The 55,504-nt window shown below is 60.8% G+C and carries 53 protein-coding genes and 1 pseudogene (2 of these 54 cut by a window edge); 28 read left to right on the forward strand and 26 right to left on the reverse strand.

Going from position 1 to position 55,504, the window contains the following annotated elements; all coding sequences use genetic code 11:
* A protein-coding gene (locus PCOSP_RS09105; RefSeq protein ID WP_139647007.1) for a class II 3-deoxy-7-phosphoheptulonate synthase crosses the window boundary here: on the reverse strand, positions 1 to 1,279 show its 5' portion. It extends 68 nt beyond the left edge of the window; the window shows 1,279 of its 1,347 coding nt (coding positions 1-1,279); it begins with the start codon at positions 1,277 to 1,279; the stop codon falls past the left edge of the window.
* A 127-nt stretch (positions 1,280 to 1,406) separates the two neighbouring features.
* On the opposite strand from PCOSP_RS09105, the gene PCOSP_RS09110 reads away from it, so the two are divergent.
* Both PCOSP_RS09110 and PCOSP_RS09115 read left to right on the forward strand, forming a co-directional pair.
* Complete coding sequence (locus PCOSP_RS09110) at positions 1,407 to 2,162, forward strand: spermidine synthase (protein WP_041020074.1); 756 nt, start codon at positions 1,407 to 1,409, stop codon at positions 2,160 to 2,162.
* 364 nt (positions 2,163 to 2,526) lie between these two features.
* Positions 2,527 to 4,234, forward strand: a pseudogene (locus PCOSP_RS09115) (DEAD/DEAH box helicase).
* A gap of 197 nt (positions 4,235 to 4,431) precedes the next feature.
* On the opposite strand, the gene PCOSP_RS09120 reads toward PCOSP_RS09115, so the two are convergent.
* A complete protein-coding gene (locus PCOSP_RS09120; protein WP_464710887.1) occupies positions 4,432 to 5,199 on the reverse strand; it encodes a DODA-type extradiol aromatic ring-opening family dioxygenase in 768 nt (255 codons plus the stop codon).
* A 103-nt stretch (positions 5,200 to 5,302) separates the two neighbouring features.
* Here PCOSP_RS09120 and PCOSP_RS09125 point away from each other — a divergent pair, with 103 nt between their 5' ends.
* A complete protein-coding gene (locus PCOSP_RS09125) occupies positions 5,303 to 5,956 on the forward strand; it encodes a thiopurine S-methyltransferase (RefSeq protein WP_139647003.1) in 654 nt (217 codons plus the stop codon).
* A gap of 157 nt (positions 5,957 to 6,113) precedes the next feature.
* Here PCOSP_RS09125 and htpX read toward each other — a convergent pair whose 3' ends face one another.
* Both htpX and PCOSP_RS09135 read right to left on the reverse strand, forming a co-directional pair.
* The gene (htpX, locus tag PCOSP_RS09130) at positions 6,114 to 7,001 is read right to left on the reverse strand and encodes a protease HtpX (RefSeq protein ID WP_139647001.1); all 888 of its coding nucleotides are present in this window, start codon (positions 6,999 to 7,001) and stop codon (positions 6,114 to 6,116) included.
* A gap of 299 nt (positions 7,002 to 7,300) precedes the next feature.
* Complete coding sequence (locus PCOSP_RS09135) at positions 7,301 to 8,512, reverse strand: pyridoxal phosphate-dependent aminotransferase (RefSeq protein WP_053155200.1); 1,212 nt, start codon at positions 8,510 to 8,512, stop codon at positions 7,301 to 7,303.
* 218 nt (positions 8,513 to 8,730) lie between these two features.
* On the opposite strand from PCOSP_RS09135, the gene msrB reads away from it, so the two are divergent.
* From msrB to PCOSP_RS09150, 3 genes are all read left to right on the forward strand, one after another.
* The gene (gene msrB, locus PCOSP_RS09140) at positions 8,731 to 9,126 is read left to right on the forward strand and encodes a peptide-methionine (R)-S-oxide reductase MsrB (RefSeq protein WP_047701530.1); all 396 of its coding nucleotides are present in this window, start codon (positions 8,731 to 8,733) and stop codon (positions 9,124 to 9,126) included.
* 247 nt (positions 9,127 to 9,373) lie between these two features.
* On the forward strand, positions 9,374 to 9,859 hold the full coding sequence (locus tag PCOSP_RS09145) for a glutathione peroxidase (protein WP_139646999.1): 486 nt from the start codon (positions 9,374 to 9,376) through the stop codon (positions 9,857 to 9,859).
* Positions 9,856 to 10,317 (forward strand): MarR family winged helix-turn-helix transcriptional regulator, encoded by a 462-nt coding sequence (locus PCOSP_RS09150; protein ID WP_139646998.1) that lies wholly within the window; start codon positions 9,856 to 9,858, stop codon positions 10,315 to 10,317. The genes PCOSP_RS09145 and PCOSP_RS09150 overlap by 4 nt, the downstream gene beginning before the upstream one ends.
* Here the strand turns inward: PCOSP_RS09150 and PCOSP_RS09155 are convergent.
* Entirely contained in the window at positions 10,301 to 12,622 is a 2,322-nt protein-coding gene (locus PCOSP_RS09155; RefSeq protein WP_464710889.1) for a hybrid sensor histidine kinase/response regulator, read from the reverse strand. The two genes, PCOSP_RS09150 and PCOSP_RS09155, sit on opposite strands and share 17 nt — an antisense overlap.
* Positions 12,623 to 12,785: 163 nt before the next feature.
* Between PCOSP_RS09155 and PCOSP_RS09160 the strand changes: the two genes are divergently transcribed.
* Both PCOSP_RS09160 and PCOSP_RS09165 read left to right on the forward strand, forming a co-directional pair.
* Positions 12,786 to 13,676: an ATP-binding protein gene (locus tag PCOSP_RS09160; protein ID WP_464710890.1), complete on the forward strand. Its 891-nt coding sequence runs from the start codon at positions 12,786 to 12,788 to the stop codon at positions 13,674 to 13,676.
* Positions 13,673 to 14,155, forward strand: a complete 483-nt coding sequence (locus PCOSP_RS09165) for a GAF domain-containing protein (protein ID WP_139646992.1) — start codon at positions 13,673 to 13,675, stop codon at positions 14,153 to 14,155. Before PCOSP_RS09160 ends, PCOSP_RS09165 begins: the two co-directional genes overlap by 4 nt.
* A gap of 119 nt (positions 14,156 to 14,274) precedes the next feature.
* Here the strand turns inward: PCOSP_RS09165 and PCOSP_RS09170 are convergent, their stop codons facing one another.
* From PCOSP_RS09170 to PCOSP_RS09200, 7 genes are all read right to left on the reverse strand, one after another.
* Positions 14,275 to 17,226, reverse strand: a complete 2,952-nt coding sequence (locus PCOSP_RS09170) for an HD domain-containing phosphohydrolase (protein WP_464710891.1) — start codon at positions 17,224 to 17,226, stop codon at positions 14,275 to 14,277.
* Between the two features lie 141 nt (positions 17,227 to 17,367).
* The gene (locus PCOSP_RS09175; RefSeq protein WP_464710892.1) at positions 17,368 to 20,976 is read right to left on the reverse strand and encodes a transporter substrate-binding domain-containing protein; all 3,609 of its coding nucleotides are present in this window, start codon (positions 20,974 to 20,976) and stop codon (positions 17,368 to 17,370) included.
* A 23-nt stretch (positions 20,977 to 20,999) separates the two neighbouring features.
* Positions 21,000 to 21,626: a response regulator transcription factor gene (locus PCOSP_RS09180; RefSeq protein ID WP_041020693.1), complete on the reverse strand. Its 627-nt coding sequence runs from the start codon at positions 21,624 to 21,626 to the stop codon at positions 21,000 to 21,002.
* A gap of 390 nt (positions 21,627 to 22,016) precedes the next feature.
* Positions 22,017 to 23,345 (reverse strand): deoxyguanosinetriphosphate triphosphohydrolase, encoded by a 1,329-nt coding sequence (locus PCOSP_RS09185; protein WP_139646986.1) that lies wholly within the window; start codon positions 23,343 to 23,345, stop codon positions 22,017 to 22,019.
* 66 nt (positions 23,346 to 23,411) lie between these two features.
* The gene (locus PCOSP_RS09190; protein WP_139646984.1) at positions 23,412 to 23,747 is read right to left on the reverse strand and encodes a hypothetical protein; all 336 of its coding nucleotides are present in this window, start codon (positions 23,745 to 23,747) and stop codon (positions 23,412 to 23,414) included.
* Positions 23,744 to 24,133, reverse strand: a complete 390-nt coding sequence (locus PCOSP_RS09195; protein ID WP_139646982.1) for a phage holin family protein — start codon at positions 24,131 to 24,133, stop codon at positions 23,744 to 23,746. Before PCOSP_RS09195 ends, PCOSP_RS09190 begins: the two co-directional genes overlap by 4 nt.
* A gap of 1 nt (position 24,134) precedes the next feature.
* Entirely contained in the window at positions 24,135 to 24,449 is a 315-nt protein-coding gene (locus PCOSP_RS09200) for an ElaB/YgaM/YqjD family protein (RefSeq protein ID WP_175362951.1), read from the reverse strand.
* Positions 24,450 to 24,797: 348 nt separating this feature from the next.
* On the opposite strand from PCOSP_RS09200, the gene PCOSP_RS09205 reads away from it, so the two are divergent.
* Entirely contained in the window at positions 24,798 to 26,006 is a 1,209-nt protein-coding gene (locus tag PCOSP_RS09205) for an ammonium transporter (protein ID WP_464710893.1), read from the forward strand.
* 4 nt (positions 26,007 to 26,010) lie between these two features.
* Here the strand turns inward: PCOSP_RS09205 and PCOSP_RS09210 are convergent, their stop codons facing one another.
* Positions 26,011 to 27,723 carry a cation:proton antiporter gene (locus PCOSP_RS09210; RefSeq protein ID WP_464710894.1) on the reverse strand — a complete coding sequence of 571 codons (1,713 nt, stop codon included), beginning with the start codon at positions 27,721 to 27,723 and terminating at the stop codon, positions 26,011 to 26,013.
* A gap of 178 nt (positions 27,724 to 27,901) precedes the next feature.
* On the opposite strand from PCOSP_RS09210, the gene PCOSP_RS09215 reads away from it, so the two are divergent.
* The 3 genes from PCOSP_RS09215 to PCOSP_RS09225 all read left to right on the forward strand — a co-directional run bounded on the left by PCOSP_RS09215 (position 27,902) and on the right by PCOSP_RS09225 (position 29,519).
* Positions 27,902 to 28,147 (forward strand): glutaredoxin family protein, encoded by a 246-nt coding sequence (locus tag PCOSP_RS09215; protein WP_041020700.1) that lies wholly within the window; start codon positions 27,902 to 27,904, stop codon positions 28,145 to 28,147.
* Between the two features lie 92 nt (positions 28,148 to 28,239).
* Complete coding sequence (locus PCOSP_RS09220; protein WP_041020701.1) at positions 28,240 to 28,557, forward strand: transcriptional regulator; 318 nt, start codon at positions 28,240 to 28,242, stop codon at positions 28,555 to 28,557.
* A gap of 71 nt (positions 28,558 to 28,628) precedes the next feature.
* Positions 28,629 to 29,519: a pseudouridine synthase gene (locus tag PCOSP_RS09225; protein WP_464710896.1), complete on the forward strand. Its 891-nt coding sequence runs from the start codon at positions 28,629 to 28,631 to the stop codon at positions 29,517 to 29,519.
* Between the two features lie 79 nt (positions 29,520 to 29,598).
* Here PCOSP_RS09225 and PCOSP_RS09230 read toward each other — a convergent pair whose 3' ends face one another.
* Positions 29,599 to 29,820: a YgdI/YgdR family lipoprotein gene (locus PCOSP_RS09230; protein ID WP_041020703.1), complete on the reverse strand. Its 222-nt coding sequence runs from the start codon at positions 29,818 to 29,820 to the stop codon at positions 29,599 to 29,601.
* Between the two features lie 231 nt (positions 29,821 to 30,051).
* Complete coding sequence (gene mobA / locus PCOSP_RS09235) at positions 30,052 to 30,648, reverse strand: molybdenum cofactor guanylyltransferase MobA (protein WP_464710898.1); 597 nt, start codon at positions 30,646 to 30,648, stop codon at positions 30,052 to 30,054.
* A gap of 78 nt (positions 30,649 to 30,726) precedes the next feature.
* Here mobA and moaB point away from each other — a divergent pair, with 78 nt between their 5' ends.
* Together moaB and PCOSP_RS09245 are read left to right on the forward strand one after the other, a co-directional pair.
* Positions 30,727 to 31,266 carry a molybdenum cofactor biosynthesis protein B gene (gene moaB / locus PCOSP_RS09240; protein WP_047701515.1) on the forward strand — a complete coding sequence of 180 codons (540 nt, stop codon included), beginning with the start codon at positions 30,727 to 30,729 and terminating at the stop codon, positions 31,264 to 31,266.
* Between the two features lie 22 nt (positions 31,267 to 31,288).
* Positions 31,289 to 32,476: a molybdopterin molybdotransferase MoeA gene (locus tag PCOSP_RS09245; RefSeq protein WP_464711904.1), complete on the forward strand. Its 1,188-nt coding sequence runs from the start codon at positions 31,289 to 31,291 to the stop codon at positions 32,474 to 32,476.
* Between the two features lie 151 nt (positions 32,477 to 32,627).
* Here the strand turns inward: PCOSP_RS09245 and PCOSP_RS09250 are convergent, their stop codons facing one another.
* Positions 32,628 to 32,936 carry a hypothetical protein gene (locus PCOSP_RS09250; RefSeq protein ID WP_231983244.1) on the reverse strand — a complete coding sequence of 103 codons (309 nt, stop codon included), beginning with the start codon at positions 32,934 to 32,936 and terminating at the stop codon, positions 32,628 to 32,630.
* A 348-nt stretch (positions 32,937 to 33,284) separates the two neighbouring features.
* Between PCOSP_RS09250 and yegS the strand changes: the two genes are divergently transcribed.
* Positions 33,285 to 34,202 (forward strand): lipid kinase YegS, encoded by a 918-nt coding sequence (yegS, locus tag PCOSP_RS09255; RefSeq protein WP_464710900.1) that lies wholly within the window; start codon positions 33,285 to 33,287, stop codon positions 34,200 to 34,202.
* Here yegS and PCOSP_RS09260 read toward each other — a convergent pair.
* The 3 genes from PCOSP_RS09260 to PCOSP_RS09270 all read right to left on the reverse strand — a co-directional run bounded on the left by PCOSP_RS09260 (position 34,186) and on the right by PCOSP_RS09270 (position 36,444).
* Positions 34,186 to 34,848, reverse strand: coding sequence for a response regulator transcription factor (locus PCOSP_RS09260; protein WP_464710901.1), 663 nt, complete (start codon positions 34,846 to 34,848; stop codon positions 34,186 to 34,188). The genes yegS and PCOSP_RS09260 overlap by 17 nt on opposite strands.
* Positions 34,845 to 35,738 carry a sensor histidine kinase gene (locus PCOSP_RS09265; protein ID WP_175362975.1) on the reverse strand — a complete coding sequence of 298 codons (894 nt, stop codon included), beginning with the start codon at positions 35,736 to 35,738 and terminating at the stop codon, positions 34,845 to 34,847. Before PCOSP_RS09265 ends, PCOSP_RS09260 begins: the two co-directional genes overlap by 4 nt.
* Before the next feature lie 235 nt (positions 35,739 to 35,973).
* Positions 35,974 to 36,444, reverse strand: coding sequence for a hypothetical protein (locus PCOSP_RS09270; RefSeq protein WP_139646966.1), 471 nt, complete (start codon positions 36,442 to 36,444; stop codon positions 35,974 to 35,976).
* 482 nt (positions 36,445 to 36,926) lie between these two features.
* Between PCOSP_RS09270 and PCOSP_RS09275 the strand changes: the two genes are divergently transcribed.
* Together PCOSP_RS09275 and PCOSP_RS09280 are read left to right on the forward strand one after the other, a co-directional pair.
* Entirely contained in the window at positions 36,927 to 37,850 is a 924-nt protein-coding gene (locus tag PCOSP_RS09275; protein ID WP_139646964.1) for a chemotaxis protein CheV, read from the forward strand.
* A 70-nt stretch (positions 37,851 to 37,920) separates the two neighbouring features.
* A complete protein-coding gene (locus PCOSP_RS09280; RefSeq protein WP_464710902.1) occupies positions 37,921 to 38,730 on the forward strand; it encodes an MOSC domain-containing protein in 810 nt (269 codons plus the stop codon).
* A gap of 116 nt (positions 38,731 to 38,846) precedes the next feature.
* Here PCOSP_RS09280 and ppnP read toward each other — a convergent pair whose 3' ends face one another.
* Together ppnP and PCOSP_RS09290 are read right to left on the reverse strand one after the other, a co-directional pair.
* Positions 38,847 to 39,131 carry a pyrimidine/purine nucleoside phosphorylase gene (gene ppnP, locus PCOSP_RS09285; RefSeq protein WP_139646959.1) on the reverse strand — a complete coding sequence of 95 codons (285 nt, stop codon included), beginning with the start codon at positions 39,129 to 39,131 and terminating at the stop codon, positions 38,847 to 38,849.
* Between the two features lie 82 nt (positions 39,132 to 39,213).
* A complete protein-coding gene (locus PCOSP_RS09290; RefSeq protein WP_139646957.1) occupies positions 39,214 to 39,756 on the reverse strand; it encodes a 3'-5' exonuclease in 543 nt (180 codons plus the stop codon).
* A 168-nt stretch (positions 39,757 to 39,924) separates the two neighbouring features.
* Between PCOSP_RS09290 and PCOSP_RS09295 the strand changes: the two genes are divergently transcribed.
* On the forward strand, positions 39,925 to 40,551 hold the full coding sequence (locus PCOSP_RS09295; RefSeq protein WP_368372939.1) for a TetR/AcrR family transcriptional regulator: 627 nt from the start codon (positions 39,925 to 39,927) through the stop codon (positions 40,549 to 40,551).
* Positions 40,552 to 40,665: 114 nt separating this feature from the next.
* Positions 40,666 to 41,442, forward strand: coding sequence for a substrate-binding periplasmic protein (locus PCOSP_RS09300; RefSeq protein WP_139646953.1), 777 nt, complete (start codon positions 40,666 to 40,668; stop codon positions 41,440 to 41,442).
* Between the two features lie 41 nt (positions 41,443 to 41,483).
* Here PCOSP_RS09300 and PCOSP_RS09305 read toward each other — a convergent pair whose 3' ends face one another.
* A complete protein-coding gene (locus tag PCOSP_RS09305; protein ID WP_139646951.1) occupies positions 41,484 to 41,768 on the reverse strand; it encodes a hypothetical protein in 285 nt (94 codons plus the stop codon).
* 175 nt (positions 41,769 to 41,943) lie between these two features.
* Between PCOSP_RS09305 and PCOSP_RS09310 the strand changes: the two genes are divergently transcribed.
* Positions 41,944 to 42,750 (forward strand): alpha/beta fold hydrolase, encoded by an 807-nt coding sequence (locus PCOSP_RS09310; RefSeq protein WP_464710904.1) that lies wholly within the window; start codon positions 41,944 to 41,946, stop codon positions 42,748 to 42,750.
* A 99-nt stretch (positions 42,751 to 42,849) separates the two neighbouring features.
* Here PCOSP_RS09310 and dsbG read toward each other — a convergent pair whose 3' ends face one another.
* From dsbG to dsbD, 3 genes are read right to left on the reverse strand one after another with little or no spacing between them, the layout of a single operon-like run.
* Positions 42,850 to 43,617, reverse strand: a complete 768-nt coding sequence (gene dsbG / locus PCOSP_RS09315; RefSeq protein WP_464710905.1) for a thiol:disulfide interchange protein DsbG — start codon at positions 43,615 to 43,617, stop codon at positions 42,850 to 42,852.
* Positions 43,593 to 44,462 carry a TlpA disulfide reductase family protein gene (locus PCOSP_RS09320; protein ID WP_175362944.1) on the reverse strand — a complete coding sequence of 290 codons (870 nt, stop codon included), beginning with the start codon at positions 44,460 to 44,462 and terminating at the stop codon, positions 43,593 to 43,595. The genes dsbG and PCOSP_RS09320 overlap by 25 nt, the downstream gene beginning before the upstream one ends.
* Positions 44,462 to 46,189, reverse strand: coding sequence for a protein-disulfide reductase DsbD (gene dsbD / locus PCOSP_RS09325; RefSeq protein WP_464710906.1), 1,728 nt, complete (start codon positions 46,187 to 46,189; stop codon positions 44,462 to 44,464). Before dsbD ends, PCOSP_RS09320 begins: the two co-directional genes overlap by 1 nt.
* 174 nt (positions 46,190 to 46,363) lie before the next feature.
* Between dsbD and PCOSP_RS09330 the strand changes: the two genes are divergently transcribed.
* From PCOSP_RS09330 to PCOSP_RS09340, 3 genes are all read left to right on the forward strand, one after another.
* The gene (locus tag PCOSP_RS09330) at positions 46,364 to 47,044 is read left to right on the forward strand and encodes a response regulator (RefSeq protein ID WP_047701500.1); all 681 of its coding nucleotides are present in this window, start codon (positions 46,364 to 46,366) and stop codon (positions 47,042 to 47,044) included.
* On the forward strand, positions 47,041 to 48,366 hold the full coding sequence (locus tag PCOSP_RS09335; protein ID WP_464710907.1) for an ATP-binding protein: 1,326 nt from the start codon (positions 47,041 to 47,043) through the stop codon (positions 48,364 to 48,366). The genes PCOSP_RS09330 and PCOSP_RS09335 overlap by 4 nt, the downstream gene beginning before the upstream one ends.
* Before the next feature lie 117 nt (positions 48,367 to 48,483).
* On the forward strand, positions 48,484 to 48,960 hold the full coding sequence (locus PCOSP_RS09340; protein ID WP_139646939.1) for a GNAT family N-acetyltransferase: 477 nt from the start codon (positions 48,484 to 48,486) through the stop codon (positions 48,958 to 48,960).
* 172 nt (positions 48,961 to 49,132) lie between these two features.
* Here PCOSP_RS09340 and ppsR read toward each other — a convergent pair whose 3' ends face one another.
* Positions 49,133 to 49,951 carry a posphoenolpyruvate synthetase regulatory kinase/phosphorylase PpsR gene (gene ppsR / locus PCOSP_RS09345; protein ID WP_042732259.1) on the reverse strand — a complete coding sequence of 273 codons (819 nt, stop codon included), beginning with the start codon at positions 49,949 to 49,951 and terminating at the stop codon, positions 49,133 to 49,135.
* 176 nt (positions 49,952 to 50,127) lie between these two features.
* Here ppsR and ppsA point away from each other — a divergent pair, with 176 nt between their 5' ends.
* The 5 genes from ppsA to PCOSP_RS09370 form a co-directional block, all read left to right on the forward strand.
* Positions 50,128 to 52,503 (forward strand): phosphoenolpyruvate synthase, encoded by a 2,376-nt coding sequence (gene ppsA, locus PCOSP_RS09350; protein WP_464710908.1) that lies wholly within the window; start codon positions 50,128 to 50,130, stop codon positions 52,501 to 52,503.
* Positions 52,504 to 52,715: 212 nt separating this feature from the next.
* Entirely contained in the window at positions 52,716 to 53,705 is a 990-nt protein-coding gene (locus PCOSP_RS09355; protein WP_464710909.1) for an alpha/beta fold hydrolase, read from the forward strand.
* A gap of 115 nt (positions 53,706 to 53,820) precedes the next feature.
* Complete coding sequence (gene rraA / locus PCOSP_RS09360) at positions 53,821 to 54,312, forward strand: ribonuclease E activity regulator RraA (protein WP_139646933.1); 492 nt, start codon at positions 53,821 to 53,823, stop codon at positions 54,310 to 54,312.
* A gap of 25 nt (positions 54,313 to 54,337) precedes the next feature.
* Positions 54,338 to 55,333, forward strand: coding sequence for a zinc transporter ZntB (locus PCOSP_RS09365; RefSeq protein WP_024776747.1), 996 nt, complete (start codon positions 54,338 to 54,340; stop codon positions 55,331 to 55,333).
* A 62-nt stretch (positions 55,334 to 55,395) separates the two neighbouring features.
* On the forward strand, positions 55,396 to 55,504 hold the start of the coding sequence (locus tag PCOSP_RS09370) for a hypothetical protein (RefSeq protein ID WP_014337331.1). It continues 137 nt past the right edge of the window; 109 of the gene's 246 nt are visible here — the first part of the coding sequence; it begins with the start codon at positions 55,396 to 55,398; the stop codon falls past the right edge of the window.

A 55,504-nucleotide genomic window follows, 5' to 3' on the forward strand; every position in this document is an offset into this window, starting at 1 on the left:
TCCGCGGATCGCAATGGGTGTGGTAACGGTCCGACAGCCCATCCTCGGTAATCGGCCGTGCGCCGCCGATGCATTCGGTGACGTTCTGCCCGGTCATCTCGATGTGAATGCCGCCGGCGTAGGTGCCCTCGGCTTCGTGGACCTGGAAGAAGTGCTTCACTTCGCCGAGGATCTGCGCGAAATCCCGGGTCTTGTAGCCGCTGCTGGCCTTGATGGTGTTGCCATGCATGGGGTCGGAACTCCACAGCACCTGCTTGCCTTCGCGCTGCACGGCGCGCAATAGCTGCGGCAGATGATCGCCGACCTTGTTTGCGCCCATCCGCGCGATCAGGTTCAGCCGACCCGGGTCGTTGTCCGGGTTGAGTACGTCGATCAGGCGGATCAGGTCGTCAGGGTTCATGCTCGGGCCGACCTTGACCCCGATCGGGTTGTTCACGCCGCGCAGGAATTCGACATGGGCACCGTCCAACTGGCGGGTGCGGTCGCCGATCCACAGCATGTGGGCCGAGCAGTCGTAATAATCGTTGGTGAGGCTGTCCCGGCGCACGAAGGCTTCTTCGTAATTGAGCAGCAGCGCTTCGTGGGCGGTGAAGAAGCTGGTTTCGCGCAGTTGCGGCGAACTGTCCATGCCGCAGGCGCGCATGAAGGCCAGGGTTTCGTCGATGCGGTCGGCCAGATGGCTGTATTTTTCCGCCAGGGCCGAGTTGGCGATGAAGTCCAGGTTCCACTTGTGCACCTGGTGCAGGTCTGCGAACCCGCCCTGGGCGAACGCCCGCAGCAGGTTCAAGGTGGCGGTGGACTGGTGGTAGGACTGCAGCAGGCGTTCCGGGTCCGGTACGCGACTCTGCTCGTCGAAGCCGATGCCGTTGACGATATCGCCTCGGTACGCCGGCAGGGTCACGCCGTCGATGGTTTCATCGTTGGCCGAACGTGGCTTGGCGAACTGCCCGGCCATGCGCCCGACCTTGACCACCGGGCAACCGGCGGCAAAGGTCATGACGATTGCCATTTGCAGCAGCACCTTGAAGGTGTCGCGGATCTTTGCCGCGGAGAACTCCGCGAAGCTTTCGGCGCAATCGCCGCCTTGCAGCAAAAAGGCCCGGCCCTGGGTGACTTCGGCGAACTGGCGGCGCAGTTCCCGGGCTTCCCCGGCAAACACCAGCGGCGGATAGCTGGCGAGGGTCTGCTCGACTTGCAGCAGGTGCGCTGCGTCGGGGTAGCGGGGTTGTTGCTGGATCGGCAGGGCGCGCCAGCTGTCAGGGCTCCAGGGTTGGCTCATCGTGATCTCTAGGTGGTTGACGCTCGGACGGCCATGTTATCAGCAAATTAGTGCGTGACCTGTTCCCGTCGCTTGGCCGACAATTGCGCTTTTGCCGCAGCCCGCCCGGCAAGCATCAGGAGATGAAATGACAGAGGAGCGCGTCGAGCATCTGCTCGCCGAGGTGCACGACGAGTTCGGCATGATCCGGGTCTTCGAAGTGGCCGATTACCGGTTTCTCGAATTCGGCGATGCCATCGAGCAGAGCTGCGTGTTCACGGCCGATCCTAGCTGGCTCGAATATGACTACACCCGCGCGATGCTGATCGGCGCGTTGTGCCACGAGCAGCCGGAAAGCGCGCTGTTCCTAGGGTTGGGCGCCGGTACGTTGACCCAGGCCTGTCTCAGGTTCCTGCCGCTGGAAGACGTCGAGGCTATCGAACTGCGCCCCGATGTGCCGCGCCTGGCCATCGAGTACCTGGGGCTGGATGACGATCCGCGGCTGTACATCCGTGTCGGCGATGCCTTGGAGTTGTTGGAAACCGCAGAGCCTGCGGACCTGATCTTTGTCGACCTCTACACCGATGTCGGCCCCGGCGTCGGTCACCTGGCCTGGGGATTCCTGGAAAACTGCCAGAAGCGGCTGAACCCCGGTGGCTGGCTGGTGATCAACCAGTGGGCCACCGACGATGGCAAGCCGTTGGGCGCGGCGTTGTTGCGTGGCTTGTACCACCGGCACTACTGGGAACTGCCGGTGAAGGAGGGCAATGTGATCCTGATCGTGCCGGCGGACCTGGAGCAGGCGATGGACATGGAAGGACTGATCGCCCGCGCCGAAGCGTTGGCGCCACGGCTGGGCTACTCGTTGCTGCCGTTGATCAAGGCTATCCGACCGGCAACCTGATACAACCGAGAATCCTGTGGCGAGGGGATTTATCCCCGCTCGGCTGCGAAGCAGGCGTTGGCTTTAAAACCCTATGGGCCTGCTTCGCAGTCCAGCGGGGATAAATCCCCTCGCCACATAGGTGAACCGGTTTAGTGGCTCTAAAAAAATCTCCCTTTTCAGGCGAATTCCGGTATAGTGCGCGCCGGCCTTTAGCCGGGCCGCGTCAAGGTAGCGCAATTTTTCGAAGCCAGCTTCGGTTGCATGTCCCCACAACGGATGCTTCCACGACGTTCTTTTTCATTCATTCGTTTTCGCAAATCCCCGCCGACAAAGCTGCCAGGGCGACTCTTGAGTCTCAACACGGCATGTGCAGCTTTGGAGCATGGGTCTTTGCGGATGCACTTAGAGGCAGACCCATGACCCAGGAAATCGGCGGCTTCGCCGCTCTTGAACTTCATCCCAATATTGTCGCTGCAGTAGTCGCTACCGGCTATGAAGAGCCTTCGGCCATTCAGCAGCAGTCGATCCCGATCATTCTCGCCGGTCACGATATGATTGGTCAGGCGCAAACCGGTACGGGTAAGACCGCCGCGTTCGCCTTGCCTATCCTGCACCGCATTGATCCGTCCAAGCGCGAGCCGCAAGCTCTGATCCTGGCCCCAACCCGTGAGTTGGCGCTGCAAGTTGCAACTGCTTTCGAAACCTACGCCAAGCAAATGCCGGGTGTAACTGTTGTGGCTGTCTACGGCGGCGCGCCGATGGGCCCACAATTGAAAGCCATCCGTAATGGCGCACAGATCGTTGTCGCCACCCCGGGCCGTCTGTGCGACCACCTGCGTCGCGACGAAAAAGTCCTGGCCACCGTGAACCACCTGGTTCTCGACGAAGCCGACGAAATGCTCAAGCTGGGCTTCATGGATGACCTGGAAGTGATCTTCAAGGCCATGCCGGAAACCCGTCAGACCGTACTGTTCTCGGCCACCCTGCCGCAGTCGATCCGTGCGATCGCCGAGCGTCACCTGAAGGACCCGAAACACGTCAAGATCCAGAGCAAGACCCAGACCGTCACCGCGATCGAACAGGCCCACCTGTTGGTTCACGCCGACCAGAAGACCTCCGCAGTCCTCAGCTTGCTGGAAGTGGAAGACTTCGACGCCCTGATCATGTTCGTGCGCACCAAGCAAGCGACCCTGGACCTGGCCAGCGCCCTGGAAGCCAAAGGCTACAAAGCCGCTGCGCTGAACGGTGACATTGCCCAGAACCAGCGTGAGCGCGTGATCGACTCCCTCAAGGATGGCCGCCTGGACATCGTTGTGGCGACCGACGTGGCTGCCCGTGGCCTGGACGTTCCGCGCATCACCCACGTGTTCAACGTGGACATGCCGTACGATCCGGAATCCTACGTTCACCGTATCGGCCGTACCGGTCGTGCTGGTCGCGAAGGTCGTGCGCTGCTGCTGGTGACTCCGCGTGAGCGCCGCATGCTGCAGGTCATCGAGCGTGTTACCGGGCAGAAGGTGGCTGAAGTTCGCCTGCCGGACGCCCAGGCCGTTCTCGATGCTCGCATCAAGAAGCTGACCAACAGCCTGTCGCCGCTGGTGGCTGACGCCGAATCGACCCACGGTGATCTGCTCGATCGCCTGACTGCCGACATCGGTTGCAGCCCGCGCGCCCTGGCCGCCGCCCTGTTGCGCAAGGCCACCAATGGTCAGGCACTGAACCTGGCTGCAATCGAGAAGGAACGTCCTTTGGTGCCGAACAGCGCACCACGTGGCGATCGTCCCGAGCGTAGCGGGGACCGTCCGGACCGTGGCGACCGTGAGCGTCGTGCACCGATCCCGCTGGCCGAAGGCCGTGCCCGTTGCCGTACCGCCCTGGGTGCCCGTGACGGCATCGCCGCCAAGAACCTGCTGGGCGCGATCCTCAATGAAGGTGGCCTGGCCCGTGAAGCCATCGGTCGCATCCAGGTGCGTGACAGCTTCAGCCTGGTGGAACTGCCGGAAGATGGTCTGGAGAAGTTGCTGACCAAGCTCAAGGACACTCGCGTAGCCGGCAAGCAACTCAAGCTGCGTCGTTATCGCGAAGACTGATCGACCCTTGGGTTGATTGATCGAGCATGAAAAATCCCCGACTGGTTCGGGGATTTTTTATGCCTGTCGTTTAGTGTTCGGTCGGTTGATAGTGTTGCCCCTTTCGCGAGCAGGCTCGCTCCCACATGGGATCTCTGCCGCCATCCCAAACCCTGTGGGAGCGGGCTTGCTCGCGAAGGAGCGACCCGGTTCGCCTGTCAATCGAACCGGTAGATGTCCATCCCCAGTGTTCCCATCGTGAATCCCTCATGGACCAGGCTGAATCTTGCGCCAGCACCCCGGGCGAAATACAGCGGCAACAGGTGCTCGTCGCTGGGGTGGCTGCGCACGGCATTGGGGGCTTGGTGGCGGTAATCATGCAGGGCGGCCTCGTCGCCGGCTGCCAGCTTCTCCACGATCCAGTCGCGAAAGTCCTTTGCCCAGGGCTCGACGCTCTCGGGGCCGGCGTTCCAGTCCAGGTCACGCAGGTTGTGGGTGATACTGCCGGAGCCAATCAACAGGATGCCCTGCTGACGCAGGCTCGCAAGCGCCTGGCCGACCCGGGTCTGCAGCACGGGCCCCTGGTCGCTGGGCAGGGAGACTTGCACCACCGGGATGTCGGCCTGGGGGTACATCAAGGACAACGGTACCCAGACACCGTGGTCGGACGGCCGCTGGGCGTCGAGACGTGCCGGCAGGTGCGCGGCGTTGAGCAGGTCCGCTACCCGGGCTGCCAGTTCTGGCTCTCCCGGCGCGGGGTACTGCACCTGGTACAGGGCCGGCGGGAAGCCGCCGAAGTCGTGCCAGGTGCGCGGTTGTGGATTGGCGCTGACCAGCAATTCGCTGCTTTCCCAATGGGCGGACACAATGACGATGGCCGTAGGCCTGGGCAATTGCGCCGCCAGGTGAGCCAGCGCCGGGCCGCTGTCGCCGGGCTCGAGGGCAAGCATCGGTGAGCCGTGGGAGATAAACAGGCTGGGCAGCATGGACGAGCTCCTGAGCGTTAAGATGCGATTATCTTCTGCCAGGTCAATGATCTAAATCTAATATAAGTTTTAACCTGTTTTGATCGAATTTTTGGAGCGAATCATGGATCCCGAGTTTTGGCATAAGCGTTGGTCAACGAATCAGATCGGTTTTCATTCGTTGGAGGTGAACTCCTACCTGCAACGTTTCTGGCCGCCAATGGGTTTGGAGCAGGGCAGCCGGGTGCTGGTGCCATTGTGTGGCAAGACCCTGGATTTGCTGTGGCTTGCCGATCAAGGGCATTCGGTATTGGGGGTGGAGTTGTCGGAAAAAGCCATCACCGATTTCTTCGATGAGCATCAGTTGACGCCGAGCGTGAGCGAGGAGGGAGCTTTCAAGGTGTTCCGTGCCGGGCGCATCGAGATCCGCTGCGGTGATTTTTTTGCCTTGAGCCCGGAAGATCTGGTCGGTTGCGCCGCGCTTTACGATCGCGCGGCGTTGATAGCCTTGCCTGCGCAAATGCGTGAGCGGTACACGGCGCACCTGCAAAGTCTGCTGCCTGGCTGCGCCGGATTGCTGATCACCCTTGAATACAACCAGGCTGAAATGCCCGGGCCGCCATTTTCCGTGAGTGATGATGAAGTGCAGCGGCTGCTGGGGAACCGCTGGCAGCTGGAGATCTTGCAGGAACAGGATGTGTTGGAGGAAAGCTGGAAGTTCATTCAGGCTGGGGTGACCAGGCTGGATGAGCGGGTTTATCGGATTTCCAATCGCTGAGTAGCGGGTGATCGTTCCCATGCTCTGCGTGGGAATGCAGCCTGGGACGCTCTGCGTTCCTAAAGGCCGAACGCGGAGCGTCCGTTGAGGCGTTCCCACGCAGAGCGTGGGAACGATCATCGTATCGTTGCGGGCTTCCTCTTTGCGCTCGAACCGATCAGCCGCGGCGACGCAGTGCGTCGATACGCTCTTCCAGTGGCGGGTGGCTCATGAACAGGCGAGCCAGGCCCTGCTTGACGCCACCGTTGATACCAAAGGCATTCAGGGTGTCGGGCATGTGTACTGGCAAACCTTGCTCGGCACGCAGGCGTTGCAGGGCGCCGATCATGGCGCTGGTGCCGGCCAGGCGTGCGCCGGCATCGTCGGCGCGGAATTCGCGTTTGCGCGAGAACCACATGACGATAGCGCTGGCGAGGATGCCCAGTACCAGTTCGGCGAAGATAGTCGCCACGTAGTAGGCGATGCCTTGGCCTTCTTCGTTCTTGAAGATCACCTTGTCGACGAAGTTGCCGATGATGCGGGCAAAGAACATCACGAAGGTGTTCACCACGCCCTGGATCAAGGCCAGGGTCACCATGTCGCCGTTGGCAACGTGGCCGATCTCGTGGGCCAGCACCGCCTTGACTTCATCGGGGGAAAACCGTTCGAGCAGGCCCTGGCTGACAGCAACCAGTGCGTCGTTCTTGTTCCAACCCGTGGCGAAGGCGTTGGCCTCATAGGCCGGGAAAATCCCGACTTCCGGCATCTTGATGCCGGCTTCACGGGACAGCTGCTCGACGGTTTGCAGCAGCCATTGCTCGTGACGAGTGCGCGGCTGGCTGATGATCTGCGTGCTGGTGCTCATCTTCGCCATCCACTTGGAGATGAACAGCGAGAACAGGGAACCGGCGAAGCCGAACACCGCACAGAAGATCAGCAGCTGATTGAGGTTGAGGTCAACCCCGTTGGCCGCCATGAACCCGTTGAAGCCGAAAAGGCTCAGGGTGATGCTGGCAATCAGCACGACCGCCAGGTTAGTGGCCAAGAACAGCAGGATGCGCATCATGGTGGTAGCAATCTCCTCATGCTAAAGATGTAGCGTTATGCGGGGTATATAAGGTGCCGCCGCAGGCTATTCAACTCAGCGACTATTTCAAACTGTGTCCTACAGACGTCCTAAATCAATGAAAGACTTTTCTGAAAGTCACTGAGGAAAAGCCGGATGCCGCCCTTGCCCCGTGAACGTTGGGCCGCGTCGCCCGTCCGCTGCTGAGGATTCAGTGTAGAAGCCCTGCCGGGGCCAGCGGAACGGATATGTTGCTGAATCAAACAGCGCGCGAGGCGGGGTGCCTCGCGCGCTACGGCTTACTGTCGGTAGGACTTGAGGAAATTGCCGATCCGGCCGATGGCTTGCTCCAGATCGTCGACCCGTGGCAGGGTCACGACGCGGAAATGGTCCGGCCACGGCCAGTTGAACGCCGTACCCTGGACGATCAGCAGTTTTTCCGACAGCAGCAGGTCGAGCACGAATTTTTCATCGTTGTGGATCGGGCAGACCTTCGGGTCGATCCGCGGGAAGGCATACAGCGCGCCCATCGGCTTGACGCAACTGACGCCGGGAATGTCGTTGAGCAGTTCCCAGGTGCGATTGCGCTGTTCCAGCAACCGGCCTGGTGGCAGGACCAGGTCATTGATGCTCTGGTAGCCTCCCAGTGCCGTCTGGATCGCGTGCTGGCTGGGTACGTTGGCGCACAGGCGCATGTTGGCCAGCATGTCGATGCCTTCGATGTAGCTCTGGGCATGATGCTTGGGGCCGGAGATGGCAATCCAGCCGGAGCGGAAACCCGCCACCCGGTAGGATTTGGACAAGCCGTTGAAGGTCAGGCACAGCAGGTCCGGCGCCAGGGACGCGGTGCAGATGTGCACGGCATCGTCGTACAGGATCTTGTCGTAGATCTCGTCGGAAAACACCACGAGGTTGTGCTGGCGGGCCAGTTCGAGCATGCCCAGCAGCACTTCCCTGGAGTACACCGCACCGGTCGGGTTGTTCGGGTTGATGATGACCAGCGCCTTGGTGTTCGGCGTAATCTTGGCCTTGATATCCGCGAGGTCCGGGAACCAGTTGGCCTGCTCGTCGCACAGGTAATGCACCGGGTTGCCGCCGGACAGGCTCACGGCGGCGGTCCAGAGCGGGTAGTCCGGTGCCGGTACCAGCACTTCGTCGCCGTTGTTGAGCAGGGCCTGCATGGACATCACGATCAGCTCGGACACCCCATTGCCCAGGTAGATGTCTTCGATACCGACGCCTTCGACCTGCTTCTGCTGGTAGTACTGCATCACGGCCTTGCGCGCGCTGAACAGGCCCTTGGAATCGCTGTAGCCTTGGGCGGTCGGCAGGTTGCGGATGACGTCCTGGAGGATTTCATCGGGCGCTTCGAAACCAAAGGGTGCCGGGTTGCCGATGTTCAGCTTGAGGATGCGATGGCCTTCCTCTTCCAGGCGTTTGGCGTGCTTGAGCACCGGGCCGCGAATGTCGTAGCAGACGTTGGCGAGCTTGTTCGATTTGCTGACCTGCATGGCGATGTGTTCCCGAAGATGAACGATCCAGGCGGCGTGTGAACGGCCGTGCTGGTGATCCTGCGTCTGTGGCGAGCCTGACATGGCATGGGCGTCACAATCCGTTTGAATCCCCATGGCGCGACTGCCAGACTGGCGCTGACGAGGCGCAATCATACGTGCCGCCCGACCCGCGGAAAAGCGTCGGATCGGGCTTTTTCAATTGCCGAGGTGGGACGATGGAAAAGTTGGAGAAAACCCTTGAGGAATGGCGCGCCATGCTCGACCCGGAGCAATACAACGTCTGTCGGTTGAAGGGCACCGAACGGCCGTTCTCGGGTAAATACAACGGCACCAAGACCGACGGTGTGTACCACTGCATCTGCTGCAACGAGCCGCTTTTCGATTCGCAGACCAAATTCGATTCCGGTTGCGGCTGGCCGAGTTTCTACGCGCCCATCGAGGGCAGCGCGGTGGTGGAGGTGCGGGATGTCAGTCACGGCATGATCCGCACCGAAGTGGTCTGCGCCAAGTGTGATGCCCACCTGGGTCATGTATTTCCCGACGGCCCGCCGCCCACGGGCTTGCGGTATTGCATCAACTCGGTGTGCCTGGATCTCGTTCCACGAGAGTAGATCTGTGGCGAGGGGATTTAGCGAAACGTCGCACCGCCCCGCTGGGCTGCGTAGCAGCTCCAATAGGCGTCTACCTGAAAGATCAGGCCGATGCATCCCTCCTTGGGCTGCTGCGCAGCCCAGCGGGGATAAATCCCCTCGCCACAGGTTTGTGTCAGGGCCTATGGAGGTGGCTGGATAATTAAATTGCACACAATTGAATTGCTCGCTATCTTGCACGCCAGTCCCATTACCAAGGAGCCTTGCCATGAGCGACAATCTGCTGAGTATTCCCTGCACCACCATCAAGGGTGAGCAAAAGACCCTGGCCGATTTCGCCGGCAAGGCCGTGCTGGTGGTCAACACCGCCAGTCAGTGCGGTTTCACCCCGCAGTACAAGGGGCTTGAGCAGTTGTGGCAGACCTACAAGGATCAGGGCCTGGTGGTGTTGGGCTTTCCCTGCAACCAGTTCGGCAAACAGGAACCGGGCAATGAAGGGGCGATTTCCGAGTTCTGCGAGCTGAATTTTGGCGTGAGTTTTCCGCTGTTCAAGAAAATCGAGGTCAACGGTGCCAACGCCCATCCGCTGTTTGTCCAGCTCAAGCAGCGGGCGCCCGGCGTGCTGGGGTCCAAGGGCATCAAGTGGAATTTCACCAAGTTCCTGGTCGGCAAGGACGGTCAGGTGGTTAAGCGTTTCGCCCCGACTACCAAACCCCAGGACCTGACCCAAGAGATCGAAGCCCTGCTCAAATGAACGACGTGCCCGTCGATTCGCTGAAGCTCGACAGCCAGTTGTGCTTCAAGTTATACGCCGCTTCACGGGCGGTGATCCGGGGTTACAAGCCGATGCTCGACCAGCTCGGCCTGACCTACCCGCAATACCTGGCGATGCTGGTGTTGTGGGAGTGGCAGGACGCTGCGCCGGAACAACCCACGGTCAAGGCCCTGGGTGAACGGCTGCTGCTGGATTCCGGCACCTTGACGCCGCTGCTCAAGCGCTTGGAGCAACTCGGCCTGGTCCTGCGCCAGCGTTCGGCCCGGGACGAGCGGGAGGTGCACCTGAGCCTGCTGCCGGCGGGTCTGGCGTTGCGCGAGCAGGTTGGTCCCCTCAAGGCTCGTCTGCTGTGCGACAGCGGGATTGATCTCGATCGCCTGGGGGAACTGCGTAACGGTCTCGATCATCTGCTGGGGCAGATCAAAGCGCTGACGTAGTCGGCACCCATTGATCCAGCATCGCCGCCAGTTCTTCGCGGCGGAATGGCTTGGACAGGTAATCGGTCATGCCGGCACCCCGGCAGCGTTCTCGCTCTTCTGGCATGGCGTTGGCCGTCAGCGCGACAATCGGCAAGTCCGGCCAGCGACCGCTGCGACGAATTTGCCGACTGGCTTCGTAGCCGTCCATCACCGGCATGTTGCAGTCCATCAGCACCAGATCGAAGGTGTTTTGTTCGAGTTGATCCAAGGCCTCGGCGCCATGGGCGGCGACAATCACTTCGCAGCCGAGCTTGACCAGCATGCCTTTGGCGACCAGTTGATTGACCGGATTGTCTTCCACCAGCAGCACCCGTGCGCGCCTGGACGGCGGTAGGGCCTCGATCTGCGTGTCATTGATGATGGTCGTCTCGCTTTGCAGGGCACGACGCAGGATCTGATACAGCGCATGACGCGCCAGTGGCCGGGCCTGTTGGAGCAGGGGGGCCAGGGCGACGGCCTGTTCGCTGGGCATGAAGCTGCCGTAGGCGGTGACGAGCAGGATCGGTGCGTTGAAGGTTGGCCGCAAGTTGAACAGGCATTCAGGGCAGTCGGTAATCAGGACATCTGGCTTGAGGCCCAGCAAATTGTCATCCACGGAGCGTCTCAGGTAGTCCAACCCCCAGGTGGGCAGCAGCATGTCCAGCAACTCGGCCAGTCCGCTGCTGTTGGCGGTAATGGCGACGATATTGCCACGCAAGGGTTCGACCGGCGCCGCCGGGGTATGGCAGGGCAGGGGCAGGTCGGCGCAGAACTGGCTGCCGAAACCGGCTTCGGAGCTGATCGTCAAGCGGCCCTGCATGGCTTCGCAGAGGTTGTTGGTCAGCGCCAGGCCCAGCCCGGTGCCCCCGAACTGACGGGTAATGCCGGCGCCAGCCTGGGTGAATGGCTGGAAGATTCTCGCCTGGGCATCCTGGGGAATGCCGATGCCAGTATCGCAGACCACGATCCGCACTCCGTCTTCATAAGCGCTCAATCGCACATCGACCCGGCCGAATCGGGTGAATTTGAGGGCATTGGACAGCAGGTTGCTGACGATCTGGCGCACCCGGGTCGGGTCGCCGAGCACCTGCGCCGGGAACTGCGGTTCAATCAGGCAGGCCAGCTCGACGCTGGGGGCGGCATTCTGTGAAAGCAGGTTGGCCGTGTCTTCGATCAGGGAGCCGAGATCGAACGGAATGCGTTCGAGTTCCAGTTGGCCGGCATCGAATTTCGACAGGTCGAGAATGTCGTTCAGCAGCTCGACCAACACTTTGCCGGAGTCATGGGCGATCGAGAGCTGTTGCTGTTGTTCGGCGGTCAAGGGGCCGTCAAGGGACAGGGCGATCATGCCCAGCAAGCCATTCAGCGGTGTGCGAATCTCATGGCTCATGCTGGCCAGGAACGCGGAGCGTGCTTCGGCCATGTCCAGGGCGGTACGCCTGGCCACTTCCAGCTCTTCGTTGGACTGGCTGAGGCGGGCGTTGATGGCCTTGAGTTCGGCGGTGCGGGCCGAGACGATGTTTTCCAACTGTGCCAGGTATTCGGTCAGGCGATTTTCCGCCATGCGCCGCTGCTGGATTTCGGTGGAAATGTTTTCGAACTGCTGGTTGGCGACCGACACCAGTACGCCGATTTCATCGTATTGGTGGCCGGTAGGGCATTCCAGGCTGCTCTGTTCGTTGCTGCCCGGGTCGCGGCTGCTCAGTTCGCGGATGACCCGTACCAGGGGCTTGGTCAGCATCACGTAGAACAGGGCCAGTAGCAGGCCGGTCAGGATCAGGCTGCGAGCGAACCCGTTGAGCAATGTGACCTCGGCCCGACGCAGGAAGCGACTGCCGAAAGCATAGGTGTCGACGTCCAGTCGCAGCACGCCCAGGGATTCGTTGGGCAGATGATCCAGGTAGAGGCGGTCTTCGAACCGGCGCTGGGCGCCAAACAGAAAGTCGCTGATGAAACGGTAACTGTTCTGCAGCTCGGGTCGTTTGACGTCGGCCAGCACGGTATTGTTGTTGTCGACCAGCTCGGCGCCGATGATGGCGGGCGAGCGCAACAAGCCCAGGGCCAGCTCCTGGGCCAGTTCGGCGTCGATGTTGTAGGCGATGCGCGAGGCCGGGTTGTGGCTGATTTCCAGTAACGACAGGATCTCGCGGTTGATCGACGCGTCTTCGCTGGCATAATCGATGCCTATCTGCACCAGGCTGAGCAAAGTGCCCAGCACGAAGCCCACCAGGACGGTCAGTCGGGCCTGCTTGTATGACAGCCGTTGGGTGAATCTGATGTCCATGGAATGGTGAACCACTTACGTTTCCCTTCGCCGGTCAAGCATAGCTGATCATCTCTGGAGACCGGCGCGGCCGGTGTGTGCTGGATGGGATGAAACGCTCTTTGAAAACGGCGTTTCGGCGCGGCAGCGCCATCATTACTGTGAATTTGTCCGAGGAGAAGACGTGGACGCCCGATTGAATGCTTTTCTTGAGCGCGCCGATGCCGTTCTGGCCCGCATCGAGCCCCTGTTGCCCGCTCCCCGGCCCGCCATCGACTGGACGGTGACCTTGGCTGCCCGCTGGCAGCGCGACGGACGCAGCGGCTATCTGCTGCCGCTGCAGGTCAGCCTCGACATGCGCCTGTCGGACCTTATCGGCGTCGACCGCCAGGTCGAGCAACTGGGCCGCAACACCCGGCAGTTCATCGACGGCATGCCGGCCAACCATGCGTTGCTCTGGGGCTCGCGGGGAACGGGCAAGTCGTCCCTGGTGCGTGCCTTGCTGGCCGAGCATGCCGGAGATGGCCTGCGGTTGATCGAGATCGAGCGCGATCACCTGGCCGACTTGCCCCGAGTGGTCGAGCAGATCGCCAGGTTGCCCCAGCGCTTCGTGTTGTTCTGCGATGACCTGTCGTTCGAATCCGGTGAGGGTGATTACCGCGTGCTTAAAAGTGTGCTGGACGGTTCCCTCGAACAGGCGCCGGACAACGTGTTGTTGTACGCCACGTCGAACCGCCGTCACCTGGTGCCGGAGAAGGAAAGCGACAACGAGAACTGGAAACGGGTCGACGGCGAACTTCATCCCAGTGAAGCCGTGGAGGACAAGATCGCGTTGTCCGACCGTTTCGGGTTGTGGCTGTCGTTCTATCCGTTTACCCAGGAGCATTTCCTCAACGTGGTGGAACACTGGATCGGCGACCTGGCGGCGAAGGCCGGGCTGGCCTGGCAGCGTGACGAGGCGCTGGACGTGCTGGCGGTACGCTGGGCCACCGGACGCGGCAACCGCAACGGCCGTTGCGCCTATCAGTTTGCCCGTTATTGGGTGGGCCTGAAACTTCTGGAGCACAAGGCATGATCGATTTGAAGAGCACGGGCCTAGGCCTCGACGGCTACGGCTTGTTATCGGCACAACTGGAGTCCCTGCTGGCGGATGAGCGCGATTTCATCGCCAACGCCGCGCAGTTTTCGGCTTTCCTGTTCAGTCAGCTGGACGATTTGAACTGGGCCGGTTTTTACCTCAATCGCAACGAGGAACTGGTGCTGGGTCCGTTCCAGGGCCAGATCGCCTGTGTGCGGATTCCTTTCGGGCGGGGTGTTTGCGGCGCTGCAGCCGCGAGCGGCCAGACCCAACGTGTCGAGGATGTCCATGCTTTTCCCGGCCACATTGCCTGCGACAGCGCGTCGAACAGCGAGTTGGTGGTACCGCTGATCAAGGACGGGCGACTGATTGGCGTGCTCGACCTGGACAGCCCGAAGCTGGCGCGCTTCAGCGAACGTGACCAGGCGGGCATCGAGCAATTGGCGGAGATTTTCCTGCGTTTGACCGACTGCTGAATGGGCAGGAACTTCAGTGGGAGCAAGGCTTGCCGGCGATGGCGGCGGCATGGTCGACATCGTTTTCAACTGAGCCACCGATCGCGAGCAGGCTCGCTCCCACAGGGATTGCGGCATGATCAGCATGACCGCAATCCCGCCTGGGCCAACAGGCTGTCCGCGTCGACGTCATCGATCTGCTGCGGATCGAGAAACTGGTTGGCGTAGCTCAGGTAGATCTGTTCATCGATGAACAGCCCGAACAGCTCGGGGTCGATGTGGGCCTCACGGCACATGGTGGCCATGATGCCCAGGGCTTCGCTCAGTTTCTTGGCTTTCTTGTAGGGGCGGTCGGCCGCGGTCAGTGCTTCGAAAATGTCCGCAATCGCCATCATGCGTGCCGGCAGGCTCATCTGCTCGCGCTTGAGCCGCTTGGGGTAGCCGGTACCGTCCATTTTCTCATGATGCCCCCCGGCGATTTCCGCGACATTTTCCAGATGGCTGGGGAAGGGCAACTGGCTGAGCATCAGGATCGTTTGCACCATGTGGTGATTGATCACGTAACGCTCTTCACGGGTCAGTGTGCCCCGCCTGATGCTGAGGTTGTAGAGTTCGCCACGGTTGTATTTCCATTGCGGGACGTCCAGCTGGAAGCCCCACGGGTTGTCTGCCGGGATCAATTCGGCATCGTGGTGCTCGAACAGATGCTCGGGTTTGTCGGCCAGCAACGGTTCCGAGACCGGAAGCGTTGGCTTGGGCGAGCGCGCCTGGCGTCGGTTTTCTTCCCAGGAAACCCCCAGGCGATCATCGAGGGTCCGGGTCCACGGACGTTGGGCAATGCGTTGCAGGCGTTGCAGGTCGGCGTCGGCCATGGCTTCGGCGCCCAGGTTGCAGTGGGCGACGAAGGCAAAGTCGTCGTCGAGGCTGGCCAGCGCCGCATCCCGTGACTGCGCCAGGGAGGACGGCTCGCCACCCATTGCCAGGGCCTGCCAGTAATCGATCCAGGCGTCGCGTTTCAGCACTTCGAAACGGGTGCGGATTTCGTGGATGCGGTCGTTCAGGGTTTCCAGTTTGGTGGCTTTGTCCACCACGTACTCGGGAGTGGTGACTTTTCCGCAATCATGCAGCCAGGCAGCGATGTGCAGGGCTTCCCACTCATCTTCCGTCGGTCGGTAGGCCTTGAACGCCGGTGTCTGGCTGGTGGCGGCGGCCTGGGCGAGCATCAGCGTCAGGACTGGCACTCGCTGGCAATGGCCACCGGTGTAAGGGCTCTTGGCATCGATGGCACCGGCCAGCAGTTGAATGAATGAATCCAGCAATTGTTTTTGCCTGGCTTGCAGGCGCTGGCTTTCGATGCTCACGGTAGCGGCACCGGACACGGCCTGCAGGAACGCGATGCGGTCCGGTTGCAGTTTTTCCAGGTCGGCCTCGGTGCCGCTGTCGTTGATCAACAGCACCAGGATACCCACGGTTTCCTGATGACGATTGCGCAGACGGATGCCGATCAGGTGCACGCGTGGAGCGTCCAATGCCCGCAGGACGCCTTGCAGGTCACCCGCCTGCTCGAAACCCAGGGAAGTGACGAGGTTATCCGAGACAGCCAGTTGCTGGAGCCATGGAGGGCTGTCGTTGCTGCTCAGCGCATGGCGCTGCAACTGGAAAGCGCCCAGGTCCTGTGGGGTCTGCTCGATCACCAACCCATAGGGTTTCATCTGATCGCTGTCGTTCTCGCGCAGGTAGATCAGGCCGGCTTGGGCCTGACCGATGTTCACGGTCTCGAACAGCACCCGCTCCAGCAGCGGGGCGAAGCGGGTTTCGGCGCGCAGGCTGGCGGTAATTTCGAAGAAGCTTGCCAGGGTCTCTTTCATCCGGGCCATCGAGAGGCTCAGCTGATCGACCTCCAGCACCAGGGAGCGGCGGGCCATCGGGTAATGGAAATCGAAGCTGCGAATGGCATCGGCCTCTTGCACCAGCGCGTCCAGAGGCTTGACCAGTATCCTGGAGGTCAGCCAGCCCAGGGGCAGGCACAGCAGCAGGGTGACGAGGGTAATCAGCGCGCCTTGCCAGCGCATGCGATAGGCGTCGACCAGCAGTTCATCTTCCGGGACCAGCAACGCCAGTTCCAGGCCCTGGGGACCGCCTTCCTCCATATGGCTGCGGGAAACGATCCATCGACGTCCAGCCACCTCCAGGCGTGAGGCATCACTGCGCGCGTCCAGCACGGCGGCGATGGCCGGATTGAGGTCGCGGGCCTTGATCAGGCGTGCCGAGTGGGTATCGGTGAGTAAGCGGTTGCTGTCGGGGTAGCCCACCGCATTGCCAAGAGGGTCGAGCAGCACAATCTCGGTGTCGGTGGTGACCTTGTGCTTGGCAAGGGTCTGGGAAAGAGCCGCCAGGGTCAGGTCGGCACCGATGACCGCCTGGTCGCCGCTACGTCGGGCGAGGGTGGTACCGATCTCGTGGGTGGAGAAGAACACGTAGGGCTCGGTGGTGATCTGGCCGGCCGTTTCCAGCGCGCTGCGAAACCAGCTTCGGCGGCGTGGATCGAAGGTGTCGCCGGGGTTGTCCTGGCGACCGATGAGCACCAGCGCCTGGTCGTAGAACAATGACTGGGAGCGGATCGGGCCTTCAGGGTTTGCGCGTTCCACGGTCCAGACCTGATAAAACGCGTTGGCAGGCGCTTTCAAGGCGGTCTTCAGTGCCTCGGTGCGTAGCGGCCGGACCATCAGGAAGTCACCGTTGCTATCGCCCAGATACAACGAAGCCAGGTTCGGGTTGTCCCGCAGCGCCTGGCTGAAGGGCCCTAACAGGGCCAGGCGTTGGTCCACGTTGGATGCCTGTGTCGCAGGATAGTCGGCCAGCAGGCTCAACACGTGGCGGATCGGTTCGTAGGTGTCGTACAGGTCCAGGCGCACGTCCTGTTCAATTCGGTTGAACAGCTTTTCACTGCTGGACAGGATGATCTGCGTCGTCTGCCGGTAGTTGAAGACCCCCAGTACCACACCAGTCAGCAACAGAAGCAGAGTGAACATCACGCTGATGTGGACGTGCAGGGGGAACCGACGTTGTTCCGGACGCGGCGCGCTGGGCATTGCAGTCCCTCCAGGAGTCAGGCGTTCTCAATGGTTTTGCACCGCGTTGCATTGACGCGAGCCAGGCAAGGCGCGGAGGGGAACACCATTGAGAACGCCCCTGGTGCGCACTGCCGAGCGAACAGCATAGTAAACCCCGGTTTATTTTGCCTTGGCGATCTCTGTTTCCAGGACCCGTTCCAGCTCGGTCATGGCGTGTTCGAGGGCTCCGGTGCATTCCTCGATCCGGTAACGTGCCAGTGCTTCATGGCAGGCCTGCTCCAGCGCCTCGCATCGCTGGATCAGCAAGGGCGACTGCACGATTCGGGCGGCACCTTTTATCTTGTGCGCCGCTTCGGTCAGTGCCTGCCGGTTCCCGCTTCGGGCGATAGCGAGTAGTTCCTGGCGATCCGATCTGTTGCTGTTGAGCAATTCTTCCAACAGGCGCTGGGTGTACAGGGGATTGCCGCCGGTGAGCGCGTGCAGGTTCTGTACATTGAAAACGTTTGAGCGACTGATGGGTTTGATGGCCTTCATCCATTGGCTGAGTTCGCTCAGGCCGATCGGTTTGAACAGGCAGTCGTCCATTCCTGCGGCTTGGCAGCGTTGTTTTTCCTCAGGCTGTGCATTGGCGGTGAACCCCAGAATGGTGCAGGGTGGCAATCGTTGTTCGGCTTCGTGCTTGCGAATCGCTCCGGCCAGTTCGTAGCCGCTCATGACGGGCATGTTGCAATCGGCAATGACCAGGTCGAAGTCCCCTTCAAGCCAGGTCTTGAGCCCTTCGGCACCCTCATGGGCGACCTGGTAGCGATGGCCGAGATATTCCAGTTGTTGCGACATCAGCAAGCGATTGGCCGAATGGTCGTCCACCACCAGAACGTTCAGGGCGGCCGTGGCGGTTTCTATTACCGGTTCAGGCTGTGTGCCCGTCGTGGTCGGGGGCAGAACGGTCAGCTTCAGGCAGACCCTGACCTGGGTACCGGTGCCTGGCTGGCTGTTCAAGTGCAGGCTACCGCCCATCATCCGGCACAGGTTGCGACTGATCACCAGCCCCAGCCCGGCACCCTTGCGGGCCATCCGGCCGGCATTGTCGGCCTGGGCAAAGGGTTCGAACAGCCGTTGCAGGTCGGTGGGGCTGATGCCGATGCCGCTGTCGCTGACTTCAAGTTGCATGTGCAGGGTATCGTCCTGGGCGGATCGAGTCAGTCTGACCTCGACCCTCACCCAGCCGTGTTCGGTGAATTTGAGCGCATTGCTGATCAGGTTCGAAAGCACCTGTTTGAACCGCAGAGGATCCACCAGCACATCAGGATTATCGTCCGCTGGTTCGAACCGTAATGACAGCACGAGATTTTTCTGCCGCGCCACGCCTTCGAACACTCGTGTCACCGATTGCAGCATCGCCCTGAGATTGACCCGTTCGGGTGCCAGGCTCAGGTGACCCGATTCGATGCGCGCGATATCCAGGATGTCGCCAATCAGCTCCAGCATGCCGGAGGCCGATTCGTAGGCCACTGCGATTGTCGAGCGATCCACGTGCCCTTTATCGGCGTGCATCAACGCCAGTTCAAGCATGCCGATCACAGCGTTCATGGGGGTGCGGATTTCATGGCTCATGGTTGCCAGGAAGGTGCTTTTGGCCCGGTTCGCGTCATCGGCCCGCTCCTTGGCGGCTCGCAACTCATCGAAAAGCTGTCGTCGTTCACTGATGTCGATCCAACCACCGATAATGCCCTGTACCTGGGCAGCGGAGTTTCGATAAGGGAGGATCCAGTGATAGATCGTCAGCTTTCTGTCCCCGATGTGCAGCGGCCGGTCCACGATCAGGGCAGTGCCTTCGGCCATGACGCGTTGATAGTCCGCCTGGTATTCCTGCGCTTCGAAGGCGTTGCTCATCGATCCGGGCATCACGTCCTTGCCGATGACGTCTTCACGTTTTGCACCGAACACTTCCAGGTAGCTGTCATTGCAACTTTGCAGGACGCCGTTGCGATCCCTTACGTAAATGGGGTGAGGGGTGCCGTTGACCAGTGAGCGCATGAATTCAAGCTGGTCGTTCAACGCCAGTTCGGCCCTTTGCCGTTGGCGGATCTGTCTCTGCATGTAGGCGTTCCAGGCCAATGAGATCAGCAATAGCAGGCCAACGCCGGCAACGATCTGGAAGAACAGGCGGTTATAGGTTCGCCAGGTGTGTTCCGATGCCGAAACGTAGCCTCGCCAACGGTTGTTGATCACGCCCAGTTCGTCGGGGTCGATGCTGGTCAAGGCTTTGTCGAGAATGGTGTTCAACTCGGTGGCGTTCTTGGCTGTGGCCAGGGAAAACAGGGCCTGCTGGGTGCCAACGGTGCTGCTGATTTGCAGCGTGTCCCGGAATGCGTGCGACGAGAGAAAATAATTGGCCATGACCAGGGCATTCACACTGCCGTCGGCCTGGCCTTGGGCGAGCAGTTCAATGGCGTGCGAGGGGGTTTCGGTCTCGACGATCCTGATGTCTGGATACTGCTTGTGCAACCACTCGATGACCGGGTTGCCCTTGGCGATCGCCAGGGTCCTGGTCCCTAACTGGTCGAGTGTGGCAGGCGTGTCGGACTGCTTTCGAGTCAACAGGACGAACGAACTGTCGACGTAGGGGCGGCTGAATTTCACCTGTTGCTGCCGTTCGCTGCTGGGTACGAGTGCCGCAATCAGGTCGGCCTGGCCGTTCAGCAGCGCGGTAATCGCGTCGCTGTCGTTGCGCTTGTGCTGGATCTCCAGGCGCAGGCCTGTACGCAGCCGGATCAGCTCCAGCAGATCGGCACTGATCCCGCGAAAATCGCCGTCCGAATCAAAAAAAGTGAACGGGGCGAACGTTTCGTTCACGGCGACCCGAACTACCGGATGCCCGGCCAACCAGCGTCGCTCCCGATCGGTCAGTTGTATCCTGTGCTCCGTGAGGTAGAGGTCGGCGCCGGCACTCCAGCGTTTGGAGATCGCGGCTTGCTCGGCGATCGGGATCTGGTTCAGTGTGGTATTGATGATTTCCAGCAGCCGGGTGTCGTGACGTCTTAGCGCAAAACCGAATCCGTAGGATTCATGTTTGCCGAAGCTGGCCATGCGGATGTTGCTCAGGTAGCCCTTGCTGATCATGTAATGAGTGGAAATGGTATCGCCGAGGAATACGTCGGCCTGGCCGAAGGCAACGGCATTTATGGCGTTCTGATAGGACGGGTAGGTGGTGAGGTGCGCCTTTGGGTAGAGTTTTTCGATGTCCTGCAAGGGCAGGTAGTGATAGACCATGCTCAGCCGCAGTCCCTCGAGGTCCTCGTTCAGGGATCGGTTTTCATTGGTTCGGGTGACGAGAACGGGCTGGTCCACGGCATAAGGGGTCGACAGGACAAGATCGGGGTCGCGGGCTTCGAAACCATTGGCGCTACCCAGAAGGTCGATTTGTCCGTGCTTGAGCGCCGCGATCGCTGCCTCACGGGAACCGAATCGCAGGACTTTCATCGGCAGGCCGGTTGCGTCGGCGATGAGCCCGGCGTAATCGGCGGTCATGCCTTCGTAGTCGCGTCCGCTGGTGGACAGATCGAAGGGCGGGTAATCCGGCGCGGAGGTTCCCAGGACCAACTCCTTTCGCCCCAGCAGCCATGCACGCTGGGCCTCATCCAGGTTGACCTTGGGAGAAGCCGCCGTCGAGCGACCCAGAAGTGTGTAGGGCTCGGGCGCACCCGGCGCCGCGGCGAGAAATCCTGCATATAACCCTGCCATCAATAGCAGGAGGCATCCTTTCATGCATCTGAACATCCTGTTTATTCTCACACCAGTGCGTTTCGTTTCGCCATTTCAATCAGTTCTACCAGGGACTTGACCTTGAGTTTCTGCATCAACCGTTTCTTGTAGGTGCTAACGGTTTTATTGCTTAGAAACATACCTTTGGCTATTTCCTTGTTGGTGCGACCCTGGGCAAAAAGTTGCAATACCATCAATTCCCGATCATTGACGTTCTTGAACAGATCCAACTCTATACTGCGCGGATCGTCAGGGCGCATCGGATTCAGTGCCTGGCTGGGAAAATAGTTGTAGCCGGATAATACGGCCTTGATTGCGCTGACAAGTTCGCTGAGGTCTTCCTGTTTACAAACGTAACCGGAGGCTCCGGACTGCATGCACCGGATGCCAAACAGAGTCGGTGACTGTGCCGTGAGCACCAGCGTTTTGAGCGGGGTCGTCATGGCATTGAAGCGCGAGAGGATTTCCAGCCCGTCCAGCTTGGGGATGCTGATGTCCAGGATAACCAGATCCGGCATGCACTCGCGCACCATTTGCATCGCATCGACGCCATTGTCGGTTTCTCCTACGACTTTATAACCTTCGTGCTCCAGAAGCATGCGAACGGCGAGGCGAATGACCGGATGATCGTCGACAATGAAAACGGAGTTCATGAATAAAGTCCCTTGCGAGCTTAAATAAAGCGCGCACCTTAGCCCAGTTAAAGCCGTGGTCGTATGAGGAGACGGGTGTACATATTCAATTTCAGAAGTTTCCTACAAAAAAAGAAGCAGGGTACTACGAGGTAATTAGGTTTTTAGTAGGTAATGGGAATGAGAAGGCCGCGTTTTTATGAGCGGGCTAAAGACCGGGAGAGGGTTTTAGAGCGTCAGCTTTTACAAGCAGGGCGAAAGTATGTTGTCAACACTGTGCAACTTACGTTGCGAATCCGTTGTGGGAGTGAGCCGGCTTCCGAAGCGGAGTGTCAGTCGCCATGAAGGCAAACTGATCGGACGCTATCGTCGGATCGCCGCCCGGAGCAGGCTCGCTCCCACAGGGCAATGTCACTGGCGGGTACGACCGGTCATCTCCTGGGCCATTTCGCTGGCATAACTGTCTGTCATCCCGGCGATGAAATCGATCATCCGCAGGAACGCAGTATGCAAAGGACCATTGGGATCGGGGGCATTGTTCCCCAGCAGGTCGAGAATACGGCGATTCTTGAAGGAGGGTAGGCGGCCTCCATGCTGTTCCAGTGCTGCACCGCAAAAGCCGTTGAGCAGGATTTCAAGCGTGGTGTATGCACCGATTTCATTCAAGGTCTTGCGTTTGTCCTGGAATATTTTCTTGCGCGCCATGTCCTTGGCATTCAACACGCAACGCTTGGCCGGGCCATGCATATGCTCTACCAGATCACCCGGCAACGTGCCGGCCAGTAACGCTTCCTGTTGCTCGACGAACGCCCGGGCGGCGGCGTTGGTCAGGTGTTCGATGGCCTTGCCTCGCAGGATCGCCAGTTTGCGTCGCCGGGAATCCAGTGGCCCGAGCTGGCGATAGGTGTCCGGAATATCGTCGCCCACCAGATCCAGGAGCAGCGACTCCACCTGGGAATAGTCCAGCAGTTCCATTTCCACGCCATCTTCCAGGTCGATCAGCGCGTAGCAGATGTCATCGGCGGCTTCCATCAGGTACACCAGCGGATGCCGTGCCCAGCGCTGGTCTTCAAGTTGTGGCAGGCCGAGCTTGTGGGCAATCTGCTCCAGCAACGGCAACTCGCTCTGGTAGCAGCCGAACTTGTGCTTCTTGTAGCCCAGGGAGTCGGCATGGCGGGCGGTCCAGGGATATTTCAGGTAGGTGCCGAGGGTGGCATAGGTCAGTCGGGTACCTCCATCGAACTGATGGTATTCAAGTTGCGTGAGGACCCGGAACCCTTGGGCGTTGCCTTCGAAGTTGAGAAAATCGCTGCGCTCGGCCTCGCTCATGGCGTCGAGCCAGCCGCGGCCAGCCGCCTGCTGGAACCAATAGCGGATAGCGTCTTCGCCGGAATGACCGAAGGGTGGGTTGCCGATATCGTGTGCCAGGCAGGCGGATTGCACCACCATCCCCAGGTCGCTCGGTTCGCACCAGTCAGGCAGGGCGCTACGGATGGTTTCCCCCACGCGCATGCCCAGGGAGCGCCCGACGCAACTGACCTCCAGCGAATGGGTCAGGCGCGTGTGGATGTGGTCGTTGCTGGACACCGGGTGTACCTGCGTCTTGCGTCCGAGGCGGCGGAAGGCTCCGGAAAAGATGATGCGGTCATGGTCCTTGTGAAAAGGACTGCGGCCCAGCTCTTCCGGGCTGTGTACAGGTTTTCCGAGACGTTCGCGAGTCAGCAGGGTATGCCAATCCAAGGCCGGTTGCTCCGTTGAGATAGAAATGCCCTAGCTTCCCGGTTCGTGAAGCGTCCCGCAAGCCCGTCAGGGCTTGCGTACGTTGCGGGCCAGTTTGATCAGCGGCACCAGGGTCGTTGCCAGTCGGATCAGGCGAATCAGGCCGCCGCTGCGTCCGCTGCGGGTCCGCTTGCCACCGATGAAGCCGAGCAAGGACACGGCTGCCATACCCCAGAGTGGCGCATGCTTGATGCCGAAGCCTTCGTGCCAGCTCTGGCCAAGGCCACGCATCCGCTGCAGCGGTTGCAACAGCTGGCGCGTTTCCTGACGGATTTCCTGGCGATGCATTTCCATGCGCAGGCGCACCAGTGCCTTGCGCATTTCCTGGCGGGTACGGGCTTGAGGGATGTCGGGAAGGCTCATGGCAGCAGGCGCTCCCGGTCGTTGTTCAGTTCTTCGAGTGTGGCGTGGAAGGGTGTCGATTCATCGTAGATCGCTGCCCTGAGTCGAAGGCCGCAGAACAATGCCGCCAACAGATAGAACAGGCACAGGCCGATGATGCCCGCGAGGCGATAGGTGTCCCACACCAGGATCAGCACCAGGGTCGAGAGCCCTACCAGGAGCAGCAAGGCAAACACCAGCGCCAGGCCGGCGAACAACAGGAGGCTGACAGTCCGGGCTTTCTGTTCCTGCAGTTCCATGCCGAACAGTTCAACGTGGCTGTGCAGCAGCCCGAGAAACGCCGCGCCCAGGCGGCGCGCTGAAGAGGCTGTGCCCGATTCGGACGAGCCGGAGTCGTTGATATCCATATCAGCGCCGTGTCGCCAGCAGGCCGATCAGAAAACCCACCCCAGCGGCGATGCCGACGGACTGCCAAGGATTGGCCTGTACGTATTCCTCGGTAGCGATGACTGCGGCCTGGCTGCGTTCGCGCATGGAATCTTCGGTCAGCTTGAGGGTGTCGCGGGCGCGCAGGAGCGTTTCGTGGATCTGGCTGCGCAGCTCATCGGCCTGGTCGCCCGCCAGTGTCGCGGTGTGGTCCAGTAGCCGTTCGGTGTCGCTGACCAGCGTCTGAAAGTCTTCCATAAGGATTTCTTGAGCAGTCTTTGCCTGGGTTCTGGCCATGGGTGAGTCTCCGTAAATGACGTCTGAAGCGTTCGAGTATGAGCCTTGCCGGAAGGTTCAGTGAAAGTGACTGGTACAACTTTTGCTCGGTTTTGGCCCAAGGTTCTGCCATGTACTGGTGCGTCGTCCCGCGCTACTGCGCTGAAGCTGGGCGCAGCCCGCAAAACCTTAACCCAAATAATCAAAACCCGCGAAGCACCCCGCAGCGGAACGTCGCATTGCCATTTTTAACGCACCAAAGCGGTTCGTTGGCCTCCGGCCAGTAAGCGAACTGTTTCAACTTGGTGCGTTGGCAGGTGGGGCGAACCGCTTCGGTGCTTCTTCAACTTTTTCAGGTCTGCCAACACCATGGAAAATATGCAAAGTGCCGTGGACAATCTGGTCCACAGCTCCAACACCCTGTTCATCCTGCTCGGTGCGGTCATGGTCCTGGCCATGCATGCCGGCTTTGCGTTCCTGGAAGTTGGAACTGTCCGGCAAAAAAACCAGGTCAATGCGCTGTCGAAAATCCTCAGCGATTTTGCCGTCTCGACCCTGGCCTATTTCTTCATAGGTTACTGGATTTCCTACGGCGTGACGTTCCTGCAGCCGGCCGCAGTGCTGAGCACCGATCATGGCTACAGCCTGGTGAAGTTCTTTTTCCTGCTGACCTTCGCTGCCGCCATCCCGGCGATCATCTCCGGCGGTATTGCCGAACGTGCACGTTTTGCGCCGCAGCTGTGCGCCACGGTGTTGATCGTGGCATTCGTGTACCCCTTCTTCGAAGGCGTGGTCTGGAATGGTAATTTCGGCCTGCAAGCCTGGTTGCAGACCCGCTTTGGTGCCGGTTTCCACGATTTTGCCGGCTCCGTGGTGGTACATGCCATGGGTGGCTGGCTGGCGCTGGCGGCCGTGCTTCTGCTCGGGCCTCGTAACGGCCGTTACCGGGAGGGGCGCCTGGTAGCGTTCGCGCCATCGAGCATTCCATTCCTGGCCTTGGGTTCGTGGATCCTGATTGTCGGCTGGTTCGGTTTCAACGTGATGAGCGCCCAGACCCTGCCAGGGGTGAGCGGATTGGTGGCGGTCAATTCGTTGATGGCCATGGTCGGCGGTACCGTGGCGGCATTGCTCGTTGGACGCAACGACCCAGGCTTCCTGCACAACGGTCCGCTGGCCGGGCTGGTGGCGGTCTGTGCCGGTTCCGACCTGATGCACCCGGTAGGCGCGCTGGCGACCGGTGCCATTGCGGGCGCCTTGTTCGTCTGGTGTTTCACCGCGGCCCAGGGTAAGTGGAAAGTCGACGACGTGCTCGGTGTCTGGCCCTTGCATGGCTTGTGTGGCGTCTGGGGTGGCATTGCTTGCGGCATCTTTGGCCAGGACGCCCTGGGCGGCCTGGGTGGGGTCAGCCTGGTCAGCCAACTGATCGGCACTGCCCTGGGCATTGTCATCGCATTGGCCGGCGGGTTCGCGGTCTACGGCGTGATCAAGGCGCTGTTGGGGCTGCGCTTGTCTCAGGAAGAAGAGTATTACGGCGCTGACCTGTCGATTCACAAGATCGGTGCGGTCAGCCAGGACTGAGTCGTCACGCGTCCTTGTCCTGGTTACCGGGATAAAAACCATGTAACAGGCGATAGCGATCGTGACGGACCTGATCCACGTGCTGTCGGACCTGCTGTTCCGGCAGCCCGAGCATGATCAGGGCGTGGGAGGCCAGCATCAGGCTCGACTCCAGCAGTTCCGGGACCACTTCGCTGGCCCCGGCGGCCTGCAACTCGGCCAGTTGACTGTCGTCGCGGGTGCGCACCAGGATCGGGACCTGCGGGTTGACCCGCCGGGCCGCCCTGAGCACGGTCAAGGCGATGTCGGTCTTGTCGACCGCGATCACCAGTAATCGTGCGCGGCTCAGCCCCACGGCGGCCAGCAGGTCTCCTCGTCTCGAATCCCCGTAATGCACACTGCTTTCCCCGACGGTGGCTTCCTGGATGATGACCGGGTCATCGTCCAGGGCGACGAAAGCCTGGCCTTCCCGGCGCAGAAACCGTCCGATGGACTGGCCGACGCGTCCGTATCCACAAATGACGACGTGATCCGAGAGGCCCGCGTTCAGCGCGTTGATCTGGTCCAGCTGGGCTTCTTCGTTGGGTTTGCGATGCAGGCGTGCGGCTATGGTGGGTGCGGCCCGCAGTAAGAGTGGCGTGAGCAGCATTGAACAGAACGTCGCCGCCAGCAGCAGGCCACCGATGTCGGCGGGCATCAGGCGGTTCTGTTGCATCAGTGCCATCAAGGCAAAACAGAATTCGCCGCCCTGGGCCAGGGCCAGGCCGCTGCGCCAGGCGGTTTCACCGTCGCTGCCGTGCCATTTCACCAGGATGGCGACCACGCAGCCCTTGATGAGCATCAGTCCCAGGGTCAACCCGAGGATCAGCAAGCCGTCATCGACGAACAGTTGCAGGTCGATCAGCATGCCGATGCTGACGAAGAACAACCCCAGCAGGATGTCGCGGAACGGGCGGATATCGGCTTCGATCTGGTGGCGGTAATGACTTTCCCCCAGCAGCATGCCCGCCAGGAATGCCCCCAGGGCCGGTGAGAGGCCCAGCAGATGGGTCAGCCAGGCGGTCAGCAGCACGATCACCAGGGCCAGCAGCACGAACAATTCGGCGGAGCGAGAGGCGGCGACTTCATGGAACAGGCGTGGCAGCAGCAGGCGGCTGGCCAGCAGCAACCCACCGAACAGGACCAGCGTCTTGCCCAGTGTCAGGGGCAAGGCCCAATACCACGCCTGCGAACTGCCGCCGGCGAACACCGGTACCAGGGTCAGCAACAGCACTGCGACAACGTCCTGGAACAGCAGCACGCCAATGGCGTTCTGCCCGTGGCTGCTGAAGATTTCCCCAAGGCTGGTCAGCTCCTTGCTGACAATGGCAGTCGACGACAGCGCCAGTCCGGCCCCGAGCAGCAACGCGGCCAATACCGGCGCGCCGCAGAGTACCAGCAGCACGCCCAGAAGCGCTCCCGAACACACCACCTGGAGGCTGCCGAGGCCGAACACCACCCGGCGCAGGTCGAGCATCCTGGACAGGGAGAATTCCAGCCCCAACGAAAACAACAGGAACACCACCCCGAGCTCGGCCAGGTCCGGCAGTTCTTCGCTGTCATTCACCCAGTCCAGGGCGGTAGGGCCTATGGCCAACCCGACGCACAGGTAGCCCAACACCGGTGGCAGGTGCAATCGCCTGAACAGGGCGATGACCACCAGTGACGAGGCGAGAATGATCAGCAGGTTGGCAAACAAGGGACACTCCGTTTCAAGGCTTGGTACACAGCGTAGAAGGGGAAAGCTGACCAGGGTTGTCGAAAAGGCATTTGTGTTCAGTGATTTGCATCAGCGTTTTGCTGATGCGGAGACCCGACTCGACGGTTTTCGAGGGCGCGCCTAGAATGACCGTCTATCTCTTATGGGTCTACCAGCCATGCTTCCTGAATGCCAACTGTTCGGTACCGTGGGTTGTCATCTCTGTGAGATCGCTGAGGGTGTGCTGATGCCTTTCGTTGACCATGGCTTGCTCGTAGAGCTGGTGGATATCGGTGATGGTCCGGAGAGCGAGGCGTTGATCGACACCTATGGACTGCGCATCCCGGTGCTGCGCCGGGTCGATACCGGTGTCGAACTTGACTGGCCTTTTGACGCCGATCAGGTAGTCGCCTTCCTGCGCTGACACCCTTCCGTTCATCGTGTCCCCACGTCGCCATTGGCGAAAAGGCTGCATTCGGTTACTGTATGTTCATACAGCTATCTGGAGTGCACCCCTTGGTCAATGTCGAACAATTGAAGAACAGCGTGAACAGGATGTCCGTAGACGTTGTCCGCGAAGCCGTCCTGGAACTGCGCCTGGACGGGTTGGTGACCGAAGGCAAGACACCCTTCAACAAATTGCATTTCAACACCTGTTTCGCTGAGATCGAAGCGCTGTTCCAGCGTGCCGGCTATCACAAGCAACTGGATGTGGTGGGTTATCAGGGGCTGTTGTATGCGTTGTACGACCCAGGTCGCTGGGAGGCGGTGGAGGTGCTGCGTTGGTTGAAGGAGTTCACCGAGGCGGCAGCAGTGGCCTCTGTTCCGGCGTGAGGTAATCATTGCTGGGCTGGCTGGTGCGACTGTCGGATAATGTGGCCCCGCAAAATGTTCAAGAGTGTCCGATGTCCGGTTCATCGTTTACCGCTGCACACCATCAGGCCAGCACGTTGTACCTGCCCCCCGGTTCCTGGCAGACCGTGCTGGAATGCCTGTGCGAGCATTTCAGCGCCATCAGCCGCGAGCAGTGGCTGGATCGGATTGCCCGGGGCCGGGTGCTGGATGCTGAGGGCAAGGCGATTCCTGTCGATTTGCCGTACCGTGAAGGCTTGCGCATTCATTATTTTCGCGAAGTACCCGACGAGAAGCCGATCCCGGTCGTGGAGTCGATCCTGTACGCGGACGAGCATCTGGTGGTGGCGGACAAACCGCATTTCCTGCCTGTCACTCCGGCGGGGGAATATGTCGAGCAAACCCTGTTGCGACGGCTGATCCGGCGGCTGGACAATCCTCATCTGGTGCCCTTGCACCGGATTGACCGGCACACGGCCGGTCTGGTGCTGTTTTCGGCCAACCCCCAGAGCCGATCGGCTTACCAGTCATTGTTTCCAACGCGACAGATCGAGAAACGCTACCAGGCCATTGCCCGTGCGTTGCCTCAGCTGACCTTTCCGCGAGTGCATAGAAGCCGGATGATCGATGGCGACCCGTTCTTCAGGATGCAGGAAGGACCGGGCGAACCGAATACCGAAACGGCCATCGAAATCCTGGAAAGGAATGGCGAGCTATGGCGCTACGGCCTGTCTCCGGTCACCGGCAAGAAGCATCAGTTACGGGTTCATATGAATGCCCTGGGGGCGGGAATCTGCAACGACCCGTTCTACCCTGACGTGCTCAGGGATGCAGAGGATGATTACGCCAATCCCCTTAAACTGCTGGCTCAGGGGTTGCGTTTCATTGATCCGGTCACGGGTGAGGAGCGCATATTCGAGAGCGGTATTACGCTGCAGTGGTAATTTCGGCTTTCCAGCCGCCAACAAAAAGCCCGCAATGTTGCATTGCGGGCTTTTCTGTATCGGGTTGCGGCGTCAGAGCTTACAGATCTTTAACGGTGCGAACCTGATCCTTGTTCACGCGGGTATGTTTGCCGTCCAGTTGTTCGAACTCGTAGAAGCCAGTGTCTTCATCGTACTTTGGGGTGTCGACGGCCTGGATTTCGCGACCGTCATTCAAGGTAATCACTGTAGGCGATGCGCACCCGGCAAGAGTGGCGAGGCCCAGTGCGAGCATGAAAGTGGCGAGGGTCCGTTGTGTCATGGTGTTTCTCCGAAAATGAATTCTTCAGGTTACTGACCTTCAGACGTATACATTGCACGCAAGTTCCTGGCTAGTGGCCTGTACGGTTAATTCGAGTACTCGAATTCGAGTGCCAGGGCTTGCCGGGCAAGGCGCTATGACGAGTCGTAGCCCCGCTACGGCGAGGAATGGCAACGCAGGCTGGCAAGTCCTGGCGCCGAAGTTGAGTAAACGAATTAGCCACACAGGCCACTAGTGGCCTTTATGTCGCGTCAACAGTTCCGGCGTGTTCAGGTTCGCCAAGCGGGGATCATCGGCCGGGCATTGCAGTGCGACGGCCTGCAGTGTGCGCATGATGCGGCCGGGGCTGCGTTCGCCTTCACTCCAGGCCGTTTCGAAAGCCGATGCCAATGCCAGTGGAATGATGCACAGCAGCGGTTCCCAATGTTCGCCGTGGCGCACCATCAGCGGTACATGGGGATGCTGGCTGGCCATCGTGCGCATGCTCTCGAGCAGGCTCGCATCGATCTGCGGTACATCGCACGGCAGCACCAGCAAATACGGATGCCTTGCCGCCTTGAGGCCGGCCCGGATGCCTGCCAGGGGGCCGGGATAATCACCTTCATCGTCATGCACCAAACGATCGGCATACCGTGCGTAGCGTTCAGGGTTGCGGTTGCAGGAGATGATCAGGTCATCGCTCAATGCGCGGGTCTTGCGATGAAGATGGGCGATCAGCGGCTCGCCCTGCCATTCCACCAAACCCTTGTCCTGCCCACCCATGCGTTGTCCGCGGCCACCGGCCAGCAGCAGGATGGAGCAAGATGGCAGCGCAGTGTTCGAGGTCATGGTGTGTCTCCGCACAGGCGAAAAAATCAAGCGCTGTGATATAACACCGGGCTGTTCTCCCTACAACTGGACGAGCCTATGAAAGCCAAGGCTGATGTACCTTTCGTGCCGCTCAATATCGCGGTGCTGACTGTCAGTGATACCCGTACCCTGGAAACCGACACATCCGGACAGGTCTTCGTCGATCGACTCGGCGCGGCCGGGCATAACCTGGCGGCGCGGGTCCTGCTCAAAGATGATCTGTACAAGATTCGGGCACAAGTGGCGACCTGGATTGCCGATGAGGTGGTGCAGGTGGTGCTGATCACCGGTGGCACCGGCTTTACCGGGCGTGACAGCACCCCGGAAGCGGTCGCGTGCCTGCTGGACAAGCAGGTCGACGGTTTCGGTGAGTTGTTCCGGCAGATTTCCGTGGCGGACATCGGCACCTCCACCGTTCAGTCTCGAGCACTGGCGGGCCTGGCCAACGGCACGCTGGTGTGCTGTTTGCCGGGGTCTACCAACGCAGTGCGCACCGGCTGGGACGGGATTCTCGCCGAGCAGCTGGATGCGCGGCACCGCCCCTGTAACTTCGTGGCCCATTTAAAACAGGCGGCTCCTTGTGAATCCCGTGGGTAAACCTGGCAAGACCGGCGCCTTGATGGCTGTGGAAGTTGCATTGGAGCAACTGCTCGCCATGGCGGCAGCCACGCCGGTGACCCAGCGTGAGCGCCTGCCGCTGGCTGAGGTACAGGGGCGGGTGCTGGCGCAGGATCTGGTGTCGACCCTGGATCTGCCACCGTGGCCCAACAGCGCCATGGACGGTTATGCGTTGCGGCTGGCTGACTGGAAGGGTGGACCGCTGGTGGTCGGCCAGCGGATCTTTGCCGGACAGGCTCCGCAACCGCTGGCTGCTGGGACCTGCGCGCGGATTTTCACGGGAGCACCCGTTCCCGCTGGGGCCGACTGCGTGGAAATGCAGGAAAACGTCCTGGTTGAAAGCGACCAGCGAGTGCGGTTTACGGAGCCCTTGGCCAGTGGACAGAACATCCGTCCTCAAGGGCAGGAAACCACCGTTGGCGAACAGGTGCTGGCTGCCGGCACTCGCTTGGGACCGATCGAACTGGGCCTGGCCGCATCCCTGGGTTGTGCATCCCTCGACGTGATTCGCAAGGTCCGGGTTGCGGTCCTGTCCACGGGGGATGAGCTGGTGGAGCCTGGCCAGCCGCTGGGCCCCGGCCAGATCTATAACAGCAACCGTGTGCTGCTCTGCGGTTGGCTGCAGCGCCTGGGTTGTGAAGTGCTCGACGCAGGTATCCTGCCGGACGACTTGCCGACTACCCGGGCCCGCTTGGCCCAGCTGTCGGATGTTGATCTGATCCTGTCCACCGGTGGTGTATCGGTCGGGGAAGCCGACTTCCTGGGCGTCGTGCTGCGCGAGGAGGGTGAGCTGACACTCTGGAAGCTCGCCATCAAACCCGGGAAGCCGCTAACGGTTGGGCACTTCCGCGGCGTGCCGGTCATAGGCTTGCCTGGTAATCCTGCCTCGACACTGGTGACTTTTGCGTTGCTGGCCAGGCCCTACCTGTTGCGACGCCAAGGCGTTCAATCGGTGGCGCCGCTCAGGTTCAAGGTGCCGGCGGGGTTTGTCTGGGCCAAGCCTGGCAGTCGGCGAGAATACCTGCGAGGTCGCATGGAAAACGGCCGGGCAATCATCTACCGGAATCAGAGCTCCGGTGTGCTGCGCAGTGCGGCGTGGGCCGAAGGGCTGGTCGAAGTGCTCGAAGGGCAGACGCTGGTCGAGGGCGACGAAGTCAGCTTTATCCCCTTGAGCGAGCTCCTGGATTAGTGGTCTGTCTCGCAGATACAGGTTTTTCTGACGGCCGCTTTCACGGCAACGAACGTCATCAGAAATAAACAGTATTTGTGAGACGGAACACCACCTCTGCAGGCGCTGTACTCCAACCCAAGTCGATGTTCGAGTGTGGTGTCCATCGCCTTTATCGCGACAGCAGCATCACCAGTTGATCGAAACGGCTGTTCGCGATCCAGCCCAGGAGGCCGACGATCACCGCCGCCGCACCGGCCGAATAGGCCAGTCTGTGTCGGATCACCTTCACATCGGTGCGGATTTCATCCATGTCTCGACGGATGTACTTAAGGTGGGTTTCCAGTTCAACGACGCGCGGTTCCAAATCAATTCCTCCAACGGGATTACTGCAACTTTTGCATTCGTTCTGAGCATCGGTCCGCTCGCCTCCGATAGGTGCGAATTGACGAGGCGACAGCTTGTATTCATGGCTATGCATGGGACGCTTCATCCCTTTGGCCATAACTGTTCGAACCACTGATCCGTCCCTTGCGGGCCGTGACGTATCCATCCATGGGTTAGCACTTCCTTGTGTAATAAGTGTTTTTATCGGTCCAGCACAACAGAATGCCAAGGTGTCTCAATACTGCTGGAGGGTCAATTGAGCTGATTCGCCAAGTCTTGTAAGAAAACTCTTTGAGTGCAGCGGCATCGCTCCGATGGGGCGCTGGCCGTTTATCCGTGGACCGGGTAGTGGCTTTTCTTGTGAAAAAATTGACACGGCAAGGGCTTTTTCAGCCGAATGCGCGGTCCCAATCCCTGGAACCTTCCAATGACGGAGATCGGGATGAGCAAAGGCAAGGCGCTATTGATTCTGCATGGCAAGCAAGCGCTCAACGAAGAGGTTCGCGCCGCAGTGATGCTCAGGCGCAAGCAGGGTTGGGACCTGGCGGTACGACTGACCTGGGAGGCGGGCGATGCCCGACGGTGTGTCGAAGAGGCGCTGGAGGCCGGTTATACGCGACTGATCGCCGGTGGCGGTGACGGAACCTTGCGTGATATCGCCGAAGCGATGGCCCTCGACTCCAGCGATGCCAGTCTGGTGTTGCTGCCCCTGGGAACTGCCAATGATTTTGCCCGGGCGGTCGGGGTCCCGCTGGAACCGGATCGAGCCCTGGATCTGCTGGACGTTGAGCCGCACCCCATCGATCTGGGAGAGGTCGGCGGACGGATCTTCCTCAACATGGCCACGGGCGGCTTCGGCAGCCAGGTCACTGCGAATACCTCTGAAGAGCTTAAAAAGGTGTTGGGGGGAGCCGCTTACCTGTTCACCGGACTCACGCGCTTCAGTGAGCTGAGTGCGGCCTATGGCGAGTTGCAGGGGCCGGGGTTCAGTTGGCGGGGCGATCTCCTGGCGTTGGGCATTGGTAATGGCCGGCAGGCCGGAGGAGGCCATGAGTTGTGTCCCCAGGCATTGGTCGATGACGGATTGCTGGACATCAGTATCCTGCCCGCCCCTCAGGAGGTGGTCAGTACGCTAAAGGACTTGCTGGCTGGTGGCCTGGGCATCGACAACATGTTCGTGCGGGCACGCTTGCCATGGGTGGAAATCAAGGCCGCCCAGGGCCTGGACATCAATCTGGATGGCGAACCCTTGCAGGTCGACAGCCTGCGGTTTACGGTGCGTCCGAAGGCGCTGCGTGTCCATTTGCCGCCCGATTCGCCTTTGCTGGCGGCCTCGGCGGCGCTCAATCGTCCAGGCTGATGATCTGCTCTCGCACCGCGAAAAGCACCAGTCCGGCCACGTCATGGATCTGCAGGCGCTTCATGATCTGGGCCCGGTGGGTTTCCACGGTCTTGATGCTCAGGCTCAGGCCGTTGGCAATTTCGCGGGTGGATTTGCCACGCACGATCAGCCGCAGGATTTCCAGCTGGCGTGCCGTCAGATTGTGGGTCTGGCCAGGGGAGGGTTGGTGCTTCTGCTGGGTACGGGTCAGGGCCTGGTTGATCACCGTATGGGCGATGGCGGGGCTCAAGTAATGCTCGTCGTTGCGTAATGCGTTCAGGGCGTGTTCCAGCTCGGTGGCTGTCGTGTCCTTGAGCAGATACCCATGGGCACCGGATTCCAACGCCTGCATGATCAGCGCCGGATCGGTGTGCATCGACAGGATCAGCACCTTGCTGCGTGGCCGTACCTGCTTGAGCTCGCGCAGGGCATCCAGGCCGCTGGTGTTCTTCATGGAAATATCCAGCAGCACGATATCGGGATCCAGCCGTTCGACCAGCGCCGGTAGCTGTGCGCCGTCGCTGGCTTCACCGATGACGGCATAGCCGGGTAGGTCCATGATCAGTGCGCGCACGCCAGCGCGGATCAGTGAGTGGTCGTCTACCAGAAGCAAATTACAAGTCAATGGAGAACCTTATTTTTACTGGCCCGTGCCAGGGCGCGAGGTGCCCAGGGGAAACGGGCTTCGATGTGCGTGCCTTTGCCGGCTTCACTGATGACTTTCAGCGTGCCGCCCAACTGCTCGACTCGCTCCGACATGCCGGCCATGCCGCGTTGTCCTTCGCGGGCGGGGTGGGGCGCGGGGACAAATCCATGACCGTCATCGTGGATCAGCAAGAGCAAGCCCTCGGGCAGGCGTTGCAGGCGCACCAGCAGATTATTCGCTTGGGCATGGCGCAGGACGTTGGTGACCGCTTCCTGGGTGATTCGAAAGGCGGCGACTGACATTTCCTCCGGGATGCCCGTCATGCGCTGCTGGCAGTCGAGGCTCCATTTTATCGGGGTATTGGCCAATGTCTTGAGCAGGTGCGCACGCAGGCTGGCTTCAAGCCCGAGGCTGGTCAACTGCCTCGGGTTGAGAATGGCCGAAACGTCGCGGACTTTATCGAGGGTTTCGTCCAGGGTTTCGCAGAGGATCGAGCACTGCGCTTGCAATTCGTCCGGCACCCGGCGCTTGAGCCATTCGCTCTGCAGTTTCGCCGCCGTCAGAAGCTGGCCAATGTCGTCATGCAATTCGCGACTGAGTCGATGGCGTTCGTTTTCCTGGACTTCGAGCAACCGGTCGGCCAACTCCTCGGGTTGGAACTTGATGGACTTTCGCGACAGCTGGTACCGGACCCAGACACAGGCCAGGGCCGCGATGTTCAACATCAGCAAGCTCAATGGCAACGCACGGGCAAACAGATAGGTCAGCAGGCAGCCGAGGGTCGAGCAGGTGCACAGAAACAGTGTGAACCGGCGGGCGTTTTCTCGGGAAGGTGGCCAGGTGATGAATGACTTGAGGCTGGCGTACATGACGGATGGAGCCAATGAATGTTCGCTGCGGGCGAGCCGGTCAGCACATGGGACGGCCCGGGTCGGTAAATGGTTCAGGTCGAGGTTGGCTTCAGATCGACGGCATTTCTTGCCGCTGTTTTGAAGCGTCTGACGCGAGACATAGTACCACTTCATCCATGGTTGGTCGCGCTCGGCATGGCGTATTGAAAGCGCCGTGGAGCAGGCGCGTCGAGCTGGGCCGGCATCGTCGGTATCACGCTTGTTTCTGTGAATAGGTAAGCAGGCTCAGCGGAGGTGCTGCGGTCAATATCTCGCAGGGATTCTGGCCCACCTGGAGTGCAAATGCTTCGATCAACGAAGTCTGTTCGCTGTTGTCCAGGCCGAGCTGGCCGGTGGTAGGGTCGACCAGTTCAAGTTGCCATGCCATCAGCGTGAAGCAATCCTTCAACGCCTCCAGGGCTTGATCATGCAATTCCATGTGGTGTTGTGCATGGCTGAGCAGGCCATGGATATGCAGCGAAAACTCCGAAACGGTTTCCAGCGCCAAGGCATTGGCCTTGTTTGCCAACTTCAGCAGGGTGCTGAGCATGCAATCGATCGCGTCCTTGTCGTTGTTGATCAACTGCAGGTGGCTCAGGCATTCCTCCGACTTGGCCAACAGTGTCTCGGCTTCGGTCAGGAACTCGGGAAAGCGCTGGAGCCAATTCTTACGATCGTTTGGCATGCTTATCTCCACAACATCATGTCAGGCGAAAGGAGACCGCTTGAGGCGAACGACGGAACCGAGCGGTCGGCAACGAACGAACCTGCGTCGTTGCGCCTTTGCCTTGGGTAAGGACGAGCCTGCAAGCAATTGCACTGGCGGGATCGGCCGAAAGGCTGGAAGTCCGATGTCCTGCGGTCGCGCACAAAGGCCTGACTCCGTTCAGCAATGAGAATGGCGTCACATTAATGGCTATTGGATAGCGGGAATATCAGGTTGGACCTGATTGTGCCTAGGGGAATCCCTTAGGCAGGGGAACTTTGTGCGCAAAACGAGGTCGCGCAGCGGAGAAAACCGGTGGAATGAGAAGGTGAACGCAGTAAAGCATGATGTTAAGGTGATATCAATCCTTCGCGCAGGTATTTCTGGCAGGGGTCAAGATCCGGTCTGGGCGGCCGATAGCTGTTCTATTGGATTCATCCGAACAATCCCAGGAGTCATCGATGGCCAGCATTCTCGACACAGTAGATCAACGAACCCAGCTAGTGGGTGAGAATCGCCTGGAAATTCTCATGTTTCGCCTGGCGGGCCGGCAATTGTTCGCCATTAACGTGTTTAAGGTCCAGGAGGTGTTGCAACTGCCCAAGTTGACCCTGATGCCGCAGCGTCATCCATTTGTCTGTGGCGTGGTCAACCTGCGGGGCCAGACGTTGCCGGTGATCGATCTGTCCCAGGCTATCGGCATGCGTCCATTGGTGCCGGGGGCCAATAGCACCATTATCGTGACTGAATACAATCGCTCGGTTCAGGCGTTCTTGGTGGGTGGTGTGGACCGCATCGTCAACATGAACTGGGAAGCGATCATGCCACCCCCGGGCAGTGCTGGCCGTGAACACTACCTGACCGCCATCAGCAAGGTGGACGATCAGTTGGTTGAAATCATCGACGTGGAAAAAGTCCTTGCCGAAATCGTGCCTTACAACGCCAAGGTTTCCCGGGACAAACTCGAGGATCCGGTGCTGGAACGTGCCCGTGGGCGCGAAGTGCTGCTGGTGGACGACTCTAAAGTCGCGCTCTCGCAACTGCGCGACACCCTCGGGCAGTTGGGCATAAAGATGCACGTTGCCGGTGACGGCTTGAAGGCCCTGAACATGCTCAAGGCCTGGGCCGACAGTGGTGAGGTGATGACCGACAAATTGCTGATGATCTTCACCGACGCGGAAATGCCGGAAATGGACGGCTACCGCCTGACCACCGAAATCCGCAACGACCCTCGTTTGCGTGGGCTCTACGTGGTATTGCACACCTCGCTGTCCGGCAGCTTCAACGACTCGATGGTCAAGAAGGTCGGTTGTGACAACTTCCTCTCCAAATTCCAGCCGGACAAACTGGTCGATGTGGTGCGCCAGCGACTGATGCTCGACTGAAACTGATCGTGGTTTGCTTCGATGGCTGGCTCGTATATGGTGGCGTTTTTCCATCGTCCGGGAGCTGATCATGTTGCGTCTGAGCGCGCTGTACCGTTATCCGTTGAAGTCCGGCAAGGGCCAGTCTTTGCAGGAGATTGGCCTGGACAAGCTCGGCTTGGACGGTGACCGGCGCTGGATGCTGGTGGATGAAGCCAGTGGGCGATTCCTGACCCAGCGGGCCGTGGCGAAGATGAGCCAGCTCTCGGCACTGTGGAACGAGGCGGGTGGCCTGACCCTCAGCGCGCCGGGTTACGGCAGCATCGATGTGCCGCTGCCATCTGCCCAAGAAGAGCAACGCCGTGGGGTGATCATCTGGCGCGATACCCTGCGTGTGCCGGATGCCGGTGACGAGGCGGGGGCCTGGGTCAGCGAATTCATCGGCAATGCCAGCCGCCTGGTACATGTGCCGGTGGAGCTGGCGCGCACCACGGCAGCCGGTTATGGCAAGGACGACGACAAGGTTGCTTTCGCCGACGGATTCCCGTTGCTACTGATTGGCCAGGCCTCGTTGCAGGATCTGTCGAGTCGGGTCGGTCGTCCGATGGAGATGTTGCGCTTTCGTCCCAACCTGGTGGTCGAAGGCAGCCAGGCGTTTGCCGAGGATGGGTGGAAGCGCATCCGTATCGGCGATGTGGAGTTCCGGGTGGTCAAACCCTGCTCGCGTTGCATCATGACCACGGTGGACCCGCAGACTGGCGAGCGCGATCCTAGCCGCGAGCCTTTCGCCACTTTGCAGCAGTATCGTTCGACACCGGACGGTCCGATGTTCGGTCAGAACCTGGTCAATGACAGCAATGGCCAGCTTGAAGTCGGCATGCCGGTTGAAGTGCTCGAGTAAATCCTGCGCAGCCCTCTGTAGGAGCTGCCGAAGGCTGCGATCTTTTGATTATTGGTCTTTCGCTAAAGACTCAACTGCCTGGGACAAGATCGCAGCCTCGTTGCACTAGACAGCTCCTACGCGCGGTATTCACACAGGTAGGCCGTGTCCACCGCCACCTTGAGCTGGAACTTGCTGTCGGCCGGTACATTGAACCGGCTGCCGGCCGCGAAGGTTTCCCATTCGGTGCTGCCGGGCAGTTTCACGGTCAGGGCGCCGGACACAACGTGCATGATTTCCCGCTGGGCCGTGCCGAATTCGTATTCGCCCGGCGCCATGACGCCGATGGTCGCAGGGCCTTCAGCCGTGCCGAAAGCGATCGACTTGACGGTGCCGTCGAAGTACTCGTTGACTTTGAACATGGGCGATTCCTCGAAAAAAGGGCTGAAAAAGGCCGGCCAGTATGCACAAGGCTTCAACACTCGTCATCTGTGGCGGGACAGATCAGTCCGCCAGCACCAGAGGCAATAACCTTGCCGTGTTGCGCGCATCTTCCAGGGCGCGGTGCTGTTGACCGGAAAACTGCAGGCCGGCCAGTTGCAGCGCCCCGTTAAGCCCCAGCGGCCGCTCGAGTCGACGGGCCTTGGCAAAGCGTTGCTTGAGGTTCATGTGGGGCACGCGGGCGAGAACACTGTGTAACTGTTGCTGCTGCCATTCCTGGAGCAACTGCTTGCGGTCGTAGTCACCCCAACTGACCCAGCCACCCAGGTTCGCGTGGTAGGGCGCCAGCCAGTGTTCGAATGCAGGCCAGACCTCCGAGATGGGCGCTGCGCTGTCGATATTGGCTTGGGTAATGTGCGTCAGCTCGCGGCAAAAGGGCGTGAGCAGCGGGCGTCTCAGGGGGCGTACGAAACGCTGGAAGTGATCCAGCTCGCGCCCGTCACGGTTCACCAGCGTGGCACCGATCTCGATAATTTCCATTTCGGCTACCGGCCAGCCACCTTCATCGGTGGTGGCCTCCAGATCAATTACCAGCCATTGAGGCATCGCGGGCTTCCCGGTATCGGCGTGCAGATGACTTTGAGCGTAGTCAAACGCGTTACGTTCGCCTAGGGGGTTGGACTGATTCGTGCACGTAACTTCTGCCCGAGCGCTTGCTTGGGTGGCCGGCTCAGCTTAAATTGCCGGCGCCACGACGATTGCGGGAGAGAATGGGTGGACGAGCGAAAAGCCCTGACGGTGATGCATGAGCTGATTGGTCTCGGACAATTGACCGACCCGGACAGTGCTCGCGGCAAACTGCTCCAGACCGCCGCCCACCTGTTCCGCAACAAAGGCTTCGAACGCACCACGGTGCGCGACTTGGCAAGCGCCGTGGGTATTCAATCCGGCAGCATTTTCCACCACTTCAAAAGCAAGGACGAGATCCTGCGGGCGGTGATGGAAGAAACCATCCGCTACAACACCGCCTTGATGCGCGCGGCGCTGGCCGAGGCGGGCGACGTGCGTGAACGGGTGCTCGCGCTGATCCGCTGCGAATTGCAGTCGATCATGGGGGGCACCGGCGAGGCGATGGCGGTACTGGTCTACGAGTGGCGCTCGCTGTCCCAGGAGGGACAACGGCAAGTATTGGCCTTGCGGGATATTTACGAAGACTTGTGGCTCGAGGTATTGGGCCAGGCCAAGGATGCCGGGTATATTCGCGGGGACGTGTTCATTACCCGGCGTTTTCTCACTGGCGCGTTGTCCTGGACCACCACCTGGTTTCGCGCCGAGGGCAGCCTGAGCCTCGACCAGTTGGCCGAGCAAGCGCTGATCCTGGTGCTGGAAGAAAAACAATAATCGTACGGCTTCTTTAAGTGGTCGTGGAGCTGGCTAAGTGGCTGAAACCGCCTAGCTTGAATGTATGGATGGACTTTTGGGGGAGTGGTGGCCTTGATGTTTTCGCCGAAGGGTATGAGCTTGCGTGTTTTGCTCGCTGCACTGGCTGTCTTTCTGATGATGCCGGTCTCGGCGGCGCAACTGGTCAGGATCGGAGCCGCGCATTTCCCGCCTTATACCGTGCGCCCCGAGAACGGCGCCGACACCGGCCTGCTGCCGCAGTTGGTCGAAGCCCTGAATCACTCCCAGACCGATTATCAGTTCGAACTGGTACCCACGTCGATTCCACGCCGTTTCAATGATTTCAAACAAGGCCGGGTCGATATGGCGATCTTCGAGAACCCCGACTGGGGCTGGAAGGATGTACCTCATACCGCAGTGGACATGGGGCTTGAGGATGCGGAAGTCTTCGTCACCCAGCGCCAGCCGGATCGCCAGCAGAGCTATTTCGCCGACCTCAGGGGCAAGCGCCTGGCCCTGTTCAGCGGCTACCACTACGCCTTTGCCGAGTTCAACGCCGACCCCAAGTTCCTGGTTGGGCAGTACAACGCCACGCTGACGTACTCCCACGACAGCAACCTGTTGATGGTATTGCGGGGGCGTGCGGACATCGCCCTGGTGACCCGTTCGTACCTGAACGATTACATACTGCGCAATCCTGAGGTCGGCCCCCAGTTGTTGGTGTCCGAGCGTATCGATCAGGTTTACCACCACTATGCCCTGATTCGGCCGCAGGCGCCGATCACCAGTGAAGTGTTTGGACAGTTGCTGCAGAAGCTTCGGGATAACGGTCAACTGCTGGCGATTTTCAAGCCTTACCAGATCGCGCTGGTGCCATCACACGTTCATTGACCGCAGTCTCAGGGGCTCCTTGCTCACGCCTGGCGATGGCTTCAGGCCGGCGAATCGGCGCGATAAAGCGAGCAGCATTTTTCAGGCTGATTGAAAAAGACATCACCGGGTGCAAACGCGCCGATTTTCTGGAAGGTGTCATTGACCGCATCCATCAAGCCGAACTGTTCCTGTGTCTGCGTGTGGCTACACGCAGCCAGTAGCGCTTCAAAAAAGAGCAGCTTTGCTTTGGCTCTTTGTCCGGACGCCCGGTCTGTGTTGACAGCTTTCGGTCTCAGGAGGTCGATCTGCTCCTGAGCAAAAGCTTCGAGCTCGACTTTTGTCATGGTTGGGTCTCCACCGATTGTTGTGAAACCTCACGCTATCGCCGGCAACCGAGTCGGTCTACTGTCAGACCTTACAGGTGCCTGTCGCAAATCCGATGGCCTCGGCGATTGACGGCTTGGCTTACAGCACGTCAGTCTGGCCAGGTTTTTTCACGCGCAAACAAGGAGGTCATCGATGCCCTTTGCAACTCTTGACGGACAACCTCTTCATTATCTGGACCAGGGCCACGGCCCGGTGGTGATACTGGGCAGCAGCTATTTGTGGGACCACGGCATGTGGGCGCCGCAGATCGAGGCATTGTCGCGGCATTACCGGGTGATCGCCCCGGACCTGTGGGGCCATGGTCAATCCGGACGTTTGCCCGAGGGCATGAGTTCCTTGGATGACCTGGCTCGCCAGGTCCTGGGGTTGATGGATCATCTGGACGTCGATCGCTTCAGTCTGGTGGGGCTTTCGGTGGGCGGGATGTGGGGCGCGCGGCTGGCGTTGACGGCGCCGAAACGGCTCCAGGCGCTGGTGTTGATGGACACTTATGTGGGCGTCGAACCGGAGCCAACGCGGCTGTATTACTTCTCGTTGTTCGACAAGATCGAAGCCAGCGGCAGCATTCCCGAACCGTTGCTGGATATTGTCGTGCCGATCTTCTTCCGGCCTGGCATCGATCCGCAGTCGCCGCTGTACCGGCAATTTCGCGCGACACTGGCCGCGCTGCCGGCCGATCGTCTGCGCGACAGCATCGTGCCGTTGGGACGGATCATTTTTGGCCGGGACGATATCCTGCCGCGCCTGGGTGAGCTGGATGCCAGCAGCACCTGGGTGATGTGCGGTGACCAGGACAAGCCGCGGCCACCCTCCGAGTCTCTGGAAATGGCCGAGTTGATCGGTTGTCCCCATGTGCTGATTCCGGAGGCGGGGCACATTTCCAATCTGGAGAATCCGGGGTTCGTTACCGAGGCATTGCTTGAGTTTTTGCGTAGCTGACCCTGCGCAATCGCGAGCAGGCTCGCTCCCACAGAGGTCCGGTTTCAGCAGGCCAATGTGGGAGCGAGCCTGCTCGCGAAAGGGGCGGCTCGATCCACATCACTTCGGTCCGAGAATCTTCACCAGCTTGTCCGGTGATGGGGCGCCTTGCTGCTGTTGCAGCTCGCCTTTGTCATCCAGGTAGAAAATCGCCGGGGTGGCGGACAGCTCCAGTTCGTCCATCAACTGCTGGTTGGCGTCGAGCTTGGCCTGAACGGCGGGCGGTATGTCCTTGAGGGGCTTGAGCGTACTGCCCTTGCCGGATCTCTCATGATCTTCCAGGGCTTTTTGCGGGTCCTTGGCCGCCAGCAGCGCGGCGGATTTGCCGGGACTGTCTTCGCGGATGATGCCCACCATGATATGACGCAACTGCACCTTGCCGGCCTTGACCCATGGCCGGGCCTGTTCCCAGAACATGTTGCAGTACGGGCAGTTGGGGTCACTGAACAGGTACACGGTGCGCGGTGCGTCCTTGTTGCCGTCGGCGATCCAGTTGCTCGCCTCCATTTTTGCCCAGATTTCCTTCGCCATTGGTGCATAGACCAGTTTTTGCAGCGGCTCGGCGCTCAGGTCCTTGCCGTCGGCGTCATACAGGTTGCCGAGCAGGACGTGCTGGCCGTCCGGGGTCAGGTACAGCGCCATGCCGCGGTTCTGGTATTGCGCCGCGTAGCCGCGTAGCCCATCCGGTGCCTCGAAGGTGCCGACGATCTTCGCGCCCTTGGCTTCGATTTTCTGGATGGCTGCCGGCAGTTCTTCGGCCTGTAGCAGCGGCGCTTGCAACAGCGCCGTGGCGACGGCCAGGGTCAGCAGGTGGCGGAGGCGAGGCATGGCTGTTTCCTTGTGGCGGGGTGGGATGCCGTGGTTGAACCCGGCGTTTCGAAGTTTTCCAGGGCTCGGGCCAGGCTTGCCTCCGACAGTTCACCCAGATGACTGCCCAGCAGACGGCCGTCGGCGCTATAGAACAGCGTCGTCGGCAGCGCCATGGAACCCACGGCCTGGCCGAGGCGACCGCTGCCGTCGAACAAGATGTTGTCCAGGCTCAGGCCCTGGGTAGCGAGGTAGGTGCTGACGCTCTGCATGCTTTCGGCCTGGTTGACGAACAGGAAGGTCAGGTCCGGACGCTGTTGTTGGGCTTCTTCCAGCACCGGCATTTCACGCCGGCAGGGCGGGCACCAGGTGGCCCAGAGATTGATCACCAGGGGGCCGCCCTGATAATCGGTGAGTTTCACGGTCTGTCCGTTGGCGTCGCGCAGGTCGATGTCCGGCAATCGGGTGCCCTGTTCATAGATCGTCAGCGCCATCGTCGCCACCAGCCAGAACAGCAGGCCGCTGCCGACGCCAAAACCCAATGGCCGGCGCAGGGCCGGTCGACGTCGGGCCCACAGCAATGTCCCGATTACCAATGCCACAACGCCTGGCCAGGCCAGGAAGCCGCCGTCGCGCAAGTCGACGATCTGCCATGGATCGTTCTGGTAATGGCTCCAATAGGCGACGACAAAGCTGATCCGCGCGGCCAGGAGCCCCAGCAGGAACAGCATGAACAGCACCGACTCAGGGTTCTCGCCACCGCGCTTGGCCACCCGCCAGCCCACGAAGGTCGCCAGCGCCAGGGCACTGATCAGCAGCAGGTGGTTAAGGGCGATGGCAAAGGTGCCCAAGGTGAGCGTCAGCATCAGTTCGCGTCCCGGGTGCTGTTCCAGCGCTCCAGGAAGCCCTTGGCATCGATTTCCCCGGTGATGCGCTGGCTGCGGCGCTCTTCACCGTCGGCGCCGATCCACAGCAGGCTGGGCGGCCCGGGTACCTGATAGCGGCTCAGCAGTTCGCGGCTGGCGGCGTTGTCAGCGGTCACGTCGAGGCGCAGCAGGCGGACGTCCGCCAAGGCGTTCAGCACTTCGGCGCGGCCGAACACCTGTTTTTCCATGATTTTGCAGGACACGCACCAGTCGGCGTAATAGTCCACGAGCACCCACTGCCCCTGGGCCTTGGCCGCATCCAGTTCCCGTTGCAGGACGGCAGGCTCGCTGATCGTGATGAAGGCGTCGTGGGCGCTGACGCTCGCGCTGCCCTGGGCACCGGTGTAGATCTTCAGGGGCTGGAGGAAATCGTCGCTGCCACCGGCAGCACCCACCAGCAGCGCGCTGCCCCACAGGCCAAACAGCAGTGACGCGCTGCCGCAGGCATAGGCCATGCGGCCGAACCCTTCGGTCTGGCGCCAAGCGCTGTAGGCGGCGATCAACAACAGCACACCCCACAGTGCGATCCACAGCGAGCCGTCGATGACTGGACGAATCATCAGCAGCGCGGTGCCCAGGAACAGGAAGCCGAACATACCCTTGACCAGGTCCATCCAGGCGCCGGGTTTGGGCAGGAAGCGGTTGCCCACGGTTACCAGCAACAACAGTGGCAGGCCGATGCCAATGCCCATCGCAAACAGGATAAGGCCGCCGTGCAACGCGTTACCGCTCTGGGCGATGTACAGCAACGCGCCAGCCAGCGGGGCGGTCATGCAGGGACCTACCAGCAGGCCGGACAGTGCGCCGAGAACTCCGGCGCCCACCAGGCTGCCGCCGCGGCGCTGACGCCCGGCATTCTCCAGGCGGTCGCGCAAGGCGGGCGGCAGTTGCAATTCGAAGAAACCGAACATGGGCAGCGCCAGCACCACGAACACCGCGGCGAAGGTGCCCAGCAGCCACGGCTGTTGCAGCAAGGCCTGCAGGTTGGCGCCCAGCAGCGCGGCAAGCACGCCCATGGCGGCGTATACCAGGGCCATGCTGATCACGTAGCTGCCCGCCAAAGCCAGGCCGCGTCGAGGCCCGGCACCGCTGCCGACGACCAGCCCGGCGAGGATCGGCAGCATCGGCAGGGAACACGGCGTGAACGCCAGCAGCAGACCGAGGCCGAAGAACACCAGCAGGCTCCAGCCCAACGCCCGTTGTTGCAGGCCGCTGGCCAGGGCCTGGTCCGGCGCTTCGCCTTTGGCCACCGCAGGGGAACCACCGCCCAGGTCGACCACCTGGGTCTGGGGTGGGTAGCACAGTCCTGCGTCGGCACAGCCTTGGAAACCCACTTTGATCTTGCCGGTGGCGCCCGCCGGAATCTTCAACTCCAGTGCTTGGCGATAGACCTGTTGGTCGCCGAAAAACTCATCGCTGTGGGCTTCTCCCGCCGGGAGCTTCGGTTTCTGCGCGTCGGCAAGGCCATCGAATTTGAATCGCTTCTGATAGAGATAGTACCCATCGGCGATCTGCCAGAAGAGCTGGGTCTCACCGGAATCCAGGCGTTCGGACGTAAACACGAAGGCCTTTTCCACCGGCAGGAAATCGGGTTTGGTTTCGAAGGGATTGGCGGCCTGGGCCAGGCCCGAAATCAACAGCAGCCACAGCAAAAACAATCGACGCATGGATAAAGCCTTAGAACGAAGCAAGTGGATAGCACGATGGCGGCTGGCGATTAACCGTCGATTAAACGGCGAGGGCCGGTCTGCAGCAATGATCGCCCATGTTTGCCACTCTCGTCGCATAATGTCGGCTTAATCGGCCGGCGGCCTAATGTACCTTTTTCCACGAGGCTTACCATGCGTGTACTGGTTTGCGAAGACGATGAACTGATCGCCAGCGGGATCGTCGCCGGTCTTACGGCCCAGGGCCTGACCGTCGAGCACGTGGGGTCGGCCTCGGCGGCGCGGGCGATGATCGGCGTGGCCGAGTTCGATGTCATGGTGCTGGACCTGGGGCTGCCCGATGAGGATGGTCTTAAACTGCTCAAGCAATTGCGCCAGCAAGGGCTGGAGATTCCGGTGCTGATCCTCACTGCGCGGGATTCGGTGACCGATCGGGTGGACGGTTTGCAAGCCGGCGCCGATGACTATCTGCTCAAGCCTTTCGACCTGCGGGAGCTGGCGGCGCGCCTGCACACGTTGTTGCGCCGCGTGGCGGGTCGTAGCGTCAACCTGATCGAGCACGGTCGCCTGACTTACGATCCCAGCAGCCGCGAAACCCTTCTGGATGGCCAGCCGGTGGATCTATCCAGGCGTGAGCAGTCACTGTTGCAGGCGCTGTTGCACAGCCGTGGCCGGGTGTTGTCCACCGAGCAGCTCAAGGACAGCGTGTACGGCTTCAATGACGAACTGGAAAGCAACGCCCTCAACGTCCACATCCATCACCTGCGGCGCAAGCTCGGCAACGGGATTGTCGAGACGGTACGCGGGCTGGGTTATCGCCTGGGACCGGCCGATGGTGGAGAACCTTCCAAGTGATGAGCTTGCGATTGCGCCTGAGCCTGACCCTGGGCGCGGCCTTCATTCTGATCTGGGCCCTGGCGGCGGCGTGGATGCTCAGCGATCTGCGCAACCAGATGATGTTTTCCCTTGATCAGCGGCTGGTGGCGTCGGCGCGGATGGTCGCAGGACTGTTGGAGCAATTGCCGCCGCTGCCGAGCAAGGGCGAGGGCACGCATTTCAGCGCCGAGCAGTTGAGCATCCCCGGGGGCATGGCCTGCCAGGTCAGCTCCTTGCGGGGCGAAATCCTGGCCCGCAGCCATGGTACGCCTGAGCAGGTCCTGGAAGCCGAGAAAATGGGGTTCCACGACCAGATGATCGACGGCGCGCCCTGGCGCAGCTTCACCCTGGCCCGGGGCGATGTGCGCATTACCACCGCCGACCGCCAGACCGAACGGGAAGCCCTGAACCTGTCGATTCTGTTGGCAGCCTCGGTGCCGGTGGGAGTGGCGTTGCTCGGCTGCCTGTGCCTGCTGTGGCTGGGCATTGGCCAGGGCCTGGCGCCACTTAACCGTATGCGCGACGCGCTGATGCGCCGCAATGCCGACTCCCTGGAACCTCTCCAGATCCATCCATTGCCCAGTGAGCTGCGCCCCCTGCTGGAAACCCAGAATCAGCTGTTCCAGCGTATCGGCAAGACCATCGAGCGCGAGCGCAGGCTGACCGGCGATGCGGCCCATGAACTGCGCAGCCCTTTGACGGCCATCAAGACTCACCTGCAAGTGGCGCGCATGACCGAAGGGGTCGCACGTGACCAGTCCCTGGCTCGGGCCGAGGAGGGCGCTGACCGATTGCATCGCACACTCGAGCAGTTGCTGTTGCTGGCTCGGGTGGAGGGCAGCCTGTCCTTCGACGATGGGGTGCAATGCAACGCCGAACAGGTCGCGCGGCTGGCGATCCATGACGCGGCCAATGGCGATTCCGGGCGAATCAGTCTGCTGGTCTCTCCTGGGGTGTCCGATGCACCGGTGCAGATGCCGGCGGTGCTTTCCATCGCTGCGTTGCGCAACCTGCTGGATAACGCGCTGCGTCATACCCCGGAGGATACCGTGGTGGAACTCAGTCTGGAGATGATTGGGCAGCGGGTCCGTTTCCGGGTTCGCGACCATGGTCCCGGCATTGCCACCGATGATATCCAGCACCTGACCCAGCGCTTCTGGCGCAACGGCCAGAGCACCGGTTGCGGCCTGGGGCTCGCGATCGTCCAGGCCATCGTCCAGCGTTGTGGGTGCGGCCTGCATTTCGACAGCCGTCCGGATGGGTTGCGGGTGGAGTTGACGATGCCGGTGCAGGTTTCATAGCGACACGCTGCAAGGACGCTACCTTGTAGTTTCCTGCAATCATTCCCATTGGCGCCCCCGGCTTATCCGGGTCTATGTTTTTTTCAGCTCGACTCAAGGACTGAGGAAAACAGCGTCATGGACACGTTCATCGAAATCAGTACCGCCGCGCCCGGCGATGCCGGCATCGTCAGCCGGATCGCCGAGCGCTCCATCCGGGTCGGTTGTGCCGCAGAACACCGTAACGACCCGCGCATCGTGGCCGCCTGGACCCGCAACAATACCCCCGCGTGCATTCGCCCCTGGGTGGTCGATCCGCGATTGCGCCTGACCCTGGCGCGTCTGCATGGTCGACCGGTGGGCGTCGCGATGGCGTCGGTCAGTGGTCGGATCGCGTTCTGCTATGTGCAGCCGGAGTGGTTTCGGCGCGGGGCCGGGCGGGCGCTGGTGCAGGACATCGAGGCGTGGTTGCGTGGCCGCGGACTCGCCCGGATTCGCCTCAACAGCACAAGCACCAGCTATGGGTTCTATCGCCGCCTGGGGTTTGAGCAAAGCGCCAAGGCGTTTGCCATCGGCGGTGTCGCGGCCATTGCGATGCACAAGTCACTGGGCTAACGGTTGAAGCATTAGATCAGGGTGCTGGCTGCCCAATGCAGGCTGGTCAAGCCCATCCCCGTGGGAGCAAAGCTTGCTCGCGATAGCGGCGAACCAGCCTAAGCCGTTGTCGACTGACTGGCCTCAATCGCGAGCAAGCTTTGCTCCCACAGGGCTCGCAGGGTGTCCGCGGCTACTTGAACCGCCGCTCTACGCCTTTCTCCACGAGGATCTTCGCCGAAATCTCCTCCACGGAAAAATGCGTGGAGTTGATGTGGGGGATGTTTTCCCGTCGGAACAGGTTTTCCACCTCGCGCACTTCGAATTCACACTGGGCGTAGCTCGAATAGCGACTGTTGGGCTTGCGCTCGTTGCGGATCGCGGTGAGGCGGTCCGGGTCGATGGTCAGGCCGAACAGCTTGTGCTGATGGGCGCGCAGGGCGCTGGGCAGTTGCAGGCGTTCCATGTCTTCTTCGGTCAGCGGATAGTTGGCCGCGCGGATGCCGAACTGCATCGCCATGTACAGACACGTCGGTGTCTTACCACAACGCGACACCCCCACTAGGATCAGGTCGGCCTTGTCGTAATAATGCGTGCGGGCGCCGTCATCGTTGTCCAGCGCGAAGTTGACCGCCTCGATCCGCTCCATGTAATTGGAGTTGTGACCGATGGAGTGGGATTTGCCGACCGAGTAGGAAGAATGCTCGCTCAGCTCCTGCTCCAGGGGGGCCAGGAAGGTAGAAAAAATGTCGATCATGAAACCATTGGACGTTGCGAGAATCTCACGGATGTCTTGATTGACGATGGTATCGAAGATGATCGGGCGAAAGCCGTCGGTTTCGGCGGCTTTATTGATTTGCTGTACCATCGCCCGCGCCTTGTCGACGCTGTCGATGTACGGACGTGTCAGCTTGGTGAAGGTAATGTTTTCGAACTGCGCCAGTAGGCTTTGGCCCAGGGTTTCGGCGGTGATGCCGGTACCATCGGAGATAAAGAAAGCAGATCGTTTCATTTGCACCTTGGGCCTTAAGCTAATAGCGTTTCTTGGATATGATAGGCGCGATTTGCCGGCCGCCAATGGCCAGCATTCTCACTTATTTTCCAGGTCCAGGCCATATCGCCGGCCAACGCTCCCCAGGAGTCGCCGGTGCCTTGAGCTTTTCCAACACAGTTAGTGGAGAGATCACCTTGGTAGAGTACGTAGTTTCCCTCGATAAGCTCGGCGTCCATGATGTGGAGCATGTGGGGGGCAAGAACGCATCCCTGGGCGAGATGATCAGTAACCTCGCCGGTGCCGGCGTATCGGTGCCGGGTGGCTTCGCCACGACAGCTCAGGCTTATCGTGATTTCCTGGAACTGAGCGGCCTGAACAAGCAGATCCACGATGCGCTCGATGCCCTGGATGTCGATGACGTCAATGCCCTGGCCAAGACCGGCGCCCAGATCCGCCAATGGATCATGGAAGCCGAATTCCCCGAGCAACTGAACAGCGAAATCCGTACCGCTTTCGCCAAGCTCTCCGAAGGCAACCCCGACATCGCTGTCGCCGTGCGCTCCTCGGCCACCGCCGAAGACCTGCCAGACGCTTCCTTTGCCGGCCAGCAGGAAACCTTCCTGAACATTCGTGGTGTGGAAAACGTCATCCGCGCCGCCAAGGAAGTCTTCGCTTCCCTTTTCAACGACCGTGCCATTTCCTACCGCGTGCACCAGGGCTTCGACCACAAGCTGGTCGCCCTGTCCGCCGGCGTGCAGCGCATGGTCCGTTCCGAAACCGGCACCGCCGGCGTGATGTTCACCCTCGACACCGAGTCGGGCTTCCGTGACGTGGTGTTCATCACCGGCGCCTACGGCCTGGGTGAAACCGTTGTACAGGGCGCGGTCAACCCGGACGAGTTCTATGTCCATAAAGGCACGCTGCAGGCCGGTCGCCCGGCCATCCTGCGCCGTAACCTGGGCAGCAAGGCCATCAAGATGATCTACGGCGACGAAGCCAAGGCCGGTCGTTCGGTGAAAACCGTCGATGTGGACAAGGCCGAGCGCGCCCGTTTCTGCCTGACCGACGCCGAAGTCAGCGAGCTGGCCAAGCAGGCGATGATCATCGAGCAGCACTACAAGTGCCCGATGGACATCGAATGGGCCAAGGACGGTGACGACGGCAAGCTGTACATCGTGCAGGCCCGTCCGGAAACCGTGAAGAGCCGCACCCAGGCCAACGTCATGGAGCGCTACCTGCTCAAGGAAACCGGCACCGTGCTGGTGGAAGGCCGTGCCATCGGCCAGCGCATCGGCGCCGGCAAGGTGCGGATCATCAAGGACGTCTCGGAAATGGACAAGGTCCAGGCCGGCGACGTGCTGGTCTCCGACATGACCGACCCGGACTGGGAGCCGGTGATGAAGCGCGCCAGCGCCATCGTCACCAACCGTGGCGGCCGTACCTGCCACGCGGCGATCATCGCCCGTGAACTGGGTATCCCGGCGGTGGTGGGTTGCGGCAACGCCACCCAGTTGCTCAAGGACGGCCAGGGCGTGACTGTTTCCTGCGCCGAAGGCGATACCGGCTACATCTTCGAAGGTGAGCTGGGCTTCGACATCAAGAAGAACTCCGTGGACGCCATGCCGGAGCTGCCGTTCAAGATCATGATGAACGTCGGCAACCCGGACCGTGCCTTCGACTTCGCGCAGTTGCCGAACGCCGGCGTGGGCCTGGCCCGCCTGGAGTTCATCATCAACCGCATGATCGGCGTGCACCCCAAGGCGTTGCTGAACTACGGCGGCTTGCCGCCAGAGATCAAGGACAGCGTCGACAAGCGCATTGCCGGCTACGACGATCCGGTCGGTTTCTATGTCGAGAAGCTGGTGGAAGGTATCAGCACCCTGGCGGCGGCGTTCTGGCCGAAAAAGGTCATCGTGCGCCTGTCGGACTTCAAGTCCAACGAATACGCCAACCTGATCGGCGGCAAGCTCTACGAGCCGGAAGAAGAAAACCCGATGCTGGGCTTCCGCGGTGCTTCGCGCTATATCAGCGAGACGTTCCGTGACTGCTTCGAACTCGAATGCCGTGCCCTCAAGCGCGTACGCAATGACATGGGCCTGACCAACGTCGAGATCATGGTGCCGTTCGTGCGCACCCTGGGTGAAGCGAGCCAGGTGGTCGACCTGCTGGCGGAAAACGGCCTGGCCCGTGGCGAGAACGGCCTGCGGGTGATCATGATGTGCGAACTGCCCTCCAACGCGATCCTGGCGGAAGAGTTCCTGGAGTTCTTCGACGGTTTCTCCATCGGCTCCAACGACCTGACCCAGTTGACCCTGGGCCTGGACCGCGACTCCGGGATCATTGCGCACCTGTTCGATGAGCGGAACCCGGCGGTCAAGAAGCTGCTGGCCAATGCCATTGCCGCCTGCAACAAGGCTGGCAAGTACATCGGCATCTGCGGCCAGGGCCCTTCGGACCACCCGGACCTGGCCAAGTGGCTGATGGAGCAGGGCATCGAAAGCGTGTCGTTGAATCCGGACTCCGTACTGGAAACCTGGTTCTTCCTGGCCGAGGGCCAGGGCGCGGCCTGAGTGGAGCGGGGCCTCTAACGGCACCGATGAGTTGAGCTGCAAATCTGTGGGAGCGAGCCTGCTCGCGAAAGCGCTGTGTCAGTCGCCATCAATGGGCCTGATCCATTGAATTCGCGAGCAGGCTCGCTCCCACAAGGCTTTGTCGCCAAGCCCCTTTGATTTAAGTAGGGCGGGCTCCTGTCGGAAGCCGCCCTTTTTTGTGCAAGAGTATTATGCAAAGCAGCAGCAACCTTTTTCCTGTCGCCCTGATCAGCGCCGAGCGGCGTGGCGATCTGAGCGAAGATGTCTACCGGCTGAAACCCGGCAACAGCCCGGACCCCAGCGTCGAACTGGCTGTCACCCGCCTGGGCATGGCCGACGCCGGACAGGTCCGCGGCGTCCCGGTGATCCTGTTGCACGGCAGCTTCTCCAACCGGCGCTTCTGGTACTCGCCCAAGGGGCTGGGCCTGGGTGCGTATCTGACGCGGTTGGGATTCGATGTGTGGGTTCCCGAGATGCGCGGCCATGGGCTGTCCCAGCGCAACCAGGGTTACCGCAACAATCGCGTGGCCGACTATGCCCGCTATGACTTGCCGGCCATCGGCGCCTTCGTGCGCGAGCAGAGTGGACAAGTGCCGCACTGGCTCGGCCATTCCCTGGGCGGCATCACCCTGGCGGCAGCCTTGGGTGGCCACTATCTGGGCGAACCGGGCGTGGCGTCAGCGGCGTTCTTCGGCACCCAGGTCAGCCGCACCTACTGGCCGCTGAAAATTCCACCCGTGGAGTGGGGCGGACGGTTCATCCTCAAGCGTTTTGCGCAGTTGTCCGGCTCCCGACTCAAGCGCGGCCCGGAGGACGAACCCATCGGCCTGGCCCTGGAGAGCATGCGTTGGTACGGCTTGTTCGGACGGTTCGGCGATGCCGAGAAGGACTGGTGGGCTGGGCTGGCTGAGGTGCAAGTGCCAGTGCTCGCAGTGAGCGCCGCCGGCGATCATCAGGATCCGACCTGGGCTTGCCGCAAGCTCTTCGAACAGATGGGAGCCGAGCGTAAGCAGTTTGTCTGCCTGGGCCGGGAGCATGGCTTCGGTGACGATTTCGGTCATGTGGAGATGCTGGTCAGCAAGGCTGCCCAGGCCGAGGTCTGGCCTTTGGTGGCGCGTTGGCTGGAGGAGCAGAGCATCCCTGTGCCGGCAACCCTGCCGGTTCTGGCCGAGGCGGTTTGAGGCGAAGGGCATTTCGCTCTGGTCGGCTTGCGGATAAGATATGACGCGTTAAACGGTTCCGGTCACAAACGGTTGCTCATCCAGTCTGACGTTCCAGCCTTCCAGGAGTTGTTCGATGAACCATTACCTCACGCCCGACCTGTGCGATGCCTACCCGGACCTGGTGCAGGTGTTGGAACCGATGTTCAGCAATTTCGGCGGCCGCGATTCGTTTGGCGGTGAAATCGTGACCATCAAGTGCTTCGAGGACAACTCCCTGGTCAAGGAGCAGGTCGAACTCAAGGGCGACGGTAAGGTACTGGTCGTCGACGGTGGGGGCTCGCTGCGCCGGGCGCTGTTGGGCGACATGCTGGCCGAGAAAGCGGCGAAAAACGGCTGGGAAGGGCTGGTGATCTACGGCTGCATCCGCGACGTGGATGTCATCGCCCAGACCGATCTCGGTGTCCAGGCCCTCGCCAGCCATCCCATGAAAACCGACAAGCGTGGTATCGGTGATCTTAACGTCGCCGTGACCTTTGCCGGCGTGACGTTTCGTCCGGGTGAATATGTCTATGCGGACAATAACGGCGTGATCGTCTCGCCAAGCCCGTTGAAAATGCCTGAATGAAGCGTCAAAGCCGTAAGGGATGAGGATGTTCGAGGAAGAAAACGCGCAGTGGGGGCTGGTGCATGCCCTGGTGCTGGACGGTAAGGGCGGCGCACGTTCGATTGCCCGGACCGAGCTCGACGATCTGCAGTTGCAGGCGCACGAAAGCCTGTGGCTGCATTGGGATCGCAGCCATCCGCAGACCCATACCTGGCTGCGTAAATCCAGCGGACTGAGCGAGTTCAACTGCGATCTGCTGCTTGAGGAAAATACCCGGCCGCGCCTGTTGCCGTTGCCCGAAGCCGAGCTGCTGCTGTTTCTCAGAGGCATCAACCTCAACCCGGGTGCCGAGCCGGAAGACATGGTTTCGGTGCGGATTTTCGCCTCCGCCCAGCGCGTAATCTCCCTGCGTCTTCGTCCTTTGCGCGCCACCGATGAGCTACTGGCGCACCTGGCCGAAGGCAAGGGACCGAAAACCGCGTCGGAACTCATTCTTTATATGGCGCAGTACCTGACCAACAAGGTCCAGGATCTGGTTTCCCAGCTCTCGGAAATCGTCGATGGCGAAGAAGAAATGCTCGATGCCGACGAACGGTATACCCCCGAGCACGACGCCATTTTGCACATTCGTCGTCGGGCCGCCGGACTGAAACGGTTCCTGGCGCCGCAGCGGGACATTTTCGGCCAGATGTCGCGAATCAAACTGCCGTGGTTCGTCGAGGACGACGGCGATTACTGGAATGAATTGAACAACAGCCTGACCCGCTATCTCGAGGAGCTGGAATTGACCCGAGAGCGCGTGGGGCTTGTGCTGGAGGCTGAAGACCGGCGCCTTTCCGTGCGCATGAACCGGACGATGTATCGCTTCGGCATCGTCACCGGGATCTTCTTGCCGATGAGTTTTCTCACGGGCCTGCTGGGCATCAATGTCGGCGGTATCCCATTTTCCCAAAGCCCCTACGGCTTTCTGGTCGCCTGCCTGCTGATGGCCGGCGTGGCCCTGGGACAGTGGTGGCTGTTCCGTCGTCTGCGCTGGGTGTGACAGGTTTCATGTGACCCGACGAAATTTGATCGCGTCTTTCACAGACATCACGAGAGGTGCGTATGCACGATCCGTTTGAACAGTCTTTGCGCGACATGCTCAAGGCTTCGCCGTCCAGCCGGGATGACGATGCATGCCTGGGGCGTGTGCTGAAAACCGCCAACCGCCAGG

Source organism: Pseudomonas sp. MAFF 730105, assembly GCF_055380705.1.

Excerpts from the sequence above, each read along its gene's own strand:
- PCOSP_RS09110 (WP_041020074.1), top strand. The coding sequence starts at position 1,407 with ATGACAGAGGAGCGCGTCGAGCATCTGCTCGCCGAGGTGCACGACGAG.
- PCOSP_RS09120 (WP_464710887.1), bottom strand. The coding sequence starts at position 5,199 with ATGCTGCCCAGCCTGTTTATCTCCCACGGCTCACCGATGCTTGCCCTC.
- PCOSP_RS09125 (WP_139647003.1), top strand. The coding sequence starts at position 5,303 with ATGGATCCCGAGTTTTGGCATAAGCGTTGGTCAACGAATCAGATCGGT.
- htpX (WP_139647001.1), bottom strand. The coding sequence starts at position 7,001 with ATGATGCGCATCCTGCTGTTCTTGGCCACTAACCTGGCGGTCGTGCTG.
- PCOSP_RS09135 (WP_053155200.1), bottom strand. The coding sequence starts at position 8,512 with ATGCAGGTCAGCAAATCGAACAAGCTCGCCAACGTCTGCTACGACATT.
- msrB (WP_047701530.1), top strand. The coding sequence starts at position 8,731 with ATGGAAAAGTTGGAGAAAACCCTTGAGGAATGGCGCGCCATGCTCGAC.
- PCOSP_RS09145 (WP_139646999.1), top strand. The coding sequence starts at position 9,374 with ATGAGCGACAATCTGCTGAGTATTCCCTGCACCACCATCAAGGGTGAG.
- PCOSP_RS09150 (WP_139646998.1), top strand. The coding sequence starts at position 9,856 with ATGAACGACGTGCCCGTCGATTCGCTGAAGCTCGACAGCCAGTTGTGC.
- PCOSP_RS09155 (WP_464710889.1), bottom strand. The coding sequence starts at position 12,622 with ATGGACATCAGATTCACCCAACGGCTGTCATACAAGCAGGCCCGACTG.
- PCOSP_RS09165 (WP_139646992.1), top strand. The coding sequence starts at position 13,673 with ATGATCGATTTGAAGAGCACGGGCCTAGGCCTCGACGGCTACGGCTTG.
- PCOSP_RS09170 (WP_464710891.1), bottom strand. The coding sequence starts at position 17,226 with ATGCCCAGCGCGCCGCGTCCGGAACAACGTCGGTTCCCCCTGCACGTC.
- PCOSP_RS09175 (WP_464710892.1), bottom strand. The coding sequence starts at position 20,976 with ATGAAAGGATGCCTCCTGCTATTGATGGCAGGGTTATATGCAGGATTT.
- PCOSP_RS09180 (WP_041020693.1), bottom strand. The coding sequence starts at position 21,626 with ATGAACTCCGTTTTCATTGTCGACGATCATCCGGTCATTCGCCTCGCC.
- PCOSP_RS09190 (WP_139646984.1), bottom strand. The coding sequence starts at position 23,747 with ATGAGCCTTCCCGACATCCCTCAAGCCCGTACCCGCCAGGAAATGCGC.
- PCOSP_RS09195 (WP_139646982.1), bottom strand. The coding sequence starts at position 24,133 with ATGGATATCAACGACTCCGGCTCGTCCGAATCGGGCACAGCCTCTTCA.
- PCOSP_RS09200 (WP_175362951.1), bottom strand. The coding sequence starts at position 24,449 with ATGGCCAGAACCCAGGCAAAGACTGCTCAAGAAATCCTTATGGAAGAC.
- PCOSP_RS09205 (WP_464710893.1), top strand. The coding sequence starts at position 24,798 with ATGGAAAATATGCAAAGTGCCGTGGACAATCTGGTCCACAGCTCCAAC.
- PCOSP_RS09215 (WP_041020700.1), top strand. The coding sequence starts at position 27,902 with ATGCTTCCTGAATGCCAACTGTTCGGTACCGTGGGTTGTCATCTCTGT.
- PCOSP_RS09225 (WP_464710896.1), top strand. The coding sequence starts at position 28,629 with ATGTCCGGTTCATCGTTTACCGCTGCACACCATCAGGCCAGCACGTTG.
- PCOSP_RS09230 (WP_041020703.1), bottom strand. The coding sequence starts at position 29,820 with ATGACACAACGGACCCTCGCCACTTTCATGCTCGCACTGGGCCTCGCC.
- mobA (WP_464710898.1), bottom strand. The coding sequence starts at position 30,648 with ATGACCTCGAACACTGCGCTGCCATCTTGCTCCATCCTGCTGCTGGCC.
- moaB (WP_047701515.1), top strand. The coding sequence starts at position 30,727 with ATGAAAGCCAAGGCTGATGTACCTTTCGTGCCGCTCAATATCGCGGTG.
- PCOSP_RS09245 (WP_464711904.1), top strand. The coding sequence starts at position 31,289 with ATGGCTGTGGAAGTTGCATTGGAGCAACTGCTCGCCATGGCGGCAGCC.
- PCOSP_RS09250 (WP_231983244.1), bottom strand. The coding sequence starts at position 32,936 with ATGCATAGCCATGAATACAAGCTGTCGCCTCGTCAATTCGCACCTATC.
- yegS (WP_464710900.1), top strand. The coding sequence starts at position 33,285 with ATGAGCAAAGGCAAGGCGCTATTGATTCTGCATGGCAAGCAAGCGCTC.
- PCOSP_RS09265 (WP_175362975.1), bottom strand. The coding sequence starts at position 35,738 with ATGTACGCCAGCCTCAAGTCATTCATCACCTGGCCACCTTCCCGAGAA.
- PCOSP_RS09270 (WP_139646966.1), bottom strand. The coding sequence starts at position 36,444 with ATGCCAAACGATCGTAAGAATTGGCTCCAGCGCTTTCCCGAGTTCCTG.
- PCOSP_RS09275 (WP_139646964.1), top strand. The coding sequence starts at position 36,927 with ATGGCCAGCATTCTCGACACAGTAGATCAACGAACCCAGCTAGTGGGT.
- PCOSP_RS09280 (WP_464710902.1), top strand. The coding sequence starts at position 37,921 with ATGTTGCGTCTGAGCGCGCTGTACCGTTATCCGTTGAAGTCCGGCAAG.
- ppnP (WP_139646959.1), bottom strand. The coding sequence starts at position 39,131 with ATGTTCAAAGTCAACGAGTACTTCGACGGCACCGTCAAGTCGATCGCT.
- PCOSP_RS09290 (WP_139646957.1), bottom strand. The coding sequence starts at position 39,756 with ATGCCTCAATGGCTGGTAATTGATCTGGAGGCCACCACCGATGAAGGT.
- PCOSP_RS09300 (WP_139646953.1), top strand. The coding sequence starts at position 40,666 with ATGAGCTTGCGTGTTTTGCTCGCTGCACTGGCTGTCTTTCTGATGATG.
- PCOSP_RS09305 (WP_139646951.1), bottom strand. The coding sequence starts at position 41,768 with ATGACAAAAGTCGAGCTCGAAGCTTTTGCTCAGGAGCAGATCGACCTC.
- PCOSP_RS09310 (WP_464710904.1), top strand. The coding sequence starts at position 41,944 with ATGCCCTTTGCAACTCTTGACGGACAACCTCTTCATTATCTGGACCAG.
- dsbG (WP_464710905.1), bottom strand. The coding sequence starts at position 43,617 with ATGCCTCGCCTCCGCCACCTGCTGACCCTGGCCGTCGCCACGGCGCTG.
- PCOSP_RS09320 (WP_175362944.1), bottom strand. The coding sequence starts at position 44,462 with ATGCTGACGCTCACCTTGGGCACCTTTGCCATCGCCCTTAACCACCTG.
- dsbD (WP_464710906.1), bottom strand. The coding sequence starts at position 46,189 with ATGCGTCGATTGTTTTTGCTGTGGCTGCTGTTGATTTCGGGCCTGGCC.
- PCOSP_RS09330 (WP_047701500.1), top strand. The coding sequence starts at position 46,364 with ATGCGTGTACTGGTTTGCGAAGACGATGAACTGATCGCCAGCGGGATC.
- PCOSP_RS09340 (WP_139646939.1), top strand. The coding sequence starts at position 48,484 with ATGGACACGTTCATCGAAATCAGTACCGCCGCGCCCGGCGATGCCGGC.
- ppsR (WP_042732259.1), bottom strand. The coding sequence starts at position 49,951 with ATGAAACGATCTGCTTTCTTTATCTCCGATGGTACCGGCATCACCGCC.
- PCOSP_RS09355 (WP_464710909.1), top strand. The coding sequence starts at position 52,716 with ATGCAAAGCAGCAGCAACCTTTTTCCTGTCGCCCTGATCAGCGCCGAG.
- rraA (WP_139646933.1), top strand. The coding sequence starts at position 53,821 with ATGAACCATTACCTCACGCCCGACCTGTGCGATGCCTACCCGGACCTG.
- PCOSP_RS09365 (WP_024776747.1), top strand. The coding sequence starts at position 54,338 with ATGTTCGAGGAAGAAAACGCGCAGTGGGGGCTGGTGCATGCCCTGGTG.